The organism is Streptomyces sp. NPDC006368 (assembly GCF_040612535.1).
In the GTDB taxonomy this organism is placed as follows: Bacteria; Actinomycetota; Actinomycetes; order Streptomycetales; family Streptomycetaceae; genus Streptomyces.
Window position 1 is genome coordinate 1 of record NZ_JBEXQK010000031.1, and the last position, 55,925, is coordinate 55,925.

Sequence of the window (55,925 nt, forward strand, 5' to 3'; positions counted from 1 at the left end):
CTCAACGGCCTCGACGACATCAGCATCACCCTCCAGAACGAAACCCACATCGCCGCGTACGAGGCCAAGCGACCCTCCCACAAGCCGCGCACCCTGCCGGTCTGACCCTTCCCGGTCCGACTCCGGGTCCGGCCCCTCCCGGGCCCGACTCCGCGCACAGCCTTTCCGGTGCCCCCGGCCGATCGACGGCCGGGGGCACCGTCGTATGCACGGGAAGGCAGTCGAATCAGGTTGGCGTGAAAGTGACCTTGCCGGGCAGCAGGATGACGTGCGAGGGGCCATCCGGCTGACGGAACCCACGGGTGGCCGGGGGCCGCGCCCAACACCCTCCGGGAGAGCCGATCCGGCCGCCAAAGCCCTTGCTGTCCAAGGGAGTTGATGGCTCCGGCCTGGGCTCCCCGGCGGCGTCCGGGGGAGCCCCGAATGGCCGTTGGCGCAGGCTAGTTACCCCCTACGGAGGCGACAACTCGGCCCAGATGGCACAATCGGTGCATGGAACGCGACAGCCAACTCCAGCTCTATGAGGCCGTCGCAGCCCGTCTGAAAGAAGCGCACGGCCGAGTGCGCGCACTGCAAGTCCCGGAGGGCGTAAGGATGGCGCTGTCCCGGAAGCTGTTGGTCATCACGGCCGCGGCGAAGCACGATCTCGCGGGTGCGGCACAGCGCCTGGACCGGTTGATGAAGGACCTCGATGAGGGCCGATTCCCTGAAGGCGACTAACACTCCGAACTCCGCAGCCGCCTACTTCGTTGCGGCACTAGGGTGATTAGCCCGTTTCGTGTTTGATTTGCGGTATATATCTGCCTAACGTGCGAAAACGCTTGAACACTTTCGTTCCGGCAATGTCTCCGAAGGGGAAGACGTGAACAAGGCGCAGCTCGTAGAAGCGATTGCCGACAAGATGGGTGGCCGCCAGCAGGCCGCCGATGCTGTCGACGCGGTACTGGACGCGATCGTCCGTGCCGTGGTCGCCGGGGACCGTGTCTCGGTCACCGGCTTCGGCTCGTTCGAGAAGGTCGACCGCCCGGCCCGTTACGCCCGCAACCCGCAGACGGGTGAGCGCGTACGGGTCAAGAAGACCTCCGTCCCCCGCTTCCGTGCCGGTCAGGGCTTCAAGGACCTGGTGAGCGGATCGAAGAAGCTGCCCAAGGGTGGCGAGGTGGCCGTCAAGAAGGCGCCCAAGGGCAGCCTTTCGGGCCCGCCGCCCACCATCGCCAAGGCCGCCGGCAAGAAGGCCGCCGCCAAGAAGACCACCGCGGCCGCGAAGAAGACGGCTGCCAAGAAGGCGACCCCGGCGAAGAAGACCACCACCGGCGCCGCCGCCAAGAAGACCACCGCCAAGAAGACCTCGACGGCGAAGAAGACCACGACGGCCGCCAAGAAGGCGACGCCGGCCAAGAAGACCGCCACCGGCGGCGCCGCGAAGAAGACCACGGCCAAGAAGACCGCGCCGGCGAAGAAGGCCACCGCGAAGAAGGCCCCCGCCAAGAAGACGACGGCCCGCAAGACCGCCGCCAAGAAGACCACCACCGCGCGCTCGTAAGCGGCGCGGGCCATGCAGGCCCCTCACACGCCGGGCCGGGCTCCCCGAGGGGGAGCCCGGCCCGCGGTGTGTCCGGCGTCGGGGGTCAGAAGGTCTGCAGCGTGATCAGCGTGATGCGCAGGGCGTCGCCCTCGCCCTCCGTCTCGATACGGACCCGCTGGCCGGGTCGCAGCAGCCGCAGGCCCCCCGCGTCGAAGGCCGGGGCGGAGAAGGGCACCGGGGTGCCGTCGTCCAGGAGGACGCTGCCGCTGCGGGAGTCGGGGTCGTACGTGTACGCGGTCGCCTGCATGCCCCGCACCCTATCCGGCCCCGGGCCTGTGGCGCCCGGTCCTGCTGCCCTATGCCCGCTCGGGCTCGGCCGCCGCCCACCGCCCGGCCGCCGCCCACCGCTCCGCCGCGGCCAGCTCGGCCGTGCGCGGCCCCACGCCCAGCTCCAGGGCCGCCCGCAGATCGTCGCCCGTGTCCACGTCCCGGCGCACGGAAGCGACGCCGTCCAGCGGAATTTCCACCGCGCCCGACGACAAATGGTGACGCCGGGACCCTTCACCGAATGCCGGACGTAATTCCACCCCGGGCGCCGCCGACAGCAATGTCGTACCGATTTCCGCGGCATCCGCCAGAAAAGCGCGGGGAAATTGTTCCGCCGCCGCCAGTACCCGGGAAAGCTCCGCGGGACGCAGTGCCGGCAGGTCCGCGTTGAGCGTCGCGACCGGTGCGCCGGGACGGTGCGCGCGTATCGCCCCGGCGCCGTACGACAGCGCCGCGTTGAGGCCCGCGGCCGGGGCGTCCGGCACGGTGCGGGCCCCCAGGGCGCGCAGCGCGGCCCCGGCGACCGGATCGTCCGTGACGACCACCACATCCCGTACCGCCGGGCAGGACAGCGCGGCGGCCACCGTGTCCTGCGCGAACGCCAGCGCCAGCCGGGACCTGGCCTGCGGCCCGGCGGCGCCCGCCAGCCTGCTCTTGGCCAGTGACAGGGGTTTGAGCGGCACGACCAGGGACCAGGAACCGGCGGTCGGGTCGGTGTTGGGGGCGAGCTCTCCGTCCTTGCGCATCGGGCCCATTGTCCACAGCCCTGACGGCCGGTGTCCGAGGTGGGGCGTACGGTGTTCTCGACAGACCAGGGGCCTGGGGCGACACTTGACCCCCGGCAAAGCTCAGAGGAAGGTGTCCGAGTGTCCCGCCGCAGAATCGGCTTCTGGTACCGCCTGGCGGCGGTCATCGCAAAACCACCGCTGCTGGTTCTGTTCAAGCGGGACTGGCGGGGAATGGAGCACATTCCGGCCGACGGCGGATTCATCACCGCGGTGAACCACAACTCCTATCTGGACCCGCTGTCGTACGCGCACTTCCAGTACAACACCGGACGGGTTCCCCGCTTCCTGGCGAAGGCCGCCCTCTTCAAGGGGTCCTTCGTCGGCACCATGCTCCGCGGCACCGGACAGATCCCCGTCTACCGCGAGACCACGAACGCCCTGGACGCCTTCCGCGCCGCCGTCGCCGCCATCGAGCGCGGCGAGTGCGTCGCCTTCTACCCCGAGGGCACCCTCACCCGTGACCCGGACATGTGGCCGATGGCCGGCAAGACCGGAGCCGCCCGCGTCGCGCTGCTCACCAAGGTCCCCGTCATCCCGGTCGCCCAGTGGGGCGCCAACTTGGCGATGCCGCCGTACGCCAAGGAGAAGAAGCTCCGGCTCTTCCCGCGCAGGACACTGATCGTGCAGGCCGGACCGCCCGTCGACCTCGACCGGTTCCACGACAAGGAACCCACCCCCGAGGTGCTGCGTGAGGCGACCGAGGTCATCATGGCCGCCATCACCTCCCTCCTGGAGGAGGTCCGGGGCGAGAAGGCCCCCGACCAGCCGTACGACCACCGCAGGGCCCGCCTGGAACAGCGGCTCAAGGCCGCAGGGGAGGAAGCGAAGTGACACGCCCCGACACGGCGGACCGCCCGGTCAAGGCGGCCGTCTTCGGAACCGGCTCCTGGGGCACGGCCTTCGGCATGGTGCTCGCCGACGCCGGCTGCGAGGTGACCCTCTGGGGCCGCCGCCAGGAGGTCGCGGACGCGATCAACGCCACCCGCACCAACCCGGACTACTTCCCCGGCGCCCGGCTCCCCGACAACGTCCGCGCCACCACCGACGCGGCCGAAGCGGCGCGGGACGCCGCCTTCACCGTGCTCGCCATCCCCTCCCAGACCCTCCGCGGCAACCTCGCCGACTGGGCGCCGAAGCTGGCTCCCGGCACGGTCCTCGTCTCCCTGATGAAGGGCATCGAACTGGGCACCGCCAAGCGGATGAGCGAGGTCATCGAGGAGGTCACCGGCGTCTCCGCGGACCGGATCGCCGTCGTCACCGGGCCCAACCTCGCCAAGGAGATCGTCGCCCGCATGCCGGCCGCCGCCGTCGTCGCCTGCCGCGACGAAGCGGTCGCCCAGCGGCTCCAGGCCGCCTGCCACACCCCGTACTTCCGCCCGTACACCAACACCGACATGGTCGGCTGCGAGCTCGGCGGCGCCGTGAAGAACGTCATCGGGCTGGCCGTCGGCATCGCGGACGGCATGGGCCTCGGTGACAACGCCAAGGGCTCCCTCATCACCCGCGGCCTCGCCGAGACCACCCGCCTGGGCCTGGCCATGGGCGCGGACCCGATGACCTTCTCCGGACTCGCCGGCCTCGGCGACCTCGTCGCCACCTGCTCCTCTCCGCTCTCCCGCAACCACACCTTCGGCTTCAACCTCGGCAAGGGCATGACCCTGCAGGAGACCATCGCGGTCACCAAGCAGACCGCCGAAGGCGTCAAGTCCTGTGAGTCCGTACTGGATCTCGCCCGCCGCCACGGCGTCGACATGCCCATCACGGAGACCGTCGTCGGCATCGTCCACGAGGGCAAGCCGCCCATGGTCGCGCTCAAGGAGCTGATGGCACGCGCCGCCAAACCCGAACGGCGCTGACAGGACAGGCCGTCAACCGGTCGCTGACGCAACCCGGCGGAACGGGTACGCTCATCGCGATATGAGCAGCGAGAACCTCCCCACCAGCCCCGGGCGCAAGCCGCGCGTGGCCGTCGTCTTCGGCGGCCGCAGCTCCGAGCACGCCATCTCCGTCGTCACGGCCGGTGCCGTCCTGCGCGCCATCGACCGGACGAAGTACGACGTGCTGCCCATCGGCATCACCGCGGACGGCCGCTGGGCGCTGACCGCCGACGAACCGGAGCGGATGGCCATCGCCGACCGCACGCTCCCCAGCGTCGAGGAGCTCGCCGAGTCCGACGAGGGCACCGTCGTCCTCTCCGTCGACCCGGCCAACCGCGAGGTCGTCTACAGCGAGCCCGGCGCCGTCCCCAAGGCCCTCGGCGACGTCGACGTCGTCTTCCCGGTGCTGCACGGCCCGTACGGCGAGGACGGCACCATCCAGGGCCTGCTCGAGCTCGCCGGGGTGCCCTACGTGGGCGCCGGCGTGCTCGCCTCGGCCGTCGGCCAGGACAAGGAGTACATGAAGCGGGTGTTCGTCTCCTTCGGGCTGCCCGTCGGCCCGTACGAGGTGATCCGCCCCCGCGAGTGGGAGCAGGATCCTCTCGCCGCCCGCCGGAAGATCGTCGACTTCGCGGGTGAGCACGGCTGGCCCCTCTTCGTGAAGCCCGCCCGGGCCGGTTCCTCGATCGGCATCACCAAGGTCGACGACGAGTCCGGACTGGACGCGGCGATCGAGGAGGCCCGCCGCCACGACCCCAAGATCCTCGTCGAGTCGCTGCTCACCGGGCGCGAGATCGAGTGCGGTGTGCTGGAGTTCGAGGACGGCCCGCGCGCCAGCGAGCCCGCCTGGATCCCGCCCGTCACCGACCACGAGTTCTACGACTTCGAGGCCAAGTACATCGACTCCGCCTCCGGTGTCGTCCCCGCCCCGATCACCCCGGAGCAGACCGCCGAGGTGCGGCGGCTGGCGATCGCCGCGTTCGAGGCCGCCTCCTGCGAGGGCCTGGTCCGGGCGGACTTCTTCCTCACCGACCAGGGCGAGTTCGTCATCAACGAGATCAACACCATGCCCGGCTTCACGCCGATCTCGATGTACCCGCGCATGTGGGAGGCCAGCGGCGTCGGCTACGCGGAGCTGATCGACCGGCTCGTCCAGGCCGCGCTGCGCCGCCCCACCGGCCTGCGCTGAAGCCCACGCACGGGCCCCGGCGGGGCCGGTCCCTCACAGACTGGAGGGAACCGCCTTCTCCACGGGGGCGGCCAGGTCCGTCAGCGGGCCGGCGTCATGCGCGTACCGCTTGTCGAGCGTCACCTCCACGTACGCCTTGCGATACGTGGAGGTGAAGCGCGGGCCGTCGTCCTCACGCTGTTCCAGCAGCCAGTTCACGCCGTTCACCTCGACGCCCTGAGCCTGGGGATCGCTCATCCTGCCGGGTCGCGGGACGCCGCAGCGCAGTACGATCGCACCGTCTCCCCATCCGGCGGTCAGCTCGGATTCCGGCTCCGGATCGCTCCGGTCGAGTCCGGCGACGGTCTCGGGCAGCTCCTTGTCCAGCGCGCGGCAGAAGGCTGCCTCCTCCGCCGACGGGCTGGGAACCGCGACCGGCGCCCCGGCGTCCGTGGAGGAGCAGCCCGCGACCGCCAGCAGGACGGTGGCGGCAGCGGTGGCGACGGCACGGGCGGGCAGGCACGGGAACCGGTGGGCAGACATCACCGGCCAAGCGTAGACGGGGGCTAGAGGTGGACGACCGGGCAGGTCAGGGTGCGGGTGATGCCGTCCACCTGCTGGACCTTCGCGACCACCATGCGGCCGAGCTCATCGACCGTGTCGGCCTGGGCGCGCACGATCACGTCGTACGGGCCCGTGACGTCCTCGGCCTGGATCACCCCCGGGATCTTGGAGATGGTCTCGGCGACGGTCGACGCCTTGCCCACCTCGGTCTGAATAAGGATGTACGCCTGTACCACGGAACCTCCAGGGCGGCCACGAGGATCTTGTGGAAAGAGAAAGGGACGCCACGGTACCGCGTCGCCGCGGGCGACGGGGAGACCCGCGCGACCTGCGGCGCGCGCGGTCGGCGTACAGGCACGGAAGAGTTGACGGTCCGCGTGACGGTACCGAGAGCAGTGACGGGTCGCGACCGGTCCCACGGTGCGTCCAGACGACATGGAGAGGTGAACCTCGGTGAAGGGCACTGTCGGAGAGCTCGGCGAGTTCGGGCTCATCAGGGAGCTCACCTCCCGGCTCACCTCCACCCCGGCGGTACGGATCGGGCCGGGCGACGACGCCGCGGTCGTGGCCGCGCCCGACCGGCGCGTGGTGGCCAGCACGGACATCCTGCTGGAGGGGCGGCACTTCCGCCGGGACTGGTCGACCGCCTACGACGTCGGCCGCAAGGCCGCCGCGCAGAACCTCGCGGACATCGCCGCCATGGGCGCCGTACCGACGGCGCTGCTGCTCGGCCTGGTCGTCCCCGCCGAACTCCCCGTCACCTGGCCGACCGAGCTGATGGACGGCCTGCGTGACGAGTGCCAGGTCGCGGGCGCGGCCGTGGTCGGCGGTGACGTCGTCCGCGGCGACACCATCACCGTCGCCATCACCGCCCTCGGGGACCTGCGCAACCACGAGCCGGTCACCCGGGCCGGCGCGCAGCCCGGCGACGTCGTCGCGTACACCGGCTGGCTGGGCTGGTCGGCGGCCGGGTTCGCGGTCCTCTCGCGCGGCTTCCGCTCGCCGCGCGCCTTCGTGGAGGCGCACCGGCGGCCCGAACCGCCGTACCACGCCGGCCCCGCGGCGGCCGGGCTCGGCGCGACCGCCATGTGCGACGTCAGCGACGGACTGATCGCCGACCTCGGGCACATCGCCGAGGCCAGCAAGGTGCGGATCGACCTCCGCTCCGGGCTGATCGACATCCCGACCCAGATGTACGACATCGGCCAGGCGGTCGGCGTCGACCCCATGCAGTGGGTCCTGACCGGGGGAGAGGACCACGCGATCGTCGCCACCTTCCCGCCGGACGTGAAGCTCCCGGCCCGCTGGAAGGTCATCGGCGAGGTCCTCAACCCGTCGGCGCTGCCCCAGGTGACCGTCGACGGCGCGCCCTGGCACACCCAGGGCGGCTGGGACCACTTCGGGGAGGACGAGTGAACGCCGCGATACCCCTCGTCCTGACCGTCGCCGGATCCGACTCCGGCGGCGGCGCCGGCATCCAGGCCGACCTGAAGACGATGCTGGCCCTCGGCGTGCACGGCATGAGCGTGATCACCGCCGTCACCGCGCAGAACTCCCTGGGCGTGCAAGGCGCCTGGGAACTGCCGGTGGAGGCGGTACGGGCGCAGTACCGCAGCGTCGTCGACGACATCGGCGTACAGGCCGTGAAGACCGGCATGCTCGCCTCCGCGCCCCTCGTCGAGACGGTGGCGGAGCTGCTGGCCGGGACGGACGCGCCCGTGGTCGTCGACCCGGTGGGGGTCTCCAAGCACGGGGACCCGCTGCTGGCCGCGTCGGCGCTCGATTCCGTACGGACGAAGCTGCTGCCCGTGGCGACGGTGGCGACGCCGAACCTGGATGAAGTGGCCCAGCTCACCGGCGTACGGGTGGCGGCCCGGAGCGATATGCGGCGGGCGGCGGACGCGGTGCTGGAGTACGGGCCGCGCTGGGCGTTGATCAAGGGCGGCCACCTCGCGGGCGACGCGGTCGACCTGCTGACGGACGGAACCGAGGAGCACTGGCTGCGCGCCCCCCGGCACGACAACCGGCACACGCACGGGACGGGCTGCACGCTCGCCTCGGCGGTGGCGGCCGGGCTCGGCAAGGGCCTGTCCGTGCCGCGGGCGGTACGGGATGCCAAGGCCTACGTCACCAGGGCGATCGCGGCCGGGTTCGCGCTGGGCGGCGGGATCGGCCCGGTGGACCACGGCTGGCGCTTCCGCTGAGGCCCGGGTCCGGCGTTCCACGGACCCGGGTACGGCAAAAAGCCGGTCCACCGAGGTGGACCGGCTTTCAAGGCAACCGCAGGGCTGCGCTACGACGAAACGTCGTCGGCGTTAGCGCGAGACCTTGCCGGCCTTGATGCACGAGGTGCAGGCGTTGAGCCGCTTCGGCGTCCCACTGACCACGGCACGCACGCGCTGGATGTTCGGGTTCCAGCGACGGGACGTACGGCGGTGCGAGTGCGAGATGTTGTTGCCGAAGCCCGGCCCCTTGCCGCAGACGTCGCAGTTGGCAGCCACGGGTCACTCCAAAGACTTCAGGTGCACGTACAGTGAATCCGGCGCGCCGGAATCAGATCTGGTGACTGAAGTGGCGGTACCGGGGGAATGTCCCGACTTTCGTCGGGCAACCGGAGCAGCATACAACGGCTGCTGCGGTACAACGAAACTACCACGGTCCGAACCGGCCCCCGCCCCCACGTGGGCCCCGGACGGCAGGCGGGGTCTACCCTGCGGTGCAGCCCGCGCTCAAGGAGGATCACCAGGTGCCGCAGATCGACTCCACCGTGGTCCGTGCCTGGTGTTCGCTGGCGCTGGAGGCGCTGGGGCGGGAGCGCGAGGAGATCGACGCGATCAACGTCTACCCGGTCGCGGACGGGGACACCGGCACCAATCTCTACCTGACCGTCGAGTCCGCCTCCCAGGCGGTGGAGGCCGTCTTCGCCGCCGGTACGGCTCCCGACTGCGGTGACACGGTGCGCGCCATGGCGCACGGCGCGCTGATCGGCGCCCGCGGCAACTCCGGCACGATCCTGGCGCAACTGCTGCGCGGCATGAGCGAGGTCCTGGCCGAGGGCCGTGACGGGGACCACCTGGCCCGTGCGCTGCGCCGGGCCGCCGCGTCGGCGCGGCAGGCCGTCGCCCACCCCGTGGAGGGCACCATCCTGAGCGTGGCCTCGGCCGCGGCGTCCGCCGTCCCGGGCGGCGCCGACGAGGTGACCGTGGCCAAGGCCGCGTACGACGGCGCCCGCGCGGCGCTGGAGCGCACCCCCGCGCAACTCGCCGTCCTGGAGCGGGCCGGGGTCGTGGACGCGGGCGGACGAGGGCTGGTCACGGTGCTGGGCGCGCTGGTCGAGGCGGTGTCGGGCGAGGCCCCCGCGCGGCTGCTGCGGGCGGCGCGCCCGGCGGCGCCCGACGGGGAGTCCTGCCGGGCGGGCGGACCGGCCTTCGAGGTCATCTACCTCCTGGAGGCCGACGACACGGCCGTGGCCCGGCTGCGCGGCCGGCTGGACGAGCTCGGCGACTCGCTGGTCGTCGTGGGCGGCGACGGGTTGTGGAACGTCCACGTCCACGTGGACGACGCGGGGGCGGCCGTGGAGGCGGGCATCGAGGCGGGCCGCCCGTACCGCGTCCGGATCACCCACTTCGCCGGTACCGACCCGGCGTCGGCCGCGGTGCCCGCGGGGCGCGCCGTGGTCGCCGTCCTGCCCGGCGAGGGGCTCGCCGCCCTCTGCGCGGAGGCCGGCGCCACCACGGTCCTCGCCCGGCCCGGCGAACCCCCCGCCAGCGGCGAACTCGTCGCGGCGATCCGCCGCGCCCACGCGCGCGAGGTGGTCCTCCTGCCGAACGACGCCGCCCTGCGGCACACCGCGGCCGCCGCCGCGGAACAGGCCCGCGCGGAGGGCATCCGGGTCGCCCTGGTCCCCACCCGCGCCGCGGTCCAGGGCATCGCCGCCCTCGCCGTCCACGAACCGGACCGCCGCTTCGACGAGGACGTGGTCGCGATGACCGCCGCGGCGGGCGCCACGCGCTACGGCGAACTGGCCGTCGCCGAACACCGGTCGTTCACCTCGGCGGGCGTCTGCCAGGCCGGGGACGTCCTCGGGCTCATCGACGGCGACGTGGCGGTGATCGGCCACGACGTGGCGACGACGGCGGAGACGGTCCTGGACCGCATGCTCTCGGCGGGCGGCGAACTGGTCACCCTGGTCCTCGCGGACGACGCCCCCGACACCCTGGCGGCGCGCCTGGAGGCCCACGTCCGCGTCTGCCACCTGGCCGTCGACACGGTCACCTACTCAGGGGGCCCCCAGGCCCCCCTGCTGCTCATCGGCGTCGAGTAACCGGCCCACAAGCCGCGCCGCCCACAAGCCGCGCCGTCCACAGGTGTGCCCGCGTGTCAGTGGCGTGGTGTGCAATGGAACGCGTGTCAGTCCTCGACGAACCACTGAAGAAGCAGCTCGGCGCCGCCACCGCCAAGGTGATGGCCGAGCACCTCGACCTGCACACCGTCGGCGACCTGCTCCACCACTACCCCCGGCGGTACGCGGAGCGCGGCGAGCTCACCACCCTCGCCGACCTGCCGCTCGACGAGCACGTCACGGTCGTGGCCCGCGTGGCGGACGCCCGCGTGCTGACGTTCAACGGCTCCAAGGGCCGCGGCCAGCGGCTCGAGGTGACCATCACCGACGGCAGCGGCCGACTGCAGCTGGTCTTCTTCGGCAAGGGCGTGCACAAGCCGCACAAGGACCTGCTGCCCGGCACCCGCGCGATGTTCGCCGGCAAGGTCTCCCTCTTCAACCGCAAGCTGCAACTCGCCCACCCCGCTTACGAGCTGCTGCGCGGCGAGGAGGGCGAGGACGGCCGGGACGCGGTGGGTTCCTGGGCCGGGGCGCTCATCCCCCTCTACCCGGCCACCACCAAGCTGGAGTCCTGGAAGATCGCCAAGGCCGTCGACGCGGTGCTGCCCAGCGCCCAGGACGCCGTCGACCCGCTGCCGCCCGCCCTGCGCGAGGGCCGCGGGCTGACCGACCTGCCCGACGCCCTGCGCAAGATCCACCGGCCGCGCACCAAGGCGGACATCGCGGAGGCCCGGGACCGCCTCAAGTGGGACGAGGCGTTCGTCCTCCAGGTCGCGCTCGCCCGCCGCCGGTACGCCGACACCCAACTGCCCGCCGTGGCCCGCAGACCCGTCCCCGGCGGCCTGCTCGACGCGTTCGACGCCAAGCTGCCGTTCACCCTCACCGAGGGCCAGGAGAAGGTCTCCCGGGAGATCTTCGACGACCTCGCCACCGAGCACCCGATGCACCGCCTCCTCCAGGGCGAAGTGGGCTCCGGGAAGACCATGGTCGCGCTGCGCGCGATGCTCGCCGTCGTCGACGCGGGCGGCCAGGCCGCCATGCTGGCCCCCACCGAGGTCCTCGCCCAGCAGCACCACCGCTCCATCACCGAGATGATGGGCGAGCTCGCGGAGGGAGGCATGCTGGGCGGCGCCGAGCACGCCACCAAGGTCGTGCTGCTCACCGGTTCCATGGGCGCCACCGCCCGCCGCCACGCGCTGCTCGACCTGGTCACCGGCGAGGCGGGCATCGTCATCGGCACGCACGCGCTGATCGAGGACAAGGTCCAGTTCCACGACCTCGGCCTGGTCGTCGTCGACGAGCAGCACCGCTTCGGCGTCGAGCAGCGCGACGCCCTCCGCGGCAAGGGGAAACAGCCGCCGCACCTGCTGGTCATGACCGCCACGCCCATCCCGCGCACGGTCGCCATGACCGTCTTCGGAGACCTGGAGACCTCCGTCCTCGACCAGCTCCCGGCCGGCCGCTCACCCATCGCCAGCCATGTCGTCCCGGCGGCCGACAAGCCGCACTTCCTGGCCCGCGCCTGGGAGCGGGTCCGCGAGGAGGTCGAGAACGGCCACCAGGCGTACGTGGTCTGCCCCCGCATCGGCGACTCCCTCGACGAGTCGGCCGACCCGAAGAAGAAGGCGTCCGGGGACGACCCCGACAAGCGCCCGCCGCTCGCCGTCCTCGACGTCGCCGACCGGCTCGCCAAGGGACCGCTCAGCGGCCTGCGCGTCGAGGTGCTGCACGGCAGGATGGCACCCGACGACAAGGACGCCGTCATGCGCCGCTTCGCCGCCGGCGAGGCCGACGTCCTCGTCGCCACCACGGTCATCGAGGTCGGCGTCAACGTCCCCAACGCCACCGCCATGGTCATCATGGACGCCGACCGGTTCGGCGTATCGCAGCTCCACCAGTTGCGCGGCCGCGTCGGCCGTGGCTCCGCCCCCGGCCTGTGCCTGCTCGTCACCGACATGCCCGAGGCCGCCCCCGCGCGGCAGCGGCTCGCCGCCGTCGCCTCCACCCTGGACGGCTTCGAGCTCTCCCGTATCGACCTCGAACAGCGCCGCGAGGGCGACGTCCTGGGCCAGGCCCAGTCCGGGGTGCGCTCCAGCCTGCGCATGCTCGCCGTCATCGACGACGAGGAGATCATCGCCGCCGCCCGCGAGGAGGCCGTCGCGGTCGTCGCCGCCGACCCCGGCCTGGAGCGCCTGCCCGAGCTGCGCACGGCCCTGGACGCGCTGCTCGACAAGGAGCGGGAGGAGTACCTGGAGAAGGGCTGACCGCCGCATTGCCGGTGAGCCCATATCGTGGAGTGACAAGCAACCACGGACGACGAGGACACAGATGACCCGCGTGATCGCCGGTGTGGCCGGCGGACGCCGTCTGGCAGTGCCGCCGGGCCAAGGCACCCGCCCCACCTCCGACCGGGCGCGCGAGGGCCTGTTCTCCACCTGGGAGGCGCTCCTCGGCACGCTCGACGGCATCCGCATCGCCGATCTGTACGCCGGGTCCGGCGCCGTGGGGCTGGAGGCGCTGTCCCGCGGCGCGTCCCACGCCCTGCTCGTGGAGGCCGACAGCCGCGCCGCCCGCACGGTCCGGGAGAACGTCCGCGGGCTGGGCCTGCCCGGCGCCGAGGTCCGTACCGGCAAAGCGGAGCAGATCGTGACAGGCCCGCCGCCCGCCGAGCCGTACGACGTGGTTTTCCTCGATCCTCCGTACGCCGTCCCCGACGGCGATCTTGGCGAGATACTCCTCACACTCCGCTCTCAGGGCTGGCTCGGCGACGATGCGCTCGTCACCGTGGAGCGCAGCACCAGAGGCGGGGAGTTCGCCTGGCCGAACGGTTTCGAGCCGTTGCGGTCCCGTCGCTACGGCGAGGGAACGTTTTGGTACGGTCGCGCCGCCTCTACGTGCGAAGACGCACGATGACCGGTTCGGAGAGCGAGGGACTTCAGTTGCGCCGCGCAGTCTGTCCGGGGTCGTTCGACCCCATCACCAACGGACACCTCGACATCATCGCCCGCGCCTCCAAGCTGTACGACGTCGTACACGTCGCGGTGATGATCAACCAGTCCAAGAAGGGGCTGTTCACGGTCGAGGAGCGGATGGACCTCATCCGCCAGGTGACGAGCGACTACGGCAACGTCCAGGTCGAGTCGCACCACGGCCTGCTCGTCGACTTCTGCAAGGAACGCGACATCCCGGCCATCGTCAAGGGCCTGCGCGCGGTCAGCGACTTCGACTACGAGCTCCAGATGGCCCAGATGAACAACGGTCTCTCCGGCGTCGAGACGCTCTTCGTCCCGACCAACCCGACCTACAGCTTCCTCTCCTCCTCCCTGGTCAAGGAGGTCGCCGCCTGGGGCGGTGACGTCTCGCACCTCCTCCCGCCGGTGGTCCACGAGGCCCTCGTCCGGCGCCTGCGCGAGAAGTAGGCCGCTGACGGTCCGTCACCCGGTGTTCGGACGGCGCCGACTGGCCGTACAGTCGATCCGTCCGTCTCCAACCCGGCTGTAGAGAGTGGCGAGCACACGGTGGACGTGCAGAAGAAGCTCGACGACATCGTCGCGACGGTCAGGAACGCCCGTTCCATGCCCATGTCGGCCTCCTGCGTGGTCAACCGCGCCGAGCTGCTCGCGATGCTCGAAGAGGTACGCCAGGCCCTGCCCGGCTCCCTCGCGCAGGCCCAGGAGCTGATCGGCGGCCGTGAGCAGCTGGTCGAGCAGGCCCGCGCCGAGGCCGAGCGCATCATCGAGGCCGCCCACGCCGAACGCGGCTCGCTGATCTCCGACACCCAGGTCGCCCGCCAGTCGCAGGAAGAGGCCGACCGCATCCTGGCCGACGCCCGCCGGGAGGCGGAGGAGATCCGCGCGGAGGCCGACGACTACGTCGACTCCAAGCTGGCCAACTTCGAGGTCGTCCTCACCAAGACCATCGGCGCCGTCGACCGGGGCCGCGAGAAGCTCCTCGGCCGCGGCCCCGGCCTGGACGACCAGGGGTACGCCGACGAGGACGCCCCCGAGTACAGCGCGGACCCGCAGACCCTGATCAAGCGGGCCGACGAGTACGTCGACGCCAAGATCGGCGCCTTCGAGGCCGTCCTCTCCAAGACCCTGGAAGCCGTCGGACGCGGCCGCCAGAAGCTGCACGGCCGGACCGCCGGTGACGACCTCGGCGCCCACATGGCGGCCCAGGACGCGGCCGGCGTCCCGCAGCACCACACCAGCGACGCCGACTACCTCGCCGGCCTCGCGGAGCTGGCCGACCCCGAGCCCGCCCGCCGGGCCCCCCGGCAGCCCGCCCACGCGCCGGCCGCGCACATCCCGGCGCAGCACCCCGACCCGTACGCGGGCCATGCCGGCGACTACGGCGCACAGCCCCACGGCGTGCCCCAGGAGACGTACGCCTACCAGCAGGACCCCTACACCGCGTACGGACAGCACACCGGCTACGACCAGGGCGGCTACGCCCAGCAGCCGGACCCGTACGCGTACGGACAGCAGCCCCAGCCCCAGGCCGCCGCGCTCGACGAGACCAGCTTCTTCGACACGAGCATGATCGACATCAACGAGCTGCGCCGCTACGAACAGGGGCGCTGACCGGCCCGGATTGGGCTGTGAGCGAAGCGTCCAGTATCCTGGCTCTTCGGTCGCGAGTACGTCCGCGATCCCGCGTGCCCGCATCGGCCTCCGTCCGATACCGGGCCCGCCTCCACACGATCCGAAAGCAGGAAGTCCCCTGAGTACGCGCCTCGACCACCGCAACCCCCTCGTGTTCGACACGCACGAGCTGGGCCGGCGTCCGGGTGCCCTCCAGCGGCTGTCCCGCACGGTCGAGGCCCCCGCGGACCTCGGCATCGACGGGGTCATCGGTGTGCCGCAGGGCTCGCCCGTGGAGCTGGACATCCGCCTCGAGTCGGTCATGGAAGGGGTGCTTGTCACAGGCACCGCCCGTGCGTCGGCCGAGGGGGAGTGCGTAAGGTGTCTGGAGCCGCTGCGCCAAGAGGTTGCGGCGGACTTCCAGGAGATGTTCTCGTACCCCGACACCGATGACCGGGGCCACCGCAAGGGGGCCACGGGCGACGATGCCGAGGACGACGAGGACATGACCCCCCTCGAGGACGGCATGTTCGACCTCGAGCCCGTGCTGCGCGATGCGGTGGTGCTCGCACTGCCGATGCAGCCGGTGTGCCGGGAGGACTGCGCCGGACTGTGCCCCGAGTGCGGGGCCGGTCTGAACGACAACCCGGACCACCACCATGACGCCGTCGACATCCGTTGGGCGGCACTGCAGGGACTCGCCGATTCACTCGGAACCGGCGAGAAGGACAACATGAGCGGCGCCGAAGCGGGCGTCGACGAGAAGCAGGAGAAGTAGCCGTGGCTGTTCCGAAGCGGAAGATGTCGCGCAGCAACACGCGCCACCGCCGGTCGCAGTGGAAGGCTGCGGTCCCCACCCTGGTTTCGTGTGAGCGTTGCCAGGAGCCGAAGCAGCAGCACATCGCGTGCCCGAGCTGCGGCACGTACAACAAGCGCCAGGTCCTCTCGGTCTGAGCGGGCTGGTGAGAGGCACCGTGTCTAGCCACAAAACGGCGGATGACGCCAAGAAGCAGGCGGAGAACACGGCCTCGTCCCACACGCTTCTGGAAGGGCGGCTCGGGTACCAGCTCGAGTCCGCCCTTCTGGTGCGTGCGCTGACCCACCGTTCGTACGCGTACGAGAACGGCGGTCTGCCCACCAACGAGCGGCTGGAGTTCCTCGGGGACTCCGTGCTCGGCCTGGTGGTCACGGACACGCTGTACCGCACCCACCCCGACCTGCCCGAGGGCCAGCTGGCCAAGTTGCGGGCCGCGGTGGTCAACTCGCGTGCGCTGGCGGAGGTCGGTCGCAGCCTCGACCTGGGCTCCTTCATCCGGCTCGGCCGGGGCGAAGAGGGCACCGGGGGCCGGGACAAGGCATCCATCCTCGCCGACACCCTGGAAGCGGTGATCGGCGCGGTCTATCTCGACCAGGGCCTCGACGCGGCGTCCGAGCTGGTGCACCGGCTCTTCGACCCGCTGATCGAGAAGTCCTCGAACCTCGGCGCCGGCCTGGACTGGAAGACCAGCCTCCAGGAACTCACCGCGGCCGAGGGCCTCGGGGTCCCGGAGTACCTGGTCACCGAGACCGGACCGGACCACGAGAAGACCTTCACTGCTGCTGCCCGCGTCGGTGGTGTCTCGTACGGCACCGGCACCGGCCGCAGCAAGAAGGAAGCGGAGCAGCAGGCAGCGGAGTCCGCCTGGCGGGCCATCCGGGCCGCCGCGGACGAACGGGAGCAGGTGGCGGCGAAGGCCGCGGCCGAATCCGGCTCCGAAGAGGCCGCCGACACCTCTTCGACCCTGGAGGAATCCCCGGCCACCGCGGACTCGGCCACGGCCTGAGCCAGCCGCTTCCGGCCCCGTCGCACCCCGGTGCGGCGGGGCTTCACCATGTGCCCCGCCGCTGGGTCGGCGCATGATCCAGGGCCGCCCCGGCGGCCCGGGCCCCGCGCGGTACGCTGCGGACATCCCCGACGCCGAGAAGGAGCCCAGCCGTGCCCGAACTGCCCGAGGTCGAAGTCGTACGGCGCGGCCTGGAGCGTTGGGTCAGCGGCCGGACCATCGCCGACGTGCGGGTGCTGCACCCCCGGTCCGTACGGCGCCATCCGGCGGGCGGGGAGGACTTCGAGGCGCGCCTGAAAGGACACCGTTTCGGTGTCGCGCGGCGGCGCGGCAAGTACCTGTGGCTGCCGTTGGAGGACACCGACACCTCCGTGCTCGGGCACCTGGGCATGAGCGGGCAACTGCTCGTCCAGCCCGAGACCGCGCCCGACGAGAAGCACCTGCGGATCCGTATCCGCTTCGACGACGGGCTCGGCACCGAACTGCGCTTCGTCGACCAGCGCACCTTCGGCGGGCTCTCCCTGCACGAGAACACCCCCGACGGGCTGCCGCGGGCCATCGCGCACATCGCCCGCGACCCCCTCGATCCCGACTTCGACGACGCCACCTTCCACACCGCGCTGCGCCTGCGCCGGACCACGGTCAAGCGGGCCCTGCTCGACCAGTCCCTGATCAGCGGAGTCGGCAACATCTACGCGGACGAGGCGCTGTGGCGCTCCCGCCTCCACTACGACCGCCCCACCGCGACCCTCACCCGCCCCCGCTCGGCCGAACTCCTCGGCCATGTCCGGGACGTGATGACAGCCGCCCTCGCGGTCGGCGGCACCAGCTTCGACAGCCTGTACGTCAACGTGAACGGCGAGTCCGGGTACTTCGACCGGTCCCTGGACGCGTACGGCCGCGAGGGCGAGCCGTGCCGGCGCTGCGGCACCCCGATGCGACGGCGCCCCTGGATGAACCGCTCCAGCTACTACTGCCCGCGCTGTCAGCGCCCGCCGCGCACGCCGTCGTAGCGCTCCCGCGCGGCGAGCACCTCCGGCATCCGGCCCTCGACCAGCTCGATCAGCCCGAGGAGCCGCTCGGTGACGGCCCGCCCGAGCGGCGTCAGCTCGTAATCGACGCGCGGCGGACTGGTGTGCCGCGCCTCGCGGTGGACCAGGCCGTCCCGCTCCAGGGCGTGCAGCGTCTGGGACAGCATCTTCTCGCTCACCCCGTCCACCCGCCGCCGCAGCTCGCTGAAGCGGACGGGGCCCTCGTACAGCGCGCCCAGGGTGAGGCCTCCCCAGCGCCCCGTCACATGCTCCAGCGTCCCGCGCGAGGGGCACGCCCGGGAGAACACGTCGAACGCCGGGCCGCTGTCGTCATCCATGCCGCCAGCGTAATCCCGGGCCCGGTGGCTCGGTGGGCTCAGTGGCTCAGTGGCTCAGAAGCCGAAGTCCTGGGTCCACCACGGGCCGCCCTCGCCGAACTGCACGCCGACCCCGAGGGTCTTGTAGTCGCAGTTCAGGATGTTCGCGCGGTGGCCGTCGCTGTTCATCCAGGACTCCATCACGGCCTCGGCGTCCGACTGGCCGCGCGCTATGTTCTCGGCGGCCAGCCCCGTGACGCCCGCCTGCGCGGCGCGGTTCCAGGGGCTGTCCCCGTCGGGGTCGGTGTGCGAGAAGAAGCCCCGCGCGGCCATATCGGCGCTGAACGCGCCGGCCAGTGACGCCAGGTCCGCGTCGGGCCGCACCGGGCTGCAGCCGACCTTGGCGCGCTCCGCGTTGACCAGAGTCAGTACGGCGGCCTCGGCGGCCCGCTCCTTGCTCGCCAGCCGGTCGGTGTTCGGCTGCTCGACGGTCCGCTCGGGCGTGGCCGAGGCCGTACGGGAGGGGGTCGCGCTCCTGGCCGGCGCGCTCTCGGTCTTCGGGCTGTTGGTCTTCGGGCTCGTGGTCTTCGGGCTCTTGGTCTTCGGGCTCTTGGTTTTCGGCGCTGCCGGGGCCTTCGACGGCTCGGGGGCCCCGGTCCGCTTCGGCGGCGCGGAGGACGACGGCCTGGTGGGCGTCGGCGACGGCTTCTTCGCCGGGGCCTGCGTCCGCTCGGCGCTCCGGCTGGGGGAGACGGACGCGCGGCCGGTCGGCGTGGCGCTCGCCTCGCCCTGGGTCTGCAGCTCGGGAGCCCCGGTGCGTATCTGCCCGCCGGAGGGGCCGCCGCCCACCTTGTAGGTGTCGCCGCCGGGCAGCATGCCGGAAGCGACGGCGACGGCGCCCACCGCCATCGCGGCGGAGGCGCCGAGCAGGCCGGTTCGTACGGGGACCACGGCCCGCTTCTTCCGGTGGCGTCCCATCTGCTCTGCCCTCCTGCTGACTGTCCCGCGGGCGTCTTTTCCGCCCTGTCCCCACTCACCCGAACGGGTGAGGTGTATTTCGTCGGGACTGTACGCCATGACGCGTGAGGGGGAAGTGCCGGAAGTGCAATTCGCCGGTTAGCGTGCAGCCATGAATGATCACGCACGGCTCACCGCCTGGGTACGCGGCCGAGTACAAGGAGTGGGCTTCCGCTGGTTCACCAGGTCGAATGCCCTGGAGATCGGCGGCCTCACCGGTTTCGCCTCCAATCTGGAGGACGGCAGGGTGCAGGTGGTGGCCGAAGGACCGAGTGAGAATTGCCACCGTCTGCTGGAATGGCTGCGCTCCGGCGACACACCCGGGCGCGTCGACGGAGTCACTGAGATCTGGGACACGCCGCGTGGCGGTTACGACGGCTTCGAGGTCCGCTGACGATCTTTTGTGTGGGGGTCGGGCGGACGCGCGCGCCGACCCTCCGGACGCTCTCCGGAAGCGGTCGTGAACGCTCCGTATCGGGGAAACGGCCTGGTGGTTGCCAAGAAAGGCCAGTCGTGCCAGGCTGCGCGGGTAAGGATGATCCACACGCCCCTGGTGGGCACCGCGCGTGAGGCGCGCCGCCACATCGCGGCCGCGAGCCCCCCGGTCGCCCCGTGCTGCCGGGCGTGATCGTGTTGACCGTCAAACTTTTTGGTGAGACTCTGGAAGCCCCGCGCACCTTAGCTGTTTGGCAGTGGGACCGCAGCGGCACCGCATTCTGCTGCCGAGCATCGCGGGTGCGAACCTCACGACCCACACCGCATCGGTCGGTCACTCATTGTGGAGGACCATCCATCATGGCAAAGGCGCTTCTCGGTTATGTCGGCGGTTCCGACCCGCGACTTCTCGCCGAGATGCGACGGCTTCAGCAGCGCGTACAGGACCTCGAGTCCGAGCTGGTACGGATTCAGTCCGAGAACGACGCGCTCAACGCTGCCGCCGCACGAGGCGAGTCGCTGCTGGACGGCATCGACATCGACGTACCCAAGGCGGAGCCTGCGCTCACCTGACCCACAGCCATCGGGCAGGTGAGAAACACACTCCCGAGATATGCAAGGGACGCTTCGGCGTCCCTTCTTTCTTTTCTCCCCCTGCCTCCCCCGTGTTCACTGCTGTCCCCCTTCTGCTTACCGTCTGATGTGCCCTCCGCGTTCAGGGATCAAACGAACGGTGGAAGGTAGAGTCCGGGGGCGTGCACCTCAAGGCCCTGACCCTCCGCGGTTTCAAGTCGTTCGCCTCCGCCACCACCCTGCGGTTCGAACCGGGGATCACCTGCGTCGTGGGCCCGAACGGCTCGGGCAAGTCCAATGTGGTGGACGCGCTCTCCTGGGTCATGGGGGAGCAGGGCGCCAAATCCCTGCGCGGCGGCAAGATGGAGGACGTCATCTTCGCCGGGACGACCGGCAGGCCCCCGCTGGGGCGCGCCGAGGTCTCCCTCACGATCGACAATTCCGATGGCGCCCTGCCCATCGACTACGCCGAAGTCACCATTACGCGGATCATGTTCCGCAACGGCGGCAGCGAATACCAGATCAACGGCGACACCTGCCGGCTGCTGGACATCCAGGATCTGCTCAGCGATTCCGGCATCGGCCGGGAAATGCACGTCATCGTCGGCCAGGGCCAGCTCGACTCCGTCCTGCACGCCGACCCCATGGGCCGCCGTGCCTTCATCGAGGAGGCCGCGGGCGTCCTCAAGCACCGCAAGCGCAAGGAGAAGGCGCTGCGGAAACTGGACGCGATGCGGGCGAACCTCGCGCGCGTGCAGGACCTCACCGACGAGCTGCGGCGCCAGCTCAAGCCGCTCGGCCGGCAGGCCGCGGTGGCGCGGCGGGCCGCCGTCATCCAGGCCGACCTGCGCGACGCCCGGCTGCGGCTGCTCGCCGACGACCTCGTACGCCTCCAGGAGGCGCTGAAGGCCGAGATCGCCGACGAGGTGGCCCTGAAGGAGCGCAAGGAGCGCGCGGAGGCCGACCTCAAGGCGGCCCTCGGGCGGGAGGCGGAGCTGGAGGACGAGGTACGGCGCCTCGCGCCGCGGCTCCAGCGTGCCCAGCAGACCTGGTACGAGCTGTCGCAGCTGGCCGAGCGGGTGCGCGGCACGATCTCGCTGGCCGACGCGCGCGTGAAGAGCGCCACCGCGCCTCCCGTGGAGGAGCGGCGCGGCCGGGACCCCGAGGACCTGGAGCGCGAGGCCGCCCGCATCCGCGAACAGGAGGCGGAGCTGGAGGCCGCACTGGAGGCGGCCGAGCGGGCCCTGGAGGACACCGTCGCGCACCGCGCCGAACTGGAGCGTGAGCTGGTGGTGGAGGAGCGGCGGCTCAAGGACGTGGCGCGCGCGATTGCCGACCGGCGCGAGGGGCTGGCCCGGCTGTCCGGGCAGGTCAACGCGGCCCGTTCGCGCGCCGCCTCCGCGCAGGCCGAGATCGACCGGCTGGCCGCCGCCCGCGACGAGGCCCAGGAGCGGGCCGTCACCGCCCAGAAGGAGTACGAACAGCTCAGGGCCGAGGTGGACGGGCTGGACGCGGGCGACGCCGAGTTGGCCGAGGTCCACGAGGCGGCCAGGCGTGAGCTCGCCGACGCGGAGGCCGCGCTCACCGCCGCGCGGGAGGCCGCCACCGCGGCGGAGCGCCGGCGCGCGGCGACCCAGGCGCGCCACGACGCCCTCGCGCTCGGCCTGCGCCGCAAGGACGGCACCGGCGCGCTGCTGGACGCCGCCGACCGGCTGGCCGGACTGCTGGGTCCGGCCGCCGAGCTCCTCACCGTGACACCCGGGTACGAGGTGCCGGTGGCCGCCGCCCTGGGCGCCGCGGCGGACGCGGTGGCGGTGCGCGACCCGGCGACGGCCGCCGAGGCGATCCGGCTGCTCCGCAAGCAGGACGCGGGCCGCGCGGCGCTCCTGGTGGGCGGCCCATCGCAGGCCGCGCCCCGGGTGCCGGGCCAGCCGTCGGACGAACCGGCCCCGGAGGCCCGGTGCGGCGGGCCGACCGGGGACGCGGACGCGCCCCCCGGAGCGGTGAGGTCCGGTGGCGTGCCGGTCCAGGGCGCCGGCGGCGGGGCTCCCGCGCCCGTCCCCGCGCGGGCCGAGGCCACGGCAGCCGTCCCCGACCGGGTCACCGGCCCCGGCGTGGTGGTGGACGTCGCGCCGGGTGAAGTCCGGGGGGCGGTCGCCCCGGTCGCCGTCACCGATCTCGTCCACGGCCCCGAGGGGCTCGTGCGCGCCGTGCGCCGGCTCGTACGCGACATGGTCGTCGTCTCCACCCTGGAGGACGCCGAGGAACTGCTCGCCGCCCGCCCCGAGGCCGTCGCCGTCACCGCCGAAGGGGACGTCCTCGGCGCGCACTTCGCGCACGGCGGCTCCGCCGGGGCGCCCAGCCTCCTGGAGGTCCAGGCCTCCGTGGACGAGGCCGCCGCCGAGCTGGCCGAGCTGGCGGTGCGGTGCGACGGGCTCGCCGCCGCGCAGCACGAGGCGACCGAGCGGCGCCGCGCGTGCGCCGTACGGGTCGAGGAGCTGGGGGAGCGGCGGCGCGCCGCCGACCGGGAGAAGTCCCAGGTGGCGCAAGCGCTCGGGCGGCTCGCCGGGCAGGCCCGCGGCGCGGCGGGCGAGGCCGAGCGCACCGCCGCGGCGGCCGCCCGCGCCCAGGAGGCCCTGGAACGGGCGACGGAGGAGGCCGAGGAGCTCGCCGAGCGGCTCCTGGTCGCCGAGGAGGCCCCGGCCGAGGAGGAGCCGGACACGTCCGTACGCGACCGACTCGCCGCCGACGGCGCCAACGCCCGCCAGACGGAGATGGAGGCCCGTCTCCAGGTCCGTACCCATGAGGAGCGGGTCAAGGGCCTCGCGGGCCGCGCCGACGCCCTCGACCGGGCCGCCCGCGCGGAACGGGAGGCACGCGCGCGTGCCGAGCAGCGCCGCGCCCGGCTGCGCCATGAGGCCGGGGTCGCCGCGGCCGTCGCCTCCGGGGCCCGCCAGCTCCTCGCGCACGTCGAGGTGTCCCTCGCACGGGCCGAGCGGGAACGGGCCGCCGCCGAGGCGGCCAAGGCGGCGCGCGAGCGGGAGCTGGCGGAGGCCCGGGCCCGGGGCCGGGGACTGAAGGAGGAGCTGGACAAGCTCACGGACTCCGTCCATCGCGGCGAGGTGCTCGGCGCCGAGAAGCGGCTGCGGATCGAGCAGCTGGAGACCAGGGCGCTGGAGGAGCTGGGTGTGGAGCCGGCGGCGCTCGTGGCCGAGTACGGGCCCGATCAGCTGGTGCCGCCCTTCCCTCCCGCCGAGGGGGAGGACCTGCCCGAGGACCCCGATCACCCGCGCAACCAGCCACGGCGTTTCGTCCGCGCGGAACAGGAAAAGCGGCTCAAGGCGGCCGAACGGGCGTACCAGCAGCTCGGCAAGGTGAATCCGCTGGCGCTGGAGGAGTTCGCCGCGCTGGAGGAACGCCATCAGTTCCTGTCCGAGCAGCTCGAGGACCTGAAGAAGACGCGGGCCGATCTTCTTCAGGTGGTGAAGGAGGTGGACGAACGCGTCGAGCAGGTCTTCACCGAGGCGTACCGGGACACCGCCCGCGAGTTCGAGGGCGTCTTCTCACGGCTGTTCCCGGGCGGCGAGGGGCGGCTGGTCCTCACCGACCCCGACAACATGCTCACGACGGGCGTGGACGTCGAGGCCCGCCCGCCCGGCAAGAAGGTCAAGAGGCTCTCGCTGCTGTCGGGCGGGGAGCGGTCACTGACGGCCGTCGCCCTGCTGGTGTCGATCTTCAAGGCCCGGCCGAGCCCGTTCTACGTCATGGACGAGGTGGAGGCGGCGCTCGACGACACGAATCTGCAGCGGCTGATCCGGATCATGCAGGAGCTCCAGGAGAGCTCCCAGCTGATCGTGATCACCCACCAGAAGCGGACGATGGAGGTCGCCGACGCGCTCTACGGCGTCTCCATGCAGGGCGATGGCGTGTCGAAGGTCATCAGCCAGCGCCTCCGCTGAGTGCCCTTCAAGCATTGAACGCAAGTGGACACGCCGATTGCCGGAATTCCCGTGACGCAGACTCTTGACTTAGAAACTTGAAGGCATAGTCTCTGCAACGTTGCTTTTACCTTCAAGTGGTGGGCGGCGAGAAGTTGTGCGCCACTGGAAGGGCTCGCCCCCCATGCCCGGCGACGCTGCCGGGACCAGGAGTTCACGTGACCAGCACCGCGCAGCCACCGGCGTCGGGAGCCCGAGAGGCCCATCCCGACCACCTCGGGCATGTCATCTTCATCACGGCCGCGGCCGCGATGGGCGGCTTCCTCTTCGGCTATGACAGCTCCGTGATCAACGGCGCCGTCGAGGCCATCCGCCACCGGTACGAGATCGGCCCCGGCACCCTGGCCCAGGTCATCGCGGTCGCCCTGGTCGGCTGCGCCATCGGTGCCGCCGTCGCCGGCCGGATCGCCGACCGCATCGGCCGCATCCGCTGCATCCAGATCGCCGCCGTCCTCTTCACCGTCAGCGCCGTCGGCTCGGCCCTGCCCTTCGCCCTCTGGGACCTGGCCATGTGGCGCGTGGTCGGCGGCTTCGCCATCGGCATGGCCTCGGTGATCGGCCCCGCGTACATCGCGGAGGTCTCCCCGGCCGCGTACCGGGGGCGGCTCGGCTCCTTCCAGCAGGCCGCCATCGTCATCGGCATCGCCGTCTCCCAGCTGGTGAACTACGGCATCCTGCAGCTCGCCGACGGCGACCAGCGCGGTGAGATCGCCGGCCTGGAGGCCTGGCAGTGGATGCTCGGCGTCATGGTCGTCCCGGCCGTGCTGTACGGCCTGCTCTCCTTCGCGATCCCCGAGTCGCCGCGCTTCCTGATCTCCGTCGGCCGTACGGACAAGGCCAAGGAGGTCCTCGCCGAGGTCGAGGGCCACAACGTCGACCTGGACGCCCGCGTGCGCGAGATCGAGCACGCCATGCGCCGGGAGCACAAGTCGACCTTCCGCGACCTGCTCGGCAGCCGCTTCGGCTTCCTGCCGATCGTCTGGGTCGGTATCGGCCTCTCGGTCTTCCAGCAGCTCGTCGGCATCAACGTCGCGTTCTACTACTCCGCGACGCTGTGGCAGTCGGTCGGCGTCAACCCGGAGAGCTCGTTCTTCTACTCGTTCACCACGTCGATCATCAACATCGTCGGCACCGTGATCGCGATGGTCCTGGTGGACCGGGTCGGCCGCAGGCCGCTCGCCCTCGTGGGCTCCGCCGGTATGGCCATCGCGCTGGCCTTCGAGGCGTGGGCCTTCTCCGCCGACCTCGTCGGCGGCAAGCTGCCCACCACACAGGGCATCGTCGCCCTGATCGCCGCCCACGTCTTCGTGCTCTTCTTCGCGCTCTCCTGGGGCGTGGTGGTCTGGGTCTTCCTGGGCGAGATGTTCCCGAACCGCATCCGCGCCGCCGCGCTGGGCGTCGCCGCCTCCGCGCAGTGGATCGCCAACTGGGTCATCACCGCCAGCTTCCCGTCCCTGGCGGACTGGAACCTCTCCGGCACCTACGTCATCTACACGGTCTTCGCCGTGCTCTCCATCCCCTTCGTGCTCAAGTTCGTGAAGGAGACCAAGGGCAAGGCGTTGGAGGAGATGGGCTAATCCCCGCTGCCCCTCTCCTCACCAACGTACTGCCCCGGCTCGCATCCCGAGCCGGGGCAGTACGTGTTGAGGCGGTCGCCGTCGTGAGCCTCAGCCGGTCGGAGTGAGCCTCGGTCGGTCGGGGTGACGGTCAGCCGGTCGGGGTGACGTCAGACGGACACGGGAGCGGACTCGGCCTCCGGCTCCCGCGCAGGCGCCGCGTCCCCTGTGCCGCGCCCCGGCAGAACGGCGTACAGCCCCGCCGCCACCACGATCGTCACGAGCCAGCCCAGCCCGTTCCGGCCGACCCACGACCCGGCGAGCGGACCGGCGAACCAGTCCACCTTCGTGAAGAGCAGCCCCACCACCAGCGCCACACCCCACGCGGCCATCGCCCGCGGCGCGAAGCCGCCCCGGTACCAGTAGGCGCTCGTCCGTCCGGTGTCCATCAGCGCCTCGCCGTCGTACGACCCGCGGCGCAGCATGTCGACGCCGAAGACCCCGATCCAGGCCGAGAAGGCCACGGCCAGCAGTGTCAGGAAGGAGATGAACGACCCGATGAAACTGGTCGCCACCACCATCAGCAGGAAGCCGAAGACCAGCGAGATCACGGCGTTCACACTGACCGCCCAGGCGCGTGGCACCTTGATGCCGAGCGTCTGCGCGGTGAACCCGGCGGAGTACATCGACATCGAGTTGATCAGCAGCATCCCGATCAGCGCGATCAGCAGGTACGGCACGGAGATCCACGCCGGCAGCAGCTCGCCGATGAACGACACCGGGTCCTGCGCGGACGCCAGGTCCGGCGTCGACACCGCCATCACCGCACCCATCAGCACCATCGGCAGGACGACGATCCCCGCGCCGCCGACCGTGGCCCCGACCATCGCCCGGCTCGACGCCGTACGCGGCAGATAGCGGGTGAAGTCCGGGCCGGAGGGCACCCAGCTGATGCCGCCCGCCGCGATCGTGCCGATGCCCGCGACCATCATGGCCGTCGAGCCGGCCGGCTTGCCGAAGACCGCGCCCCAGTCGGTGCGGGCGAGCAGGTACACCAGCACCAGCACGGAGAAGGCGCCGAAGAGATACGTCGACCAGGTGCTGCACACCCGCAGCGCCTTGATGCCCAGCCCGGACACCAGGAACGTGGCGGTGACGAAGAGCAGCAGGGTGACGACGATCAGCGGGGTGCTGCCGCGGACCCCGAAGAGCAGGTCCAGCACCGTCAGCACGGCGTACGCGCCGGTGACCGCGTTGATCGTCTCCCAGCCCCAGCGGGCGACCCAGATGAGTGCGCCGGGGAAGAGATTGCCGCGCTGACCGAAAACCGCCCGCGACAGCGCCATGCCGGGCGACCCGCCCCGCTTGCCCGCGATGGATATCAGGCCGACGAGCCCGTACGAGAGGACGGGCGCGGCGATCGCGACGACCAGTACCTGCCAGAAGTTCAGGCCGTTGAAGACGATCAGCCCGGCGCCCATGGTGAGCAGCAGCACACTGATGTTGGCCGCGACCCAGGTGGGGAACAGCTCCCGGACATGACCGGTGCGCTCGCTCGCGGGAACGGGATCGAGACCGCGGGTCTCCATCGCGCCTTCGGACTCGGAGGCGTGGGGCATGGATCAGCTCCGTGCGGTGAGGGGGGATTCACGCCATCGTACATTCACCCCCAAAAGGCGCAGATAGCGGCTTACGCCCCTGGGGGATACTGGACGGGTTATGGACATCCTCATCCTTGCTGTAGTCATCGCTCTGGTCGCGGTCGGCGCGATCAGCGGCCTCGTGGTCAGCAGCCGCAAGAAGAAGCAGCTGCCGCGCCCGCAGGCGCCGTCGACCCCGCCGACCATCACCGCTCCGCCCGCCGAGCCGCACGTCGGCGAGGAAGCGGAGACACCGCGGGAGGAATCGCGCCGCACCATCGAGGAGCTGGACCTCCCGACGGCCGACGAGGCGCTCGGGGCGCCCGCCGCCGTCGAGGACCCGCTCGTCGCGGCGCCGCCCGCGCCCGAGATCGAGATCCCGGAACCGACCGCCGGCCGGCTGGTCCGGCTGCGCGCCAGGCTCGCCCGCTCGCAGAACTCCCTCGGCAAGGGGCTGCTCACCCTGCTGTCCCGGGAGCACCTCGACGAGGACACCTGGGAGGAGATCGAGGACACCCTCCTCACCGCCGACGTCGGTGTCGCGCCCACCCAGGAACTGGTGGAACGCCTTCGTGAACGCGTGAAGGTGCTCGGTACGCGGACGCCCGCCGAGTTGCGGACGCTGCTGCGCGAGGAACTGCTCACCCTGCTGGGCACGGACTTCGACCGCGCGGTGAAGACCGAGAGCGGTACGGACACCCCGGCCGTCGTGATGGTCGTCGGTGTGAACGGCACCGGCAAGACCACGACCACCGGCAAGCTGGCGCGGGTCCTCGTGGCGGACGGCCGCTCGGTCGTCCTGGGCGCGGCGGACACCTTCCGCGCGGCCGCCACCGACCAGCTCCAGACGTGGGGCGACCGGGTCGGCGCCCGGACCATCCGCGGCCCGGAGAACGGCGACCCGGCCTCGGTCGCCTACGACGCGGTCAAGGAGGGCATCGCAGAGGGCGCCGACGTCGTCCTGATCGACACGGCGGGCCGGCTGCACACCAAGACGGGCCTGATGGACGAGCTCGGCAAGGTCAAGCGCGTCGTCGAGAAGCACGGCCCGCTGGACGAGGTCCTGCTCGTCCTCGACGCCACCACCGGCCAGAACGGCCTGATCCAGGCGCGCGTCTTCTCCGAGGTCGTCGACATCACGGGCATCGTGCTGACCAAGCTGGACGGCACGGCCAAGGGCGGCATCGTGGTCGCGGTCCAGCGCGAACTGGGCGTCCCGGTGAAGCTGGTCGGCCTCGGCGAGGGCGCGGACGACCTGGCGCCCTTCGAGCCGGAGGCGTTCGTCGACGCCCTGATCGGCGACTAGGACGGTGCGGTTACGGGCGGGCGCCCTTCCGGGGGTGCCCGCCCGTTCGTGTGCGCCCGCCCGTTCGTGTGTCGCCGGGTGGCGGGGTGGCCGGGTCGCCGGGTGGCCGGGCCCGGCCTCGGGGGAGGCCCCGCTACGTCCCCGAGCGGTGGCAGCTGTACGCCAGCGTGCCCAGCAGCAACCGCGCCTGGGGTGGGCCGCCGGCGTCGAGGGCCGGTGGGCGCAGCCAGCGGGAGGGGCCCCGGCCCCCGTGATCCGACGGGGGCGCCGTGATGTACGTGCCCGGACCGAGGCCGTGCAGGTCCAGATCCGCGTCGTCCCAGCCCATCCGGTACAGCAGCCGCGGCAGCTCGGCCGCCGCGCCGGGCGCCACGAAGAACTGGGCCCGTCCGGTCGGGGTCACGCACACCGGGCCGAGCGGCAGGCCCATCCGCTCCAGCCGGACCAGGGCCCGGCGGCCGGCCCCTTCGGCGACCTCCAGGATGTCGAAGGCCCGCCCCACGGGCAGCATCAGCGCGGCACCGGGGAACGCGGACCAGGCCTCCGTGACCGCGTCGAGCGTCGCGCCCGCCGGTACCTCCGGGGCGAAGCCGAGGGGGTGCGCCCCCGGGGCCGTACAGGAGGGGTCGCCGCAGGAGCAGCGGCCGGAGACGGCCCGCGCGCCCGGGACCACGTCCCAGCCCCACAGGCCGGTGTACTCCGCCACGGCGGTGCACTCCGCGGTGCGCCCGCCGCGGCGCCGTGAGCCCGACAGGATGCGGGTGCCGCCGATCGTGAAGCCCATGCCCCCTCCAACGGGTGGAAACGCCGGTGGTTACGACCCGGAGTCTTGCGGTCACTTTCCGTCGCCGCCATGGGTCGGTGGGCGGCGCGCGGGGGCAGTGAGGGTGGTGCGGACCATCATGCGCACCACCGTGTGCGCCGATCCGCCGGCCCCTGATCGTCGTATGTCAAGTGAATCGCGCCCGGTCGCGGGTGAGTTCATTCAAAGGGGTGGCGAATGGTGGCGTTTATGGAAACGACCTCCCCCGTCGGTGATCGTAGGATTACTTTCGGTACACGAAGCCCGGGGGTAGTGACCGTTCACATGGGTATGCCGGGGGCAAGTCGGTTCCCCGTTCGAAGAGTGCGACTCGCGGACGGACGGCCACAACTCACGGCATTCTGATAAGGGTTCGCGCAACAGGCGACGAGCGGATGGGGGCGTTCCAGTGGGCGGCAGTGGCGCAGACGGTACCAACGCCGGCAAGCGCCCGAACGAGCAACTGAGCTCGTGGTTCGTGCGCAGCGGCTGGTCCAAGGGCGAGCTCGCGCGCCAAGTGAACCGCCGGGCGCGCCAGATGGGCGCACATCACATCAGCACCGACACCTCGCGCGTACGGCGCTGGCTCGACGGCGAACAGCCGCGCGAGCCCATCCCGCGCATCCTGTCCGAGCTGTTCTCCGAGCGGTTCGGGACCGTCGTCGCCATCGAGGACCTCGGGCTGCGCACCGCCCACCAGTCACCCTCGGTGTCCGGCGTCGACCTCCCCTGGGCCGGCCCCCAAACGGTCGCCCTGCTCAGTGAGTTCTCACGCAGCGACCTCATGCTGGCCCGCCGCGGCTTCCTCGGCACCTCCCTGGCCCTGGCCGCGGGCCCCTCCCTCATCGAGCCCATGCAGCGCTGGCTCGTCCCGACCCCCGCCGCCGACCCCGTCCGTCCCGAGCAGCCGACCGCGCTGCGCCGGCCCACCCGGCTCTCCAAGCCGGAGCTGGAGCTGCTGGAGTCCACCACCGCCATGTTCCGCCAGTGGGACGCCCAGTGCGGCGGGGGACTGCGCCGCAAGGCGGTCGTGGGCCAACTCCACGAGGTCACCGACCTGTTGCAGGAGCCGCACCCGTCCTCCACCGCCAAGCGGCTCTTCAAATGCGCCGCGGAACTGGCCGAACTGGCCGGCTGGATGAGCTACGACGTCGGCCTCCAGCCCACCGCCCAGAAGTACTTCGTCCTCGCCCTGCACGCCGCCAAGGAGGCCGGCGACAAGCCGCTCGGCTCGTACATCCTGTCGTCCATGAGCCGCCAGATGATCCACCTCGGGCGGCCCGACGACGCGCTGGAGCTCATCCACCTCGCCCAGTACGGCAGCCGCGACTGCGCGACCTCGCGCACCCAGGCCATGCTGTATGCGATGGAGGCCCGCGCCTACGCCAACATGGGGCAGCCCGGCAAGTGCAAGCGGGCCGTGCGAATGGCCGAGGACACCTTCGCCGACGCCGGCCTCGACGACGAGCCCGAGCCCGACTGGATCCGCTTCTTCTCCGAGGCGGAGCTCAACGGCGAGAACGCCCACTCCTACCGCGACCTCGCCTATGTGGCCGGGCGCAGCCCCACGTACGCCTCACTCGCCGAGCCGGTGATGCGGCGCGCCGTGGAGCTCTTCGGCAAGGACGAGGAGCACCAGCGGTCGTACGCGCTCAACCTCATCGGCATGGCCACCGTGCACCTGCTCAAGCGTGAGCCCGAGCAGTCCACCGCCCTCGCCGAGCAGGCCCTCCACGTCGCCAGGCGGGTCCGCTCCGAGCGGGTGAACACCCGGCTGCGCAAGACGGTCGACACGGCGGCCCGCGACTTCGGCGACGTACCGGAAGTCGTCCGGCTCACCGACATCCTCACCGCCCAGCTGCCCGAGACCGCCGAAGCGGTCTGATCACGGTGGGCCCCACCGGACCCCGGCCGCGACCGTCACCCCTGTACAGCCCGACTCGGCTCCCTCACGCCAGGTCAACAGGGTGACCGTCGCGGCCGGTCTCTTGCCACCCGCGGAGGGTACCGCCGTTACACGTCCGTGACCCTGCGGTTCATGGCGGCGTAACACATGGGCGCTCTTCGTCACTGCGGCGAAACATCGTGCGGCATCGACCGAAACCGCGCTGCGTAAATCTCATGGCTCATAACCGGCCATCCCTCAGAGCCGGCGCAGCACCGGTTCCGCCCCGCACAGGTTGTATTCGACGACGAGGAGACGCCGATGCCCCCAGGCATCACGACCCTTGCCGCAGACGCGCCCACGCTGTCTGCCGCCAACACCGGGTTCATGCTCATCTGTTCCGCCCTGGTGATGCTGATGACACCGGCCCTCGCCTTCTTCTACGGAGGCATGGTCCGCGTGAAGTCCACGCTCAACATGCTGATGATGAGCTTCATCAGCCTCGGGATCGTCACGATCCTGTGGGTGCTCTACGGCTTCAGCATGGCCTTCGGCACCGACTCGGGCTCCCTCATCGGCTGGTCGTCCGACTACGTCGGCCTCAGCGGCATCGGGATCACCGAGCTGTGGGACGGCTACACCATCCCGGTGTACGTCTTCGCCGTCTTCCAGCTGATGTTCGCGATCATCACGCCCGCCCTGATCAGCGGCGCCCTCGCCGACCGCGTGAAGTTCACCGCCTGGGCGCTGTTCATCACCCTGTGGGTCACGGTCGTCTACTTCCCGGTGGCCCACTGGGTCTGGGGCACCGGCGGATGGCTCTTCGAGATGGGCGTCATCGACTTCGCGGGTGGCACCGCCGTCCACATCAACGCCGGTGCGGCCGCCCTCGGCGTCATTCTGGTCATCGGCAAGCGCGTCGGCTTCAAGAAGGACCCGATGCGGCCCCACAGCCTCCCGCTGGTCATGCTGGGCGCCGGTCTGCTCTGGTTCGGGTGGTTCGGCTTCAACGCCGGCTCGTGGCTCGGAAACGACGACGGCGTCGGCGCGGTGATGTTCCTCAACACGCAGGTCGCCACCGCCGCCGCGATGTGTGCCTGGCTGGCGTACGAGAAGATCCGCCACGGTGCCTTCACCACCCTCGGCGCCGCCTCCGGCGCGGTCGCGGGCCTCGTCGCCATCACCCCGGCAGGCGGCTCCTGCTCGCCGCTGGGCGCGATCGCCATCGGCGCCATCGCCGGTCTGCTCTGCGCCATGGCCGTCGGCCTCAAGTACAGGTTCGGCTACGACGACTCGCTCGACGTCGTCGGCGTCCACCTCGTCGGCGGTGTCGTCGGCTCCCTGCTCGTCGGCTTCTTCGCCACCGGCGGCGTCCAGTCCGAGGCCAAGGGCCTCTTCTACGGCGGCGGCCTGGAGCAGCTCGGCAAGCAGGCCACCGGTGTCTTCGCGGTCCTCGCCTACTCTCTGATCGTCTCGGCGCTGCTCGCCTTCGTCATCGACAAGGTGATGGGCATGCGGGTCAGCGAGGACGTCGAGGTCTCCGGCATCGACCAGGTCGAGCACGCCGAGACGGCGTACGACTTCAGCGGCGCCGGCGGCGGATCGCGCAAGGTCCTCCCGACGGCACCCGCCGAGACCCTGCCGGCAGCGGAGCAGCACAACAAGAAGGTGGACGCATGAAGCTCATCACCGCAGTCGTCAAGCCGCACCGTCTGGACGAGATCAAGGAGGCCCTCCAGGCCTTCGGTGTCCAGGGGCTGACGGTCACCGAGGCCAGCGGCTACGGACGGCAGCGCGGGCACACCGAGGTCTACCGGGGTGCCGAGTACACCGTCGACCTCGTCCCCAAGATCCGCATCGAGGTGCTGGTCGAGGACGAGGAGGCCGAACAGCTCATCGACGTCGTCGTCAAGGCCGCCCGTACCGGCAAGATCGGAGACGGAAAGGTGTGGAGCGTCCCCGTCGACACGGCGGTCCGCGTCCGCACCGGCGAACGCGGTCCCGACGCACTGTGAGCGAGTGAGCCGAGGGGGCGCGCGGGCGTCGACCGGGCACGACCGGCCGTCGACGCCCGCGCCGGCGCCCCCCGGACGACCGAGCCGGATGAAAAGGGAGTGACCGGGTGTCGAGCCTCGAAGTGAACGACCACGCGGAAGACCCGGGACCCGGCGGTTACGCGGCGGCCCGGCTGCACCTCCTCCAGCAGGAGGCGCGGCCCGGGCCGCCGCGCCGTGCCGCCCTGGCCCGGCTCACCGACCACTGGCTGGCCGCGCTCTTCGCCGAAGCGGCCCCCGCGCGGGGCGCCGCCCTGGTCGCCGTCGGCGGATACGGACGCGGCGAGCTGTCCCCCCGCAGCGACCTGGACCTGCTCCTCCTCCACGACGGCACCGCGGACACCGCCACCGTCGCGGCCCTCGCCGACCGCGTCTGGTACCCCGTCTGGGACCTCGGCCTCGCCCTCGACCACTCCGTGCGCACCCCCGCCGAAGCCCGCAGGACCGCCCACGAGGACCTGAAGGTCCACCTCGGCCTCCTCGACGCCCGCCACATCGCCGGCGACCTCGGTCTCGTCAGCACCCTGCGCACCACCGTCCTCGCCGACTGGCGCAACCAGGCCCCCAAACGCCTCCCCGAACTCGACGCGATGTGCCGCGACCGCGCCGAACGCCAGGGAGAGCTCCAGTACCTCCTCGAACCCGACCTCAAGGAAGCCCGCGGCGGCCTGCGCGACGCCACCGCCCTGCGCGCCGTCGCCGCCTCCTGGCTCGCCGACGCGCCCCGCGAAGGCCTCGCCGAGGCCCGCCGCACCCTCCTCGACACCCGCGACGCCCTCCACCTGGTCACCGGCCGCGCCACCGACCGGCTCGCGCTCCAGGAACAGGACCAGGTCGCCGAAGCCCTCGGCCTCCTCGACGCCGACGCGCTGCTGCGGCAGGTGTACGAGGCCGCGCGCACCCTCTCGTACGCCGGCGACGTCACCTGGCGCGAGGTCAACCGCGTCCTGCGCGCCCGCTCCGTACGCCCCCGCCTGCGCGCCATGCTCGGCGGCGGCAAGGCCCAGCCCGAACGCACCCCCCTCGCCGACGGCGTCGTCGAGATGGACGGCGAGGCCGTCCTCGCCCGTACCGCCCGCCCCGAGAAGGACCCGGTGCTCCCGCTGCGCGCCGCCGCGGCGGCGGCCCAGTCCGGGCTGCCGCTCTCCCCGCACGCCGTACGCCGCCTGGCCGCCGCGGCGAAACCCCTGCCGGTGCCGTGGCCCGCCGAGGCCCGCGAGGAACTGGTCACCCTCCTCGGCGCGGGCGAACCGACCGTCCCCGTGTGGGAGGCCCTGGAGGCCGAGGGGCTCATCACCCGCCTCCTGCCCGACTGGGAACGCGTCCGCTGCCGCCCCCAGCGCAACGCCGTCCACACCTGGACCGTCGACCGCCATCTCGTCGAGACCGCCGTCCGCGCCTCCGCCCTCACCCGCCGCGTCGGCCGCCCCGACCTCCTCCTCGTCGCCGCCCTCCTCCACGACATCGGCAAGGGCCGGCCCGGCGACCACTCCGTGGCCGGCGAGACCATCGCCCGCGACGTCGCCGCCCGCATCGGCTTCGACCGGCACGACATCGCCGTCATCGCCACCCTCGTCCGCCACCACCTGCTCCTCGTCGACACCGCGACCCGCCGCGACCTGGACGACCCCGCCACCGTCCGGTCCGTCGCCACGGCCGTGGGCTCCACGTCCACGCTGGAACTCCTGCACGCCCTCACCGAGTCCGACGCCCTGGCCACCGGCCCCGCCGCCTGGTCCTCGTGGCGCGGCTCGCTGGTCGCCGACCTGGTCAAACGGGTCGCGGCCGTCCTCGCCGGCGACACCCCGCCGGCCCCCGAGCCGGCCGCGCCCGGCGCCGAGGAGGAACGCCTCGCCATCGAGGCCCTCCGCACCGGCGAACCCGTACTCACCCTGCGCACCGACACCCCGCCCGACCACGCCGAACCCGAACCGGTCGGCGTCGAGCTGCTGATCGCCCTCCCCGACCGGCCGGGCGTCCTGCCCGCCGTCGCCGGAGTCCTCGCCCTGCACCGGCTCACCGTCCGCGCGGCCGACCTGCGGGCGATCGAACTGCCCACCGAGCTCGGACCCGGCACCGTGCTCGTACTGAACTGGCGCGTCGCCGCCGAATACGGCTCCCTGCCCCAGGCCACCCGGCTGCGCGCCGACCTCGTCCGGGCGCTGGACGGCTCCCTGGACATCCGGACGCGGCTCGCCGAACGGGAGGCCGCGTACCGGCGGCGGCGCGGCGTCCAGGCGCCGCCGGCCCGGGTGACGGTCGCGGCGGCGGGCTCGACGCTGGCGACGGTCATCGAGGTCCGCGCCCAGGACGCCCCGGGCCTCCTCCACCGCATCGGCCACGCCCTGGACACGGCGGCGATCCGCGTCCGCAGCGCCCACGTCTCGACGCTCGGCGCCAACGCGGTGGACGCCTTCTACGTCACGGACCCGAAGGGCGCCCCGCTCCCGCCGGCGGAGGCCGCCGACGTGGCCCGCACCGTGGAGGCCGCACTCCGCAGCCCGTGAGCCGCGGACGGCGCACGCCCCTCGCCCGCGGACGCGCCCCGCGCTCGGGCCCCGCCCCCGCGTGCGTCCTCCCCGCGCCTCGCGCCCGACCGACCGGCAGGTGCTTCGGCACCAGGGCTGATGCGGATGCCCGCGGGCCGGATACCCTTGGGGGCGACCGTCCGCCCGACCCCGACACCCGAGGATCCGCGACCACCGTGTTCGATACCCTCTCCGACCGCCTTGCAGCGACGTTCAAGAACCTCCGGGGCAAGGGACGCCTGTCCGAGGCGGACATCGACGCCACCGCCCGCGAGATCCGGATCGCGCTGCTGGAGGCCGACGTCGCGCTGCCCGTCGTCCGGGCCTTCATCAAGCAGGTCAAGGAGCGGGCGCTCGGCGCCGAGGTCTCGCAGGCGCTGAACCCCGCGCAGCAGGTCATCAAGATCGTCAACGACGAGCTCATCGGCATCCTCGGCGGTGAGACCCGCCGCCTGCGCTTCGCCAAGACCGCGCCGACGGTGATCATGCTGGCCGGTCTCCAGGGCGCGGGTAAGACGACCCTCGCCGGAAAGCTGGGCCTCTGGCTCAAGACCCAGGGACACTCCCCGCTCCTCGTCGCCTGTGACCTCCAGCGCCCCAACGCCGTCAACCAGCTCTCCGTCGTCGCCGACCGCGCCGGCGTCGGCGTCTACGCGCCGGAGCCCGGCAACGGCGTCGGTGACCCCGTCCAGGTCGCCAAGGACTCCATCGAGTACGCGCGGACCAAGCAGTACGACATCGTCATCGTCGACACCGCCGGCCGGCTCGGCATCGACCAGGAGCTGATGCGGCAGGCCGCCGACATCCGCGACGCCGTCAGCCCCGACGAGGTCCTCTTCGTCGTCGACGCGATGATCGGTCAGGACGCGGTCAACACCGCCGAGGCCTTCCGCGACGGCGTCGGCTTCGACGGCGTCGTGCTGTCCAAGCTGGACGGTGACGCCCGCGGTGGTGCCGCCCTGTCGATCGCGCACGTCACCGGCCGCCAGATCATGTTCGCCTCCAACGGCGAGAAGCTGGACGACTTCGACGCGTTCCACCCGGACCGCATGGCGTCCCGCATCCTCGGCATGGGCGACATGCTCTCGCTCATCGAGAAGGCCGAGCAGACCTTCAGCCAGGAAGAGGCCGCCAAGATGGCCTCCAAGCTGGCGAGCAGCAAGGGCAAGGACTTCACGCTCGACGACTTCCTGGCCCAGATGGAGCAGGTCCGCAAGATGGGCTCCATCTCCAAGCTGCTCGGCATGCTCCCGGGCATGGCGCAGATGAAGGAGCAGATCAACAACATCGACGAGCGTGACGTGGACCGTACGGCCGCGATCATCAAGTCGATGACGCCGGGGGAGCGCCAGGACCCGACGATCATCAACGGCTCGCGCCGGGCGCGTATCGCCCGCGGTTCCGGTGTGGACGTCAGCGCCGTCAAGAACCTGGTCGAGCGGTTCTTCGAGGCCCGCAAGATGATGTCCCGCATGGCCCAGGGCGGCGGAATGCCGGGCATGCCGGGGATCCCGGGCATGGGCGGCGGCCCCGGTCGTCAGAAGAAGCAGGTCAAGCAGGCCAAGGGCAAGCGCAAGAGCGGCAACCCGATGAAGCGGAAGGCCGAGGAGCAGGCCGCCGCCGCCCGCCGCGAACAGGCCCAGCAGGGCGGCGCGTTCGGGCTGCCGGCCGGCCAGCCGGGCCAGGACTTCGAGCTGCCGGACGAGTTCAAGAAGTTCATGGGCTGAGCACCGCGCTTGTCAGGGGCGTCCACCACGGGTGGGCGCCCCTGACGCGTACCGGCCACGGTGTACGCCACCGGGCGCCCCGCCGCCCGTAATGCCGGTTCCACGCCCTTCTCGCATCATGGCAGCGTGGCCAATTCCGTACCCCCGCGCGACCGCACCGACCAGCCCTGGCGCTCCGAAGGCGCGCCGCCCCCACCGCCGCCCCGCCGGAGGATGCCCGGCGGCTGGGTGGGACTGCTCCTCGCCGCGCTGGTCGTCTTCGGCCTCACCAATCTGGCCCTGTCCGTCTTCGGCGAGGGAGAGGGCCGGACCATCTCGTACACCGAGTTCAGCCAACAGGTCGCCGGCGGCAACGTCACCAGGATCTACTCCAAGGGTGACGCCATCGAAGGCGAGCTCAAGAACAAGGACCGGTTCACCACCCAGCGGCCCGCCTTCGCCGACGACGACCTCTGGGCACAGCTGACCAGGCAGAAGGTCACCGTGACCGCGGAACCGGTCGTCGAGCGGCCGAACCTCCTCGCCAACCTGTTCCTGTCGCTCGCCCCCCTGGCGCTCCTCGTCCTCATCTGGCTGTTCATCGCCCGCAGGATGCGCTCCGGACTGGGTGCGGCCGGCGGCATGCTCGGACGCAAGGCCCCGCCCAAGCCGGTCGAGCTCACGGCGGGGGAGCGCACCACCTTCGCCGACGTCGCGGGGATCGACGAGGTCGAGGGCGAGCTGAACGACGTCGTCGACTTCCTGAAGAACCCCGAGGCGTACTGGCGCATGGGCGCCAAGATGCCGCGCGGCGTGCTGCTCGCGGGCCCGCCCGGCACCGGTAAGACGCTGCTCGCGCGCGCGGTGGCGGGCGAGGCGGGCGTGCCGTTCTTCTCCGCGTCGGCCTCCGAGTTCATCGAGATGATCGTGGGTGTCGGCGCCTCGCGCGTACGCGAACTGTTCAACGAGGCCCGCAAGGTGGCCCCCGCGATCATCTTCATCGACGAGATCGACACCATCGGGCGCGTCCGCGGCGGCGGCGCCGCGATGGGCGGGCACGACGAGCGCGAGCAGACGCTCAATCAGATCCTCACCGAGATGGACGGCTTCTCCGGCTCCGAGGGCGTCATCGTCCTCGCGGCCACCAACCGCGCCGACGTGCTCGACCCCGCCCTGACCCGGCCCGGCCGCTTCGACCGGATCGTCCACGTCAGCCCGCCCGACCGGGGTGGCCGCGAGGCCATCCTGCGGATCCACACCCGCGACATCCCGCTCGCCGACGACGTCGACCTCCTCCAGGTCGCCCGCACGACACCGGGCATGACCGGCGCCGAACTGGCCAACCTCGCCAACGAGGCCGCCCTTCTCGCCGTCAAACGCCGGCAGACCCGCGTCACCCGGGCGGACCTCTCCGACGCGCTGGAGAAGGTCCAGCTCGGCGCCGAACGCGCCCTGGTCATGCCCCTGGAGGAGCGCCGCCGCACGGCGTACCACGAGAGCGGTCACGCGCTGCTCGGCATGGTGCAGCCGGGCGCCGACCCGGTCCGCAAGGTCACGATCGTCCCGCGCGGGCGGGCGCTCGGCGTGACGCTGTCCACGCCGGACGCCGACAAGTACGCGTACACCGAGGAATACCTCCGGGGCCGCATCATCGGCGCGCTGGGCGGGATGGCCGCCGAGCACGTCGTCTTCGGGGTCGTGACGACGGGCTCGGAGAGCGACCTGGAACAGGTCACCCACATCGCGCGCGGCATGGTGGGCCGCTGGGGCATGAGCGAACGGGTCGGCCGGCTCAGCGCGATCCCCGGCGACGCGCAGCAGGCGTACGGACTCTCGGCCGCCCCCGCGACGCTGGACGCGGTGGCCCACGAGATGCGCCGCATCGTCGACGAGTGCTACGAACGCGCCTGCCGGCTCCTCCAGGAGCACCGGTCCCGGCTGGACGCGCTGGCGACCGCGCTCCTGGAGAACGAGACGCTGGAGGAGGCCGCGGCCTACCGGGCGGCCGGCATTCCCCGTCTCGCCAAGGAGACCGACCAGGAGACCGACCGGTAGACCGGGAGACCGACCGGTGAGGCGCCGGCCCTCCCCGGCCCGTCAGGGGATTCTGGCGACCAGGTAGCGGAAGACGTTCGGCATCCAGACCGTTCCGTCGGGGCGTACGTACGGGTGAAGGGCCTCCGTGACCTCCTTCTCGACGGTCGACTGGTCCGACGCCTCCACCGCCGCGTCGAACAGCCCCGTCGAGAACAGGCCACGTACCGCGCTGTCGACGTCCGCGTACCCGAAGGGGCACGCCACCCGTCCCGAACCGTCCGGCTTCAGCCCCGCCCGCGCCGCGACGTCCTCCAGGTCGTCCCGCGTCGCGGGGCGCCAGCCGACGCGCGTACGCAGCCGCTCGGTGAGCCGGCCCGCCACCCGCAGCACGGTCGAGGTGGCGCAGCGCTCGGGCGGACCCCAGCCGGCCAGCACCACGGCGCTGCCCCGCTCCGCCAGCCGTACGCCGCTCGCCAGGGCGGGCACCAGACCTTCGGAGTCTCCCGCGGTGCAGCCGATCGGCTGGAAGGCGGTGATGAGGTTGTACGCCGGACGGGTGGCATCCGCGGCTTCGGCGGGCCCGCCGTACAGCAGCTTCGTCTCGCCGTGGCCCGCGGCGTCGGCCGAGCCGGGAAGCAGCCGTTCCTTGGCCAGGTCCACGCGCGCGTGGTCGGTGTCGACCCCCGTCACGCGTGCGCCGCGCGCGGCGGCCATCAGCAAGGCGAGCCCCGAACCGCAGCCGAGTCCGAGGAGCCGCGTCCCGGTGCCGACCTCCAGATGCTCGTACACCGCTTCGTAAAGCGGTACCAGCATCCGTTCCTGGATCTCGGCCCAGTCGCGGGCACGGCCGGGCGCGTCCGTCGCCGGAGGGGCCGAGGCCGGGTGGGGGTGGTGCTGGACGAGCATGGGTGTCATCGAAAGCGCCCCAATCCGCCGAGAGGTCCATCTGTGCGTCTGTGCCCTGATTGACAGCCCCCGTGTACGTGCGCTCGTACTCCGATGCCCAGGGAACCCCGCATCCGTCCCCAAGTCCAGAGGCTGGGTCGCAATGCTTGCGTGCCCCGGGCGTGCGCCCCCGAGTCGGCACGAACTTCTCCCATAGTGGGGTCGCCGAGCGATTCCCGCCATGGCAACGGCCCCCCGCCGTGCGCCCCCGTGAGCCGGAGTACTGTCACATCCCGGGCCCACCACCCCGGGACGCCCCGGGCGCCCGGGGCGCGAAGTCCCGCCGCACGCGGGGGCGTGGGCGCCGGGGCGTACGCGGTGCTACGTACCACCTTGGTGGGAGCTGTGCGCCTTCCGGCGCAGATCAGCGCACTGGCCCTCGTCAGGGCGCATCAACGGCAACTGACGGGTACGTGCAAATTATTTGGGTTGCCCCGGAATGGAACCCGGGAGCACCCCGGCTCGTTGTCACGACGTGAGCACGACACCACCTGTTCTCGCCGCAGAGCTGGCGCAGGCGTGGGCCGACATTCAGCGGCACCACCCCGAGTTGCCGGATCTCGCCGCGCCCGAATCCCTGATCGGAGAGTCGTCGTCCGCCTGTGGCGCCGAGCTCTCGTTCGAGCGACTGCTCCACGAGGCAGTCCACGGCATCGCCGCCGCGCGAGGAGTCCGCGACACCTCACGCGCCGGCCGCTACCACAACCGCAGATTCCTGGCGATCGCCGAGGAGATGGGTTTGGACCACCCGGAGGAGCCGCACCCGAGCAGCGGCTTCTCACTGGTCACGCTCACCCCCGAGGCCAAGCGCCGGTACCGGCCCACGATCGAACGGCTGCAGCGCGCCCTCAAGGCGCACACGGCCGCCACGGCCGCCGACACCAAGCGCTCCTTCCGGGGCCCGGCCGCCCGGCACGGCTCCTCGGGCGGCGGGGTGCGGGTCAAGGCGGTCTGCGACTGCGGGCGGAACGTACGCGTGGTCCCCTCGGTGCTGGCCCAGGCGCCGATCGTCTGCGGCGGCTGCGGGAAGCCCTTCCGCATTCCCGAAGCGGTGGGCGCGGCCGGCTGACCCCGCGTGGTGTGGCACAATGGCTAGCTGTACTCGACAGTCGAACAGGACCCCTCTCTCCTCCGGCTGACGCGTCCATCGGGCACTCGGGTACCGCAACCCCACGCGACATCTCGTCGTGCCCAACCACGTCAAGACCAGGAGACACCACACCCGTGGCAGTCAAGATCAAGCTGAAGCGTCTGGGCAAGATCCGTTCGCCTCACTACCGCATCGTCGTCGCCGACTCCCGTACCCGCCGTGACGGCCGGGCCATCGAGGAGATCGGCCTGTACCACCCGGTGCAGAACCCGTCGCGCATCGAGGTCGACTCGGAGCGTGCGCAGTACTGGCTGTCCGTCGGCGCCCAGCCGACCGAGCCGGTCCTCGCGATTCTGAAGCTCACCGGCGACTGGCAGAAGGCCAAGGGCCTGCCGGCCCCCGAGAAGCCGCTGCTCGCCCCGGCGACCAAGGAAGACAAGCGCGCCTCCTTCGACGCCTTCGCGAAGGCGATCGAGGGCGACGACACCAAGGGTGAGGCCATCACCCCGAAGGCGAAGAAGGCCGACAAGAAGGCGGACGAGGCCGACGCCGCGTCCACCGAGTCGACCGAGGCCTGAGCATGCTCGAGGAGGCTCTCGAGCACCTCGTGAAGGGCATCGTCGACAACCCCGACGACGTGCAGGTCGCCTCGCGCACCCTGCGCCGCGGGCGCGTGCTGGAGGTCCGGGTGCACCCCGACGACCTCGGCAAGGTGATCGGCCGCAACGGCCGCACCGCGCGCGCCCTGCGTACCGTCGTGGGTGCCATCGGCGGCCGTGGTATCCGGGTCGACCTCGTCGACGTGGACCACATCCGCTGAGCAAAGTCAGACAGGGGGTCCGGGGCTGGTCCCGGATTCCCACAGTGCCGGCACGGGCCGGGGAGGGCTACGGCCCTCCCCGGCCCGTGTTCGTGCTCGTACATCAGTCGTACGTCGTCTCGTACGTCGTTTGGAGAGGTGAGCAGTGCAGCTGGTAGTCGCACGGATCGGCCGCGCCCACGGCATCAAGGGTGAGGTCACCGTCGAGGTGCGGACGGACGAGCCGGAGCTGCGGCTCGCGCCCGGCGCCGTACTGGCCACGGACCCGGCCTCCGCCGGGCCGTTGACCATCGAGACGGGCCGGGTGCACAGCGGCCGGCTGCTGCTGCGGTTCGAGGGCGTACGCGACCGCAACGCCGCCGAGGCGCTGCGCAACACCCTGCTGATCGCCGACGTGGACCCGGAGGAGCGGCCGGAGGAGCCCGACGAGTACTACGACCACCAGCTCATCGACCTGGACGTGGTCCTCGCCGACGGCACCGAGGTCGGGCGGATCACGGAGATCTCGCACCTGCCGTCCCAGGACCTGTTCGTGGTGGAGCGGCCCGACGGCACCGAGGTCATGATCCCCTTCGTCGAGGAGATCGTCACCGACATCGACCTGGACGAGCAGAAGGCGGTCATCACCCCGCCTCCGGGGCTCATCGACGACCGCGCCGAGATCGCCTCCGCCCGCGACGCCGCCGAACCCGAGGACGGCGCCGGGGGCAAGTACGCCGCCGAAGCCGAGGACGACTCCTGATGCGGCTCGACGTCGTCACGATCTTCCCGGAGTACCTCGAACCGCTGAACGTCTCGCTCGTCGGCAAGGCACGCGCGCGTGGGCAGCTCGACGTCCACGTGCACGACCTGCGCCGGTGGACCCACGACCGCCACCACACGGTCGACGACACCCCCTACGGCGGCGGCCCCGGCATGGTCATGAAGACCGGCCCCTGGGGCGAGGCCCTGGACGAGACACTCGCCGACGGGTACGAGGCCGGAGCCCACGGCCCGGTCCTCGTTGTTCCCACCCCCAGCGGACGGCCCTTCACCCAGGAACTCGCCGTCGAACTCTCCGAGCGGCCGTGGCTGATCTTCACGCCCGCGCGGTACGAAGGCATCGACCGCCGGGTCATGGACGAGTACGCCACCCGGATACCGGTCTACGAGGTCTCCATCGGCGACTACGTCCTCGCCGGCGGGGAAGCCGCCGTCCTGGTCATCACCGAGGCCGTGGCCAGGCTCCTGCCCGGCGTCCTCGGCAACGCCGAATCCCACCAGGACGACTCCTTCGCTCCCGGCGCCATGGCCAACCTGCTGGAGGGGCCCGTCTACACCAAGCCCCCCGAGTGGCGCGGGCGCCCGATCCCCGACGTCCTCCTCAGCGGCCACCACGGGAAGATCGCCCGCTGGCGGCGGGACGAGGCGCTGCGCCGCACCGCCCGCAACCGGCCCGACCTGATCGAGCGCTGCGACCCCGCCGCCTTCGACAAGAAGGACCGGGAAACCCTGTCCATCCTCGGCTGGGCACCGGAGCCCGGTGGCCGATTTTGGCGCAGGCCCGGGGCCGTGGAAGAATAGGCCGCTGCCGTACGTCCGGCGTGCGCCCCTGCCACAGGGGGTCATGACGCCCGCCCGATGCGTAGGCACCCCGAAACCTCATCACGATATTCCGCTGATGACCTGTGGCATCAGCGAGGAAGCAGACACTCATGTCGCACCTGCTCGACACCGTCGACTCCGCGTCGCTGCGCACCGACGTTCCCGCGTTCCGTCCCGGTGACACCGTGAACGTCCACGTGCGCGTCATCGAGGGCAACCGCTCCCGTATCCAGCAGTTCAAGGGCGTCGTCATCCGCCGCCAGGGCTCCGGCGTCCGCGAGACCTTCACGGTCCGCAAGGTCTCCTTCTCCGTCGGCGTCGAGCGCACCTTCCCGGTGCACAGCCCGATCTTCGAGAAGATCGAGCTCGTGACCCGCGGTGACGTCCGTCGCGCCAAGCTCTACTACCTGCGTGAGCTGCGCGGCAAGGCCGCGAAGATCAAGGAGAAGCGCGACAACTGAGCCCCGGCTCACCTCCGCCGTGCGGGGGGTCCACGGGGCGGCCGGATACCATCGAGCCCCGATGGACACCGAAACACAGCACACCGAGCGCGACCGCTCCTCCGACAGGGAGGAGGGGCCGCGCTCCGTGCTTTCCGGCCGGCTCCCGGACCGGCTCTCGCGCCGGCTCGCCGGGCGCTCATGGCGTGGACCGGGGCTCCTCGGCCTCGCCTGCGCCGTATTCCTGCTGCTCTTGAGCCAGTTCGTCGTGCAGCCCTTCCAGATCCCCAGCGGTTCCATGGAACCCACTCTTCGGATCGGGGACCGGGTGCTGGTCAACAAGTTGGCGTACCGTTTCGGGTCCGAGCCCCGGCGCGGGGACGTGGTCGTCTTCGACGGCACCGGCTCCTTCGTGCGCGAGGCCCCGGAGCGGGACCCCGTCACCGGGCTGCTGCACGCGACGGGCGCGGCGCTCGGCCTGACCGAGCCCGCCGACACCCACTTCGTGAAGCGCGTGGTGGGCGTGGGGGGCGACCGGGTCACGTGCTGCGACAAGGGGGGAAGAGTCGAGGTGAACGGCGTACCCGTCGACGAGGGGTATCTCCACCCCGGCGACGCACCGTCCCAGGTGCCCTTCGACATCGTCGTACCGCGGGGCACCCTCTGGGTCATGGGAGACCACCGCAGCCAGTCGCGTGACTCGCGCGACCACCTCGGCGAGCCCGGGGGCGGCGTGGTCCCGGTGGACAAGGTGATCGGCCGGGCCGACTGGATCGGCTGGCCCTTCGGCCGCTGGGGATCGCCGGCGCCGACCGGCGCCTTCCGTGACGTACCGGAGGTGCCGGAGGCGCGGACGCCGGGCGGAGGCCATGGGTAACCGGGGCAGGCGCGGCGGCCACCGGGCCGACACGCGGCTGCCCACCGGCTCCCGGCCGACGGACGGCGGCCGCGCGCTGCCGGGGCGCGCCGAGCGGCGCAAGCTGGCCCGCCGGGTGAAGCGGCGCAGGCAGCGGTCGGCGGTGAAGGAGATCCCGATCCTGATCACCGTGGCGCTGATGATCGCCCTGGTGCTGAAGACCTTCCTCGTCCAGGCCTTCGTGATCCCCTCGGGATCGATGGAGCAGACGATCCGCATCGACGACCGGGTGCTGGTGGACAAGCTCACGCCCTGGTTCGGGTCGAAGCCGCAGCGCGGTGACGTCGTGGTCTTCAAGGACCCCGGCGGCTGGCTGCGTGAGGAGAACGCGCCGAAGGACGTGGACCCGGTCGTCATCAAGCAGGTCAAGGAGGGCCTCGCCTTCATCGGCCTGCTGCCCTCCGACGACGAACAGGACCTGATCAAGCGGGTCGTCGCGGTCGGCGGGGACACCGTCAGGTGCTGCGACCGGGAGGGAAGGGTGACCGTCAACGGCGTCCCCCTCAACGAGCCGTACGTGAACCCGGGAAACGTCCCCTCAACCATCACCTTCGAGGTGAAGGTCCCCGCCGGACGGCTGTTCGTGATGGGGGACCACCGCGCCAATTCGGCGGATTCCCGCTTCCACCTGGACGAGCCCTTCCAGGGGACGGTCTCCGAGGAGGAAGTGGTCGGCACGGCGGTCCTCATCGCCTGGCCCTTCGACCACTGGCGCCGGCTGGAGGAACCGGACACCTTCGCCTCCGTGCCGGACTCGCGGGGCGGGACTGCGCCGCCGCTCGACGCGTCGCATAGTGTGTCCTCTCGGATTCTGAACGGAACGATCCGGCTCCCGAGCCCTGCGGAACTCCCGCTCGTTATGGGAGTGGTGGGCCTGCCCTTGCTATGGGGCGGGCGGTTGCACGGAGTGAGGAGTGGATGTGGGGGATTTGGCGGTCGGCGCACGATCCGGACACGACGAGCCCGAGGAGAGGCCGGAGCACGCGTCCGGGCCCTCTTCCGCCGGTTCGTCCGGATCGGCCGGGGAGCCCTCCCCCGGATCCGGGCACGCTGAGGGCGGCGTGGACGAGGACGGCGGGGACGGCGGGCCCAGGAAGCCGCGTTCCTTCTGGAAGGAACTGCCCCTGCTGATCGGTATCGCCCTTCTGTTGGCGCTGCTGATCAAGACCTTCCTGGTGCAGGCGTTCTCGATCCCCTCCGACTCGATGATGGACACGCTGCAGCGCGGCGACCGGGTCCTGGTCGACAAGCTGACCCCGTGGTTCGGCTCGGAACCCGAGCGGGGCGAGGTCGTCGTCTTCCACGACCCGGGCGGCTGGCTGGAGGGCGAGCCCACCGTCGACCCCAACCCTCTGCAGGAGTTCCTGAGCTTCATCGGTCTGATGCCGTCGGCGGAGGAGAAGGACCTCATCAAGCGGGTCATCGCGGTCGGCGGGGACACGGTGCAGTGCAAGAAGGGCGGCAAGGTCACCCTGAACGGGAAGCCGCTCGACGAGACCGCGTACATCGCCCCGGGCTCCACCCCGTGCGACGACGAGCCGTTCGGTCCGATCAAGGTGCCCGAGGGCCGGATCTGGGTGATGGGGGACAACCGGCAGAACTCGCTGGACTCCCGCTACCACCAGGAGCTGCCCGGCAACGGCACGGTCGCCAACGACAAGGTCGTCGGCCGTGCGGTCGTCGTGGCCTGGCCCCTCAACCGCTGGTCCACCCTCCCGGTGCCCGACACCTTCGACCAGCCCGGGCTGAGCGCCGCCACCGCCGCGGCCGTCGGGCCGGGGGCGCTGGGGCTCGCGGGCGCGCTGCCGATCGTGCTGTGGCGCAGGAAGAGGCTCGCTGCCGTTCGGTGAGCCCGGGTAGGGTGCGATCCCAGATCACGATCTGCGGGCCGCGTCCCCGGATCGGTCGCGCTCCGCATCGGTCGCGCGGACCGACCTCCGGGGCCGGTCCCAGGGTCGGTCTCCGACGGTGGGGAGCGCTGGGATGAACGGTACGGAACGTACGGACGACGGCCGCGGCCGTCTCGGCAGTGCGCTGTCGGGGCTGGCCGTGGCCGTCGGCTGTGTGCTCTTCCTCGGCGGATTCGTCTGGGGAGCCGTCCAGTACCAGCCGTACACCGTGCCGACCGACTCGATGTCCCCGACCGTCGCCGCCGGGGACCGGGTGCTGGCCCAGCGGATAGACGGCGTCGAGGTGCGCCGCGGCGACGTCGTGGTGTTCACCGACTCCACCTGGGGCGATCTGCCGATGGTCAAGCGGGTGGTCGGCGTGGGTGGCGACAAGGTCGCCTGCTGCGACGCACAGGGCCGGCTCACGGTGAACGGCACACCGGTAGCAGAACCGTATCTGCGGTCGCGGGGGCCGGCGTCGACGCCGTTCTCGGTGACCGTGCCCCAGGGGCGGCTCTTCCTGCTCGGCGACGAGCGCATGGGCTCGCAGGACTCCCGGGTCCATCTCCAGGACGCCGCTCGCGGCTCGGTTCCGCGCAGCGCGGTCAGCGCGCGGGTGGACGCCATCGCATGGCCGCCCGGCGGCCTGGTGGAGCGGCCGAAGGGCTTCGCCGAGCTGCCCGGGGGCGTGTCGCGGCCGGGGCCGGTGACGCTGGTGCTGGGGTCGGTGGTGGCCGGGGCGGTGCTCATCCTGGGCGGCGCGGCGTACGGGCCGCTCGCGCGGCGCCTGACGCGTCGGCCCAGGACCGGCGCGGGTGCTCGGGGTGCGCATGGCTGAGGAAGCGCGCAGGGTCGCGCGGGTCGTACTGCTCGACCCGGACGACCGGATCCTGCTCCTGCACGGTTACGAACCGGACGACCCGGACACGACCTGGTGGTTCACGCCGGGCGGCGGGCTGGAGGGCGACGAGACGCACGAGGAGGCCGCCCTGCGGGAGTTGTCGGAGGAGACCGGGCTCACGGATGTGGAGCTCGGCCCGGTCGTCTGGCAGCGCTTCTGCTCGTTCCCGTTCGCGGGGCGGCGCTGGGACCAGGACGAGTGGTACTACCTGGCCCGTACGCGGCAGGCCTCGGCCGCGGTCGCGCTGGCGGACCCGACCGAGCTCGAAGCGCGCAGCGTCACGGGGCTGAGGTGGTGGACCTACGCCGAACTGTCGGCGACGCGTGAGACGGTGTATCCGACACGACTCGCCGAGCTGCTGCGCACGCTGCTCGTCGAGGGGCCCCCGAGTGCGCCGCTGGTCCTGGCCCCTGACATCGTCTAGGGGTGCGGACGGCCGGCGCACAATGGGGGGACGCACGGCTGAAGGGGAACATGCCATGAGCGCCGAGGACCTCGAGAAGTACGAGACCGAGATGGAGCTGAAGCTCTACCGGGAGTACCGCGATGTCGTCGGTCTGTTCAAATTCGTGATCGAGACCGAGCGCCGCTTCTACCTCACCAATGACTACGAGATGCAGGTGCACTCGGTGCAGGGTGAGGTCTTCTTCGAAGTGTCCATGGCGGACGCGTGGGTCTGGGACATGTACCGGCCGGCGCGGTTCGTCAAGCAGGTACGGGTGCTCACGTTCAAGGACGTGAACATCGAGGAGCTCAACAAGAGCGATCTGGAGCTGCCCGGCAGCTGATGCCCCGGGGCGCCCAGCGGTGAGCGCTTCACCGGTGTGGGTGACGGAGTTATCCCCAACCGGCCGGTTCTCCACCAAGATCCACTACCTCGGTGCCGATCCGTCACAGTCGGTGACGGAGGTGGTGCCGAGATGAACGCGACGGGGGCACTGGGGCAGTACGGCGAGAGGCTGGCGGTTCGCCGGCTCCGCCGGTCCGGAATGGACGTGCTCGCACGGAACTGGCGGTGCGGGCGGACCGGGGAGATCGACATCGTCGCCCGGGACGGCGACACGGTGGTCGTCTGCGAGGTCAAGACCCGCAGGGCCGGAGCCTTCGAACACCCGATGGCGGCGGTCACGCCCGCCAAGGCCGACCGGCTCAGACGGCTCGGCGCGTGCTGGCTGGAGAGGCATGGCGGACCACCGCCCGGCGGCGTGCGCATCGACCTGGTCGGGGTGCTACTGCCCCGGCGCGGCGCGCCCGTCGTGGAGCACGTGCGGGGGGTGGCCTGATGGGGTTCGCACGGACGTGTTCGGTGGCGCTGGTCGGCGTCGAGGGCGTGGTCGTCGAGGTCCAGGCGGACCTGGAGCCGGGAGTGGCGGCGTTCACCCTGGTCGGGCTGCCGGACAAGAGCCTGTCGGAGAGCCGCGACCGGGTACGGGCCGCCATGGTCAACTCCGGCGCGGAGTGGCCGCAGAAGAAGCTCACGGTGGGGCTCAGCCCCGCCTCCGTACCGAAGAGCGGTTCGGGTTTCGATCTCGCCGTCGCGTGCGCGGTGCTGGGCGCCGCCGAGCGGATCGACCCCCGGTCCATCGCCGATCTCGTCCTCATCGGCGAGCTCGGTCTCGACGGCCGGGTCCGGCCCGTGCGGGGCGTCCTGCCGGCCGTGCTCGCCGCCGCCGAGGCGGGCTACCAGCAGGTGGTCGTGCCGGAGCGGAGCGCCGCCGAGGCCACCCTGGTCCCGGGCGTGTCCGTGCTCGGCGTACGGAGCCTGCGGCAGCTCATCGCCGTGCTCGCGGACGAGCCGGTGCCGGACGAGGAGCCGGACGAGGAGGGGCGCCCCGACGCCATGCTGGCCGGACTGCTGGTGCCCGGCGCCGGGGTGGGCACCGGGCTCGCCCCCGATCCGGGTGACGGCCCCGACCTCGCGGACGTCGCCGGACAGCGGGGAGCCCGGGTCGCGCTGGAGGCCGCGGCGGCCGGGGGCCACCACCTCCTGCTCTCGGGCCCGCCGGGCGCGGGCAAGACCATGCTGGCCGAGCGGCTGCCGAGCGTCCTGCCGCCGCTGACCCGGCAGCAGTCCCTGGAGGTCACCGCCGTCCACTCGGTGGCGGGCATCCTGCCCCCGGGTGAGCCCCTGGTGCGCCGGCCGCCGTACTGCGCCCCGCACCACTCGGCGACGATGCAGTCCCTCGTGGGCGGCGGCAACGGCCTGCCGAGACCCGGCGCCGTCTCGCTGGCGCACCGGGGCGTCCTCTTCATGGACGAGGCTCCCGAGTTCTCCGGCAAGGCGCTGGACGCCCTGCGCCAGCCGCTGGAGTCGGGACACGTGGTGGTGGCGCGCAGCGCGGGGGTCGTGCGGCTGCCCGCGCGGTTCCTGATGGTGCTGGCCGCCAATCCGTGCCCCTGCGGGCGCCACACCCTGCACGGTGCGGGCTGCGAGTGTCCACCCTCCGTGATCCGCCGCTACCAGTCGCGGCTGTCGGGCCCGCTCCTCGACCGCGTCGACCTGCGCGTGCGGGTCGAGCCGGTCTCCCGCGCCGATCTGATGGGCCACGGCGGTCGCGGGGAGACCACGGCGGCGGTGACCGCCCGTGTGCTCGAAGCCCGCGACCGGGCCGCCGCCCGCTTGCGGGGCACCCCGTGGACCGTCAACGGCGAAGTGCCCGGCCACGAGCTGCGCACCCGCTGGCGCGTCGCCCCCGGCGCGCTCGACGTGGCCGAGCGGGACGTCGAGCGGGGCCTGCTCACGGCGCGCGGGCTGGACCGGGTGCTGCGGGTGGCCTGGTCCCTCGCCGACCTCGCGGGCCGGGACCGGCCCCACGCCGGCGACGTCGGCCTGGCGCTGGAGCTGCGCACCGGGATCTCCCGCGGGGCGCCGGTGGAAGCCGGAGCGGCACCATGAGCCGCCGTACAGGCGGGGACGAGGGCCTGGACATGAGCGGGGGTGCGCCATGGCCGGGGGTGTGAGCGAGCCCGAGCGGCTGGCGCGGGCCGCGCTGACCCGGATCGTCGAACCGGGGGACGAGCACGGCGGACGCTGGCTGCGGGAGCTGGGACCCGTGGAACTGTTCCGGCGGCTGACCTCCCACCCCTACGTGGAGGGCTCGCTGCCCGGGGCGAGCGAGCGCCGGATCGAGGGCATGCGGGGACGCGCGGCGGTCGTCACGCCCGAGCGGGACCTGGCGGCCGTGGACGCGGTCGGCGGGCGGTTCGTCGTGCCGGGTGACCCCGAGTGGCCGAGCCAGCTCGACGACCTCGGCGACGCCCGGCCCGTAGGGCTCTGGGTGCGCGGCCACGCCGATCTGCGCCGATGGGCGCTGCGTTCGGTCGCCGTGGTCGGCGCGCGGGCGTGCACGCCGTACGGCGCCCATGTGGCCGCGACCCTCGCCTCGGGACTCGCCGAGCGCGGCTGGGTCGTCGTCTCCGGTGCGGCCTTCGGCGTCGACGGCGCCGCGCACCGGGGCGCGCTGGCCGTCGGCGGGGCCACCGTCGCCGTCCTCGCCTGCGGGGTCGACGTCGCCTACCCGCGCGGGCACGCCGGGTTGATCGGGCGCATCGCGCAACAGGGGCTCTTGGTCGGGGAGTTGCCCCCCGGCAGTCATCCCACGCCCAGCCGGTTCGTCCTCCGCAACCGGGTCATCGCGGCCCTCACCCGCGGCACGGTCGTCATCGAGGCCGAGTACCGCAGCGGGTCACTGGTCACGGCCCGCTGCGCGCGACGGCTCGGCCGGTACACGATGGGCGTACCCGGGCCGGTCACCAGCGGGCTCTCGGCCGGCGTGCACGAACTGCTGCGCGGCGAGGCTGTCCTGGTCACCGACGCCGCCGAAGTCGCCGAACTCGTCGGGGACATCGGGGATCTCGCCCCCGCCCGGCGCGGGCCCGTCCTGCCCCGCGACCTGCTCGACCCGGTCAGCAAACGGGTGCTCGAAGCCCTCCCCGCGCGTGGGACGGCCGTCACCGGGCCGGACGTCGCGCGCGGCGCGGGCACCGGCGTTGACGAGGCGGTCGGCAGACTGTACGAACTCCACTCTCTCGGATTCGTCGAACGCCGCGGTGACGGCTGGGAGTTGACGAAGTGGGCGATACACCGCCCGAACGCCCGGCGAGGCGGTACTTGACCTGCAGCATTCGGGTGAAAAGGTGATCCCGATGACCTTCGCAGTGCTCCCCGTGCCGCCCGAAGGGCCGGCGTACGCGCCGCCGGCTCCACCGGTCCCATTCGAAGATGCGGCCGCATTCCAGGACGCGGTCGACGGCACGCCCTCGCGCGAAGGCATGAAGCAGCCTCCTTAGCTCACTGCGACCGTCCAGTCACGCTACGCTCACCACATTTACCTCCTCCGCTATCCGTCCCAGCTCACCCAGAACGGCCCAAGGCGACGCATGCCCCAGCCCCAGCACACCTCCGGGTCCGACCGCGCAGCGGTGCCCCCCGCTGCGCGGGGTGCCGTGCGGCCGCCCGCGCCCTCGTCCCTCGACGAGTTGTGGCGGTCGTACAAGGACACGGGCGACGAGCGGCTGCGGGAGCAGTTGATCCTGCACTACTCGCCCCTGGTGAAGTACGTGGCCGGCCGGGTCAGCGTCGGGCTGCCGTCCAACGTGGAGCAGGCGGACTTCTTCTCGTCCGGAGTCTTCGGACTGATCGACGCGATCGAGAAGTTCGACATCGGCCGCTCGATCAAGTTCGAGACGTACGCGATCACCCGTATTCGCGGCGCGATGATCGACGAACTCCGGGCGCTGGACTGGATTCCCCGCTCCGTGCGGCAGAAGGCGCGTGCCGTGGAGCGCGCGTACGCCACGCTGGAGGCGAAGCTCCGCCGCACGCCGTCGGAGGGCGAGGTCGCCGCGGAGATGGGCGTCTCCGTGGAGGACCTGCACGCGGTTTTCAGCCAGCTGTCCCTGGCGAACGTCGTCGCCCTGGAGGAGCTGCTGCACGCCGGCGGTGAGGGCGGCGACCGGCTCAGCCTCATGGACACGCTGGAGGACACCGCCGCGGACGACCCCGTCGAGGTCGCCGAGGACCGCGAGCTCAGACGGCTGCTCGCCCGGGCGATCAACACGCTGCCCGAACGTGAGAAGACCGTTGTCACGCTCTACTACTACGAGGGGCTGACCCTCGCCGAGATCGGCAATGTGCTCGGGGTCACCGAGAGCCGTGTCAGCCAGATCCACACCAAGTCCGTCCTGCAACTGAGGGCAAAGCTCGCCGACGTAGGACGCTGATGTCGAACGAGCGGCCGTAAAGTGGAGCCGTGCCCAGGATTCGAGCGGCTTCCGTGGCCGAGCACCGGACCATGCAGCGCGGCGCCCTGCTGGACGCCGCGCGTTCTCTGTTGTCCGAGGGCGGGACGGAGGCGCTGACCTTCCCCGCGCTCGCCGAGCGGACCGGCCTGGCCAGGTCCTCCGTGTACGAGTACTTCCGCTCGCGCGCCGCCGTGGTGGAGGAGCTGTGCGCGGTGGACTTCCCCGTGTGGGCGGCGGAGGTCGGGGCGGCGATGGAGCGCGCGGACACCCCTGAGGGCAAGGTCGAGGCGTACGTACGCAAGCAGCTGGAGCTCGTCGGCGACCGGCGCCACCGCGCGGTCGTGGCCATTTCGGCCGGTGAGCTGGACGACGGCGCCCGCGAGAAGATCCGCGCGGCGCACGGCGGGCTCATCGCCATGATCGTCGAGGCGCTCGCGGAACTGGGCCGGCCGCAGCCGCGCCTGACGGCCATGCTGCTCCAGGGCGTGGTCGACGCCGCGGTCCGCCGTATCGAACTCGGCGCGGCGGAGGACCCCGCGTCCATCGCCGAGACGGCGGTCTCCATGGCCCTCCACGGCGTCCACGGCACCCCCTGAGTCCTTCCGGTCCTTCCCGTCCGCACCCACTCCGGTCCCGGCGCCCGGTCCCGCCGCCCGGTCCGCCCTACCCGGGCGGCAAGGGCAGCAGGCGGGACGGTGGGCGGTGCAGGAGATGCGGCGGGAGGAGCGACAGCGGGTTCAGGTAGGTGTCTCCATGGCGGAGGCTCCAGTGCAGGCACGTCGGCGCGCAGTGGGGCCGCGCGGTGGTCAGCCGGGCCACCACCTGGCCCGCCGTGACCCGGGCGCCCGTGCGGACCAGGGGCTGGACCGGCTCGTAGGAGGTGCGCAGGGGCGTCCCCGGGGTCGCGTGGGCGATCGTCAGGACGCCGCGGCCCGCCACCGGGCCGGCGAAGGAGACCGTGCCCGAGGCCGCCGCCCGTACCGGGGCACCGGGCGCGGCACCGAGGTCCACGCCGCGGTGACCCGGCCCGTACGGCGAGGCCGGAGGCTCCCAGCCACGGACGACCGTCGGCCGCGGCGGGCCCACGGGCCAGGTGGCGGCGACGTCGGGCAGATAGGCCTCGGAGGCCCGGGAGGCCCCGGTGGCCCCGAAAGCCGTGGTGGCCCGGAAGTACCCCGAGGCCGCCGTGCCCCCGGTAGCCCCCGTGGCCCCGGAGGCCCGGGAGGCCCAGGTGGCCCGGGAGGCCCCGGAGGTCGCCGTCCCCAAGGGGGCCTCGAAAGCCCCGATGGCCACTGGAGTCCCGGAAGCAGCCAGGTCCCGGGAAGCCCCCGGAGCCCTGGAAGCGGCCGGGTTCGTGGAGGCCGTCCCGGACGCCACGGGACCGGACAGGGTGCCGAGGGCCGCCAGGAGCAGGGTCAACATGAGTGTCCGCATGGGACCACTCTCGGTGCGCGGGCGTCCCGGCGCTCGGGCCTGTGGACGGCGGGGGCGTTGTGGACAACGCCGTCACCCGTCACTGCCAAGGTCCCGTACACTTCTTCTGGCGACCCGGGTCACCGGGTCGACTTCGCACGCCCCGCCACCGCCCTCAAAAGTCGTGGCAGCGCTCTTCGGTCCTCCGTGGCAGCAGCGCGTCGGGGCGTCAGGACATAACCGAGAACCAAGGAGATACGGCCATGGCCGTCGTCACGATGCGGGAGCTGCTGGAGAGCGGCGTCCACTTCGGTCACCAGACCCGTCGCTGGAACCCGAAGATGAAGCGCTTCATCTTCACCGAGCGCAACGGCATCTACATCATCGACCTGCTCCAGTCGCTGTCGTACATCGACCGCGCCTACGAGTTCGTCAAGGAGACCGTCGCGCACGGCGGCTCCATCATGTTCGTGGGTACCAAGAAGCAGGCCCAGGAGGCCATCGCCGAGCAGGCGACGCGCGTCGGTATGCCGTACGTCAACCAGCGCTGGCTGGGCGGCATGCTCACCAACTTCTCCACCGTCTACAAGCGTCTGCAGCGCCTCAAGGAGCTCGAGCAGATCGACTTCGAGGACGTCGCGGCGTCCGGCCTGACGAAGAAGGAGCTCCTGGTCCTCTCGCGCGAGAAGGCCAAGCTGGAGAAGACCCTCGGCGGCATCCGCGAGATGCAGAAGGTGCCGAGCGCCGTCTGGATCGTCGACACCAAGAAGGAGCACATCGCCGTCGGTGAGGCGCGCAAGC

General features: G+C 71.9%; 56 protein-coding genes and 1 pseudogene (1 of these 57 running past the window's edge). 46 read left to right on the top strand and 11 right to left on the bottom strand.

Annotated elements, in window-relative coordinates; all coding sequences use genetic code 11:
* The 3 genes and pseudogenes from ABZZ38_RS21450 to ABZZ38_RS21460 all read left to right on the top strand — a co-directional run.
* Nucleotides 1-105, top strand: a pseudogene (locus ABZZ38_RS21450) (3-isopropylmalate dehydratase small subunit); the annotation flags it as partial.
* A 387-nt stretch (nucleotides 106-492) separates the two neighbouring features.
* Complete coding sequence (locus ABZZ38_RS21455; protein ID WP_356742239.1) at nucleotides 493-720, top strand: hypothetical protein; 228 nt, start codon at nucleotides 493-495, stop codon at nucleotides 718-720.
* 142 nt (nucleotides 721-862) lie between these two features.
* Nucleotides 863-1,543, top strand: a complete 681-nt coding sequence (locus ABZZ38_RS21460) for an HU family DNA-binding protein (protein WP_356742241.1) — start codon at nucleotides 863-865, stop codon at nucleotides 1,541-1,543.
* Nucleotides 1,544-1,628: 85 nt separating this feature from the next.
* On the opposite strand, the gene ABZZ38_RS21465 is transcribed toward ABZZ38_RS21460, so the two are convergent.
* Both ABZZ38_RS21465 and cofC read right to left on the bottom strand, forming a co-directional pair.
* Nucleotides 1,629-1,832 carry a hypothetical protein gene (locus ABZZ38_RS21465; RefSeq protein ID WP_356742243.1) on the bottom strand — a complete coding sequence of 68 codons (204 nt, stop codon included), beginning with the start codon at nucleotides 1,830-1,832 and terminating at the stop codon, nucleotides 1,629-1,631.
* A gap of 49 nt (nucleotides 1,833-1,881) precedes the next feature.
* Complete coding sequence (gene cofC, locus ABZZ38_RS21470) at nucleotides 1,882-2,598, bottom strand: 2-phospho-L-lactate guanylyltransferase (protein WP_356742246.1); 717 nt, start codon at nucleotides 2,596-2,598, stop codon at nucleotides 1,882-1,884.
* A gap of 120 nt (nucleotides 2,599-2,718) precedes the next feature.
* On the opposite strand from cofC, the gene ABZZ38_RS21475 reads away from it, so the two are divergent.
* From ABZZ38_RS21475 to ABZZ38_RS21485, 3 genes are all read left to right on the top strand, one after another.
* A complete protein-coding gene (locus ABZZ38_RS21475; RefSeq protein ID WP_356742248.1) occupies nucleotides 2,719-3,471 on the top strand; it encodes a lysophospholipid acyltransferase family protein in 753 nt (250 codons plus the stop codon).
* The gene (locus tag ABZZ38_RS21480; protein ID WP_356742252.1) at nucleotides 3,468-4,496 is read left to right on the top strand and encodes an NAD(P)H-dependent glycerol-3-phosphate dehydrogenase; all 1,029 of its coding nucleotides are present in this window, start codon (nucleotides 3,468-3,470) and stop codon (nucleotides 4,494-4,496) included. Before ABZZ38_RS21475 ends, ABZZ38_RS21480 begins: the two co-directional genes overlap by 4 nt.
* Nucleotides 4,497-4,557: 61 nt before the next feature.
* On the top strand, nucleotides 4,558-5,706 hold the full coding sequence (locus tag ABZZ38_RS21485) for a D-alanine--D-alanine ligase family protein (RefSeq protein WP_356742254.1): 1,149 nt from the start codon (nucleotides 4,558-4,560) through the stop codon (nucleotides 5,704-5,706).
* A 33-nt stretch (nucleotides 5,707-5,739) separates the two neighbouring features.
* Here the strand turns inward: ABZZ38_RS21485 and ABZZ38_RS21490 are convergent, their stop codons facing one another.
* Together ABZZ38_RS21490 and ABZZ38_RS21495 are read right to left on the bottom strand one after the other, a co-directional pair.
* The gene (locus ABZZ38_RS21490) at nucleotides 5,740-6,228 is read right to left on the bottom strand and encodes a DUF3515 domain-containing protein (RefSeq protein WP_356742256.1); all 489 of its coding nucleotides are present in this window, start codon (nucleotides 6,226-6,228) and stop codon (nucleotides 5,740-5,742) included.
* Nucleotides 6,229-6,251: 23 nt separating this feature from the next.
* Nucleotides 6,252-6,485, bottom strand: a complete 234-nt coding sequence (locus ABZZ38_RS21495; RefSeq protein ID WP_028802415.1) for an Lrp/AsnC ligand binding domain-containing protein — start codon at nucleotides 6,483-6,485, stop codon at nucleotides 6,252-6,254.
* Between the two features lie 217 nt (nucleotides 6,486-6,702).
* On the opposite strand from ABZZ38_RS21495, the gene ABZZ38_RS21500 reads away from it, so the two are divergent.
* Both ABZZ38_RS21500 and thiD read left to right on the top strand, forming a co-directional pair.
* Nucleotides 6,703-7,665 carry a thiamine-phosphate kinase gene (locus ABZZ38_RS21500; RefSeq protein ID WP_356742259.1) on the top strand — a complete coding sequence of 321 codons (963 nt, stop codon included), beginning with the start codon at nucleotides 6,703-6,705 and terminating at the stop codon, nucleotides 7,663-7,665.
* Nucleotides 7,662-8,453 (top strand): bifunctional hydroxymethylpyrimidine kinase/phosphomethylpyrimidine kinase, encoded by a 792-nt coding sequence (gene thiD, locus ABZZ38_RS21505; RefSeq protein WP_356742261.1) that lies wholly within the window; start codon nucleotides 7,662-7,664, stop codon nucleotides 8,451-8,453. Before ABZZ38_RS21500 ends, thiD begins: the two co-directional genes overlap by 4 nt.
* 111 nt (nucleotides 8,454-8,564) lie before the next feature.
* Here thiD and rpmB read toward each other — a convergent pair whose 3' ends face one another.
* A complete protein-coding gene (rpmB, locus tag ABZZ38_RS21510; protein WP_064070327.1) occupies nucleotides 8,565-8,750 on the bottom strand; it encodes a 50S ribosomal protein L28 in 186 nt (61 codons plus the stop codon).
* A gap of 245 nt (nucleotides 8,751-8,995) precedes the next feature.
* Between rpmB and ABZZ38_RS21515 the strand changes: the two genes are divergently transcribed.
* The 9 genes from ABZZ38_RS21515 (at nucleotide 8,996) to mutM (ending at nucleotide 18,010) form a co-directional block, all read left to right on the top strand.
* A complete protein-coding gene (locus tag ABZZ38_RS21515) occupies nucleotides 8,996-10,573 on the top strand; it encodes a DAK2 domain-containing protein (RefSeq protein ID WP_356742264.1) in 1,578 nt (525 codons plus the stop codon).
* Between the two features lie 74 nt (nucleotides 10,574-10,647).
* Nucleotides 10,648-12,855 carry an ATP-dependent DNA helicase RecG gene (gene recG / locus ABZZ38_RS21520; RefSeq protein WP_356742267.1) on the top strand — a complete coding sequence of 736 codons (2,208 nt, stop codon included), beginning with the start codon at nucleotides 10,648-10,650 and terminating at the stop codon, nucleotides 12,853-12,855.
* Nucleotides 12,856-12,919: 64 nt separating this feature from the next.
* Nucleotides 12,920-13,504 (top strand): 16S rRNA (guanine(966)-N(2))-methyltransferase RsmD, encoded by a 585-nt coding sequence (rsmD, locus tag ABZZ38_RS21525; RefSeq protein ID WP_356742269.1) that lies wholly within the window; start codon nucleotides 12,920-12,922, stop codon nucleotides 13,502-13,504.
* Nucleotides 13,505-13,530: 26 nt separating this feature from the next.
* The gene (gene coaD / locus ABZZ38_RS21530) at nucleotides 13,531-14,010 is read left to right on the top strand and encodes a pantetheine-phosphate adenylyltransferase (protein ID WP_356742418.1); all 480 of its coding nucleotides are present in this window, start codon (nucleotides 13,531-13,533) and stop codon (nucleotides 14,008-14,010) included.
* Between the two features lie 99 nt (nucleotides 14,011-14,109).
* Nucleotides 14,110-15,174 (top strand): ATP synthase F0 subunit B, encoded by a 1,065-nt coding sequence (locus ABZZ38_RS21535; RefSeq protein ID WP_356742272.1) that lies wholly within the window; start codon nucleotides 14,110-14,112, stop codon nucleotides 15,172-15,174.
* A gap of 139 nt (nucleotides 15,175-15,313) precedes the next feature.
* On the top strand, nucleotides 15,314-15,952 hold the full coding sequence (locus ABZZ38_RS21540) for a DUF177 domain-containing protein (protein ID WP_356742420.1): 639 nt from the start codon (nucleotides 15,314-15,316) through the stop codon (nucleotides 15,950-15,952).
* Between the two features lie 2 nt (nucleotides 15,953-15,954).
* Nucleotides 15,955-16,128 (top strand): 50S ribosomal protein L32, encoded by a 174-nt coding sequence (gene rpmF / locus ABZZ38_RS21545; protein WP_030496967.1) that lies wholly within the window; start codon nucleotides 15,955-15,957, stop codon nucleotides 16,126-16,128.
* Nucleotides 16,129-16,136: 8 nt separating this feature from the next.
* On the top strand, nucleotides 16,137-16,997 hold the full coding sequence (rnc, locus tag ABZZ38_RS21550) for a ribonuclease III (RefSeq protein WP_356742277.1): 861 nt from the start codon (nucleotides 16,137-16,139) through the stop codon (nucleotides 16,995-16,997).
* Nucleotides 16,998-17,149: 152 nt separating this feature from the next.
* Nucleotides 17,150-18,010 carry a bifunctional DNA-formamidopyrimidine glycosylase/DNA-(apurinic or apyrimidinic site) lyase gene (mutM, locus tag ABZZ38_RS21555; RefSeq protein WP_356742279.1) on the top strand — a complete coding sequence of 287 codons (861 nt, stop codon included), beginning with the start codon at nucleotides 17,150-17,152 and terminating at the stop codon, nucleotides 18,008-18,010.
* On the opposite strand, the gene ABZZ38_RS21560 is transcribed toward mutM, so the two are convergent.
* Nucleotides 17,983-18,366 carry a helix-turn-helix domain-containing protein gene (locus ABZZ38_RS21560; RefSeq protein ID WP_356742281.1) on the bottom strand — a complete coding sequence of 128 codons (384 nt, stop codon included), beginning with the start codon at nucleotides 18,364-18,366 and terminating at the stop codon, nucleotides 17,983-17,985. The genes mutM and ABZZ38_RS21560 overlap by 28 nt on opposite strands.
* Nucleotides 18,367-18,420: 54 nt before the next feature.
* The gene (locus ABZZ38_RS21565) at nucleotides 18,421-19,323 is read right to left on the bottom strand and encodes a CAP domain-containing protein (protein WP_356742283.1); all 903 of its coding nucleotides are present in this window, start codon (nucleotides 19,321-19,323) and stop codon (nucleotides 18,421-18,423) included.
* Nucleotides 19,324-19,474: 151 nt separating this feature from the next.
* Between ABZZ38_RS21565 and ABZZ38_RS21570 the strand changes: the two genes are divergently transcribed.
* The 4 genes from ABZZ38_RS21570 (at nucleotide 19,475) to ABZZ38_RS21585 (ending at nucleotide 25,945) form a co-directional block, all read left to right on the top strand.
* Nucleotides 19,475-19,756, top strand: coding sequence for an acylphosphatase (locus tag ABZZ38_RS21570; protein ID WP_356742285.1), 282 nt, complete (start codon nucleotides 19,475-19,477; stop codon nucleotides 19,754-19,756).
* A 401-nt stretch (nucleotides 19,757-20,157) separates the two neighbouring features.
* Entirely contained in the window at nucleotides 20,158-20,370 is a 213-nt protein-coding gene (locus ABZZ38_RS21575) for a hypothetical protein (RefSeq protein WP_356742287.1), read from the top strand.
* 182 nt (nucleotides 20,371-20,552) lie between these two features.
* Entirely contained in the window at nucleotides 20,553-24,329 is a 3,777-nt protein-coding gene (locus ABZZ38_RS21580) for an AAA family ATPase (RefSeq protein ID WP_356742289.1), read from the top strand.
* 197 nt (nucleotides 24,330-24,526) lie between these two features.
* Nucleotides 24,527-25,945, top strand: coding sequence for a sugar porter family MFS transporter (locus ABZZ38_RS21585; RefSeq protein WP_356742293.1), 1,419 nt, complete (start codon nucleotides 24,527-24,529; stop codon nucleotides 25,943-25,945).
* Between the two features lie 149 nt (nucleotides 25,946-26,094).
* Here ABZZ38_RS21585 and ABZZ38_RS21590 read toward each other — a convergent pair whose 3' ends face one another.
* A complete protein-coding gene (locus tag ABZZ38_RS21590; protein WP_356742296.1) occupies nucleotides 26,095-27,543 on the bottom strand; it encodes a cytosine permease in 1,449 nt (482 codons plus the stop codon).
* Nucleotides 27,544-27,643: 100 nt separating this feature from the next.
* Between ABZZ38_RS21590 and ftsY the strand changes: the two genes are divergently transcribed.
* Nucleotides 27,644-28,870, top strand: coding sequence for a signal recognition particle-docking protein FtsY (gene ftsY, locus ABZZ38_RS21595; protein ID WP_356742298.1), 1,227 nt, complete (start codon nucleotides 27,644-27,646; stop codon nucleotides 28,868-28,870).
* A 133-nt stretch (nucleotides 28,871-29,003) separates the two neighbouring features.
* Here the strand turns inward: ftsY and ABZZ38_RS21600 are convergent, their stop codons facing one another.
* Nucleotides 29,004-29,654 (bottom strand): bifunctional DNA primase/polymerase, encoded by a 651-nt coding sequence (locus tag ABZZ38_RS21600; protein ID WP_356742300.1) that lies wholly within the window; start codon nucleotides 29,652-29,654, stop codon nucleotides 29,004-29,006.
* A gap of 427 nt (nucleotides 29,655-30,081) precedes the next feature.
* Between ABZZ38_RS21600 and ABZZ38_RS21605 the strand changes: the two genes are divergently transcribed.
* From ABZZ38_RS21605 to ftsH, 6 genes are all read left to right on the top strand, one after another.
* Complete coding sequence (locus ABZZ38_RS21605) at nucleotides 30,082-31,557, top strand: hypothetical protein (RefSeq protein ID WP_356742304.1); 1,476 nt, start codon at nucleotides 30,082-30,084, stop codon at nucleotides 31,555-31,557.
* Nucleotides 31,558-31,878: 321 nt separating this feature from the next.
* Nucleotides 31,879-33,237: an ammonium transporter gene (locus ABZZ38_RS21610; RefSeq protein WP_356742307.1), complete on the top strand. Its 1,359-nt coding sequence runs from the start codon at nucleotides 31,879-31,881 to the stop codon at nucleotides 33,235-33,237.
* Nucleotides 33,234-33,572: a P-II family nitrogen regulator gene (locus ABZZ38_RS21615; protein WP_073754579.1), complete on the top strand. Its 339-nt coding sequence runs from the start codon at nucleotides 33,234-33,236 to the stop codon at nucleotides 33,570-33,572. Before ABZZ38_RS21610 ends, ABZZ38_RS21615 begins: the two co-directional genes overlap by 4 nt.
* 107 nt (nucleotides 33,573-33,679) lie before the next feature.
* Nucleotides 33,680-36,118 (top strand): [protein-PII] uridylyltransferase, encoded by a 2,439-nt coding sequence (locus ABZZ38_RS21620; RefSeq protein ID WP_356742309.1) that lies wholly within the window; start codon nucleotides 33,680-33,682, stop codon nucleotides 36,116-36,118.
* Nucleotides 36,119-36,315: 197 nt separating this feature from the next.
* Nucleotides 36,316-37,866 carry a signal recognition particle protein gene (gene ffh, locus ABZZ38_RS21625; RefSeq protein WP_356742312.1) on the top strand — a complete coding sequence of 517 codons (1,551 nt, stop codon included), beginning with the start codon at nucleotides 36,316-36,318 and terminating at the stop codon, nucleotides 37,864-37,866.
* A gap of 126 nt (nucleotides 37,867-37,992) precedes the next feature.
* Complete coding sequence (gene ftsH, locus ABZZ38_RS21630) at nucleotides 37,993-39,900, top strand: ATP-dependent zinc metalloprotease FtsH (protein ID WP_356742314.1); 1,908 nt, start codon at nucleotides 37,993-37,995, stop codon at nucleotides 39,898-39,900.
* 42 nt (nucleotides 39,901-39,942) lie between these two features.
* Here the strand turns inward: ftsH and ABZZ38_RS21635 are convergent, their stop codons facing one another.
* Nucleotides 39,943-40,797: a methyltransferase domain-containing protein gene (locus tag ABZZ38_RS21635; protein ID WP_356742316.1), complete on the bottom strand. Its 855-nt coding sequence runs from the start codon at nucleotides 40,795-40,797 to the stop codon at nucleotides 39,943-39,945.
* 469 nt (nucleotides 40,798-41,266) lie between these two features.
* Between ABZZ38_RS21635 and ABZZ38_RS21640 the strand changes: the two genes are divergently transcribed.
* The 17 genes from ABZZ38_RS21640 to ABZZ38_RS21720 all read left to right on the top strand — a co-directional run bounded on the left by ABZZ38_RS21640 (nucleotide 41,267) and on the right by ABZZ38_RS21720 (nucleotide 54,307).
* The gene (locus ABZZ38_RS21640; RefSeq protein ID WP_356742318.1) at nucleotides 41,267-41,896 is read left to right on the top strand and encodes a hypothetical protein; all 630 of its coding nucleotides are present in this window, start codon (nucleotides 41,267-41,269) and stop codon (nucleotides 41,894-41,896) included.
* 155 nt (nucleotides 41,897-42,051) lie between these two features.
* Nucleotides 42,052-42,495, top strand: a complete 444-nt coding sequence (rpsP, locus tag ABZZ38_RS21645) for a 30S ribosomal protein S16 (RefSeq protein ID WP_356742320.1) — start codon at nucleotides 42,052-42,054, stop codon at nucleotides 42,493-42,495.
* Between the two features lie 2 nt (nucleotides 42,496-42,497).
* Nucleotides 42,498-42,737: an RNA-binding protein gene (locus ABZZ38_RS21650; protein ID WP_356742323.1), complete on the top strand. Its 240-nt coding sequence runs from the start codon at nucleotides 42,498-42,500 to the stop codon at nucleotides 42,735-42,737.
* A 145-nt stretch (nucleotides 42,738-42,882) separates the two neighbouring features.
* On the top strand, nucleotides 42,883-43,479 hold the full coding sequence (gene rimM / locus ABZZ38_RS21655) for a ribosome maturation factor RimM (protein ID WP_356742325.1): 597 nt from the start codon (nucleotides 42,883-42,885) through the stop codon (nucleotides 43,477-43,479).
* The gene (gene trmD / locus ABZZ38_RS21660; protein ID WP_356742328.1) at nucleotides 43,479-44,300 is read left to right on the top strand and encodes a tRNA (guanosine(37)-N1)-methyltransferase TrmD; all 822 of its coding nucleotides are present in this window, start codon (nucleotides 43,479-43,481) and stop codon (nucleotides 44,298-44,300) included. The genes rimM and trmD overlap by 1 nt, the downstream gene beginning before the upstream one ends.
* A gap of 131 nt (nucleotides 44,301-44,431) precedes the next feature.
* Nucleotides 44,432-44,782, top strand: a complete 351-nt coding sequence (gene rplS / locus ABZZ38_RS21665) for a 50S ribosomal protein L19 (protein WP_356742332.1) — start codon at nucleotides 44,432-44,434, stop codon at nucleotides 44,780-44,782.
* Between the two features lie 61 nt (nucleotides 44,783-44,843).
* Nucleotides 44,844-45,638 (top strand): signal peptidase I, encoded by a 795-nt coding sequence (lepB, locus tag ABZZ38_RS21670; RefSeq protein ID WP_356742335.1) that lies wholly within the window; start codon nucleotides 44,844-44,846, stop codon nucleotides 45,636-45,638.
* Nucleotides 45,631-46,731 carry a signal peptidase I gene (gene lepB / locus ABZZ38_RS21675; protein ID WP_356742338.1) on the top strand — a complete coding sequence of 367 codons (1,101 nt, stop codon included), beginning with the start codon at nucleotides 45,631-45,633 and terminating at the stop codon, nucleotides 46,729-46,731. Before lepB (ABZZ38_RS21670) ends, lepB (ABZZ38_RS21675) begins: the two co-directional genes overlap by 8 nt.
* A gap of 7 nt (nucleotides 46,732-46,738) precedes the next feature.
* The gene (gene lepB / locus ABZZ38_RS21680; RefSeq protein WP_356742340.1) at nucleotides 46,739-47,527 is read left to right on the top strand and encodes a signal peptidase I; all 789 of its coding nucleotides are present in this window, start codon (nucleotides 46,739-46,741) and stop codon (nucleotides 47,525-47,527) included.
* A gap of 133 nt (nucleotides 47,528-47,660) precedes the next feature.
* Entirely contained in the window at nucleotides 47,661-48,404 is a 744-nt protein-coding gene (lepB, locus tag ABZZ38_RS21685) for a signal peptidase I (RefSeq protein ID WP_356742343.1), read from the top strand.
* On the top strand, nucleotides 48,397-48,891 hold the full coding sequence (locus ABZZ38_RS21690) for an NUDIX hydrolase (protein WP_356742346.1): 495 nt from the start codon (nucleotides 48,397-48,399) through the stop codon (nucleotides 48,889-48,891). Before lepB (ABZZ38_RS21685) ends, ABZZ38_RS21690 begins: the two co-directional genes overlap by 8 nt.
* 55 nt (nucleotides 48,892-48,946) lie before the next feature.
* A complete protein-coding gene (locus tag ABZZ38_RS21695; protein WP_056791138.1) occupies nucleotides 48,947-49,255 on the top strand; it encodes a DUF2469 domain-containing protein in 309 nt (102 codons plus the stop codon).
* Between the two features lie 132 nt (nucleotides 49,256-49,387).
* Nucleotides 49,388-49,750 (top strand): YraN family protein, encoded by a 363-nt coding sequence (locus tag ABZZ38_RS21700; protein ID WP_356742351.1) that lies wholly within the window; start codon nucleotides 49,388-49,390, stop codon nucleotides 49,748-49,750.
* The gene (locus ABZZ38_RS21705) at nucleotides 49,750-51,363 is read left to right on the top strand and encodes a YifB family Mg chelatase-like AAA ATPase (RefSeq protein ID WP_356742355.1); all 1,614 of its coding nucleotides are present in this window, start codon (nucleotides 49,750-49,752) and stop codon (nucleotides 51,361-51,363) included. The genes ABZZ38_RS21700 and ABZZ38_RS21705 overlap by 1 nt, the downstream gene beginning before the upstream one ends.
* A gap of 49 nt (nucleotides 51,364-51,412) precedes the next feature.
* Nucleotides 51,413-52,582, top strand: a complete 1,170-nt coding sequence (gene dprA / locus ABZZ38_RS21710; protein WP_356742358.1) for a DNA-processing protein DprA — start codon at nucleotides 51,413-51,415, stop codon at nucleotides 52,580-52,582.
* A 265-nt stretch (nucleotides 52,583-52,847) separates the two neighbouring features.
* Nucleotides 52,848-53,690 (top strand): RNA polymerase sigma factor WhiG, encoded by an 843-nt coding sequence (gene whiG / locus ABZZ38_RS21715; RefSeq protein ID WP_356742362.1) that lies wholly within the window; start codon nucleotides 52,848-52,850, stop codon nucleotides 53,688-53,690.
* A 53-nt stretch (nucleotides 53,691-53,743) separates the two neighbouring features.
* Entirely contained in the window at nucleotides 53,744-54,307 is a 564-nt protein-coding gene (locus ABZZ38_RS21720; protein WP_356742422.1) for a helix-turn-helix domain-containing protein, read from the top strand.
* A 67-nt stretch (nucleotides 54,308-54,374) separates the two neighbouring features.
* On the opposite strand, the gene ABZZ38_RS21725 is transcribed toward ABZZ38_RS21720, so the two are convergent.
* Nucleotides 54,375-55,145: a M23 family metallopeptidase gene (locus ABZZ38_RS21725; protein ID WP_356742365.1), complete on the bottom strand. Its 771-nt coding sequence runs from the start codon at nucleotides 55,143-55,145 to the stop codon at nucleotides 54,375-54,377.
* A gap of 242 nt (nucleotides 55,146-55,387) precedes the next feature.
* Here ABZZ38_RS21725 and rpsB point away from each other — a divergent pair, with 242 nt between their 5' ends.
* Nucleotides 55,388-55,925, top strand: partial view of a 30S ribosomal protein S2 gene (rpsB, locus tag ABZZ38_RS21730; RefSeq protein WP_356742367.1) — the 5' portion only. 386 nt of this gene lie beyond the right edge of the window; 538 of the gene's 924 nt are visible here — the first part of the coding sequence; its start codon is at nucleotides 55,388-55,390; the stop codon falls past the right edge of the window.

Bases quoted from the DNA above. Each gene is read 5' to 3' on its own strand.
- ABZZ38_RS21695 (WP_056791138.1), top strand. From the start codon at position 48,947: ATGAGCGCCGAGGACCTCGAGAAGTACGAGACCGAGATGGAGCTGAAG.
- lepB (WP_356742343.1), top strand. From the start codon at position 47,661: ATGAACGGTACGGAACGTACGGACGACGGCCGCGGCCGTCTCGGCAGT.
- ABZZ38_RS21690 (WP_356742346.1), top strand. From the start codon at position 48,397: ATGGCTGAGGAAGCGCGCAGGGTCGCGCGGGTCGTACTGCTCGACCCG.
- whiG (WP_356742362.1), top strand. From the start codon at position 52,848: ATGCCCCAGCCCCAGCACACCTCCGGGTCCGACCGCGCAGCGGTGCCC.
- recG (WP_356742267.1), top strand. From the start codon at position 10,648: ATGGAACGCGTGTCAGTCCTCGACGAACCACTGAAGAAGCAGCTCGGC.
- ABZZ38_RS21565 (WP_356742283.1), bottom strand. From the start codon at position 19,323: ATGGGACGCCACCGGAAGAAGCGGGCCGTGGTCCCCGTACGAACCGGC.
- rsmD (WP_356742269.1), top strand. From the start codon at position 12,920: ATGACCCGCGTGATCGCCGGTGTGGCCGGCGGACGCCGTCTGGCAGTG.
- lepB (WP_356742338.1), top strand. From the start codon at position 45,631: ATGGGTAACCGGGGCAGGCGCGGCGGCCACCGGGCCGACACGCGGCTG.
- ABZZ38_RS21465 (WP_356742243.1), bottom strand. From the start codon at position 1,832: ATGCAGGCGACCGCGTACACGTACGACCCCGACTCCCGCAGCGGCAGC.
- ABZZ38_RS21615 (WP_073754579.1), top strand. From the start codon at position 33,234: ATGAAGCTCATCACCGCAGTCGTCAAGCCGCACCGTCTGGACGAGATC.
- ABZZ38_RS21725 (WP_356742365.1), bottom strand. From the start codon at position 55,145: ATGCGGACACTCATGTTGACCCTGCTCCTGGCGGCCCTCGGCACCCTG.
- ABZZ38_RS21640 (WP_356742318.1), top strand. From the start codon at position 41,267: ATGGAACCCGGGAGCACCCCGGCTCGTTGTCACGACGTGAGCACGACA.
- dprA (WP_356742358.1), top strand. From the start codon at position 51,413: ATGGCCGGGGGTGTGAGCGAGCCCGAGCGGCTGGCGCGGGCCGCGCTG.
- ABZZ38_RS21490 (WP_356742256.1), bottom strand. From the start codon at position 6,228: ATGTCTGCCCACCGGTTCCCGTGCCTGCCCGCCCGTGCCGTCGCCACC.
- cofC (WP_356742246.1), bottom strand. From the start codon at position 2,598: ATGCGCAAGGACGGAGAGCTCGCCCCCAACACCGACCCGACCGCCGGT.
- trmD (WP_356742328.1), top strand. From the start codon at position 43,479: ATGCGGCTCGACGTCGTCACGATCTTCCCGGAGTACCTCGAACCGCTG.
- ABZZ38_RS21705 (WP_356742355.1), top strand. From the start codon at position 49,750: ATGGGGTTCGCACGGACGTGTTCGGTGGCGCTGGTCGGCGTCGAGGGC.
- ABZZ38_RS21575 (WP_356742287.1), top strand. From the start codon at position 20,158: ATGGCAAAGGCGCTTCTCGGTTATGTCGGCGGTTCCGACCCGCGACTT.
- ABZZ38_RS21700 (WP_356742351.1), top strand. From the start codon at position 49,388: ATGAACGCGACGGGGGCACTGGGGCAGTACGGCGAGAGGCTGGCGGTT.
- ABZZ38_RS21560 (WP_356742281.1), bottom strand. From the start codon at position 18,366: ATGGATGACGACAGCGGCCCGGCGTTCGACGTGTTCTCCCGGGCGTGC.
- ABZZ38_RS21485 (WP_356742254.1), top strand. From the start codon at position 4,558: ATGAGCAGCGAGAACCTCCCCACCAGCCCCGGGCGCAAGCCGCGCGTG.
- ABZZ38_RS21600 (WP_356742300.1), bottom strand. From the start codon at position 29,654: ATGGGCTTCACGATCGGCGGCACCCGCATCCTGTCGGGCTCACGGCGC.
- ftsY (WP_356742298.1), top strand. From the start codon at position 27,644: ATGGACATCCTCATCCTTGCTGTAGTCATCGCTCTGGTCGCGGTCGGC.
- rplS (WP_356742332.1), top strand. From the start codon at position 44,432: ATGTCGCACCTGCTCGACACCGTCGACTCCGCGTCGCTGCGCACCGAC.
- ABZZ38_RS21650 (WP_356742323.1), top strand. From the start codon at position 42,498: ATGCTCGAGGAGGCTCTCGAGCACCTCGTGAAGGGCATCGTCGACAAC.
- lepB (WP_356742335.1), top strand. From the start codon at position 44,844: ATGGACACCGAAACACAGCACACCGAGCGCGACCGCTCCTCCGACAGG.
- ABZZ38_RS21610 (WP_356742307.1), top strand. From the start codon at position 31,879: ATGCCCCCAGGCATCACGACCCTTGCCGCAGACGCGCCCACGCTGTCT.
- ABZZ38_RS21590 (WP_356742296.1), bottom strand. From the start codon at position 27,543: ATGCCCCACGCCTCCGAGTCCGAAGGCGCGATGGAGACCCGCGGTCTC.
- ABZZ38_RS21455 (WP_356742239.1), top strand. From the start codon at position 493: ATGGAACGCGACAGCCAACTCCAGCTCTATGAGGCCGTCGCAGCCCGT.
- ABZZ38_RS21570 (WP_356742285.1), top strand. From the start codon at position 19,475: ATGAATGATCACGCACGGCTCACCGCCTGGGTACGCGGCCGAGTACAA.
- ABZZ38_RS21635 (WP_356742316.1), bottom strand. From the start codon at position 40,797: ATGACACCCATGCTCGTCCAGCACCACCCCCACCCGGCCTCGGCCCCT.